Raw genomic sequence first — 57139 nt, forward strand, 5'->3', positions numbered from 1 at the left:
TGCATCCTTAATTTCTTCTAAATCAACTGTATCAATAATAAATTCCATTTCTCTTATCTCCTCTTATAAAGTTTGTTCAGTTCTTTCAATAATATCATCTTGTGTTGCTTTTGATAAAACGTTAAAGAATGCTGAGTATCCAGCAACACGGACAATTAAATCACGATGTTTTTCTGGATGTGCCTGAGCATCTAATAATGTTTCTCTATCAACGACATTATATTGAACATGATATCCGTGTAATCTATTAAAGAATGTTTTTATCATCATCTCTAATTTCATTTTATTTTCTTCAGTTGAAAGCATTGTTGGTGTCACCTTCTGATTGAGTAATACCCCTCCAGTAATTTCATGAGTTGGTAGTTTTGAAACAGACTTAAAGACAGCGGTTGGTCCACACTTGTCCATTGCATGAGCAGGTGAACAACCTTCAGCAAGTGGAGTATGGGCCTTACGACCATCTGGTGTTGCCATTGTGCCTAACCCTTGTCCAACATTTGCTGAAATCGAAGATGTCCCAGCATAGCGAATACCACCAATAGGTCCTCTTTGATATCTTGTATTTGGATATTTTTTCATTTCTTCTATATATGAGTTATAAGCATCAACAACCAATTGATCAACATAATCATCATCGTTTCCATATTTAGGAACATCATTGATTAACATCTTTTGAATTTTTTCATTTTCAACACCTTCAAAGTCATTTTGCAGAGCATTCCATAACTGTTCAGGTGTAATTTTCTTTTCTTCATAGACCAATTTCTTGATAGCTGCCAAACTATCTGCCATATTAGCAATTCCAATCTGTAAACCAGAAATAAAATCATAGATTGCGCCACCTTCTTTAATTGTCTTTCCTCGACCAATGCAGTCCTGTGTTAAAGCTGAACATAAGATATCTGGAATTTCTCTTTCTCCAGCAATATCGACAGCATTTTCAACAATAACAGAAACTCTTGTCAATTCTCTAATCGCTTTATCCCAAGCTGCCTGTAATTCTTCAAAAGATTTCATATCTTTAAAATGTCCACTGCCTTCAACAAATCTCTTTCCTGTTGTTAAGTCCACTCCATCATTCATCACACAAAGTAAAATTCTAGGAAAATTCAAATATGACATACCTGTACAGCGATATCCCCATTTTCCAGGTACAGCTGTTTCAACACATCCAATAGCTGAATAATTATATGCATCTTCTTCTTTAACCCCTAAATTCATAAATGAAGGAATAATAATTTCATCATTATTAAATGCTGGCATTCCTGTTCCTAGTTTCATGACTTCAACTGCTTCATCTAAGAATTCTTTTGGCATTCCATTATAGTATCTAACTGTTAAATTTGGTTGAGGGAGTCTAGTCTGGGCAACTGATTTCAAAACGAGATAGGATAACTTATTAACTGCACATTTCTTATCAGATGTTTGACCACCAATTGTTACATTTTGATACATTGGGCTTCCAGCACTACTAAAAGTATGTGCCTGAGAACGAACCTTATTAATAGTTAATGTCTTAATCCATAAATTTGTTAATAATTCTACTGCCATATCTTCAGTGATTATTCCTTGATCTAAATCATGTTGTAAATAAGGATAAACATATTGATCAAATCGTCCATAAGATAATGAATGACCATTAGACTCAATCTGTAAAATCAATTGAATAAACCATGTAGATTGAATCGCTTCATAGAATGTTTCAGCTGGTTCATAAGGGACCTTATTACAGATTCTAGAAATTTCTAACAATTCATCTTTCCTAGATCTTTCTGCCTTTTTGGCCAATTCTTTTGCCAATACACTAAACCTATGAGCATATGTTTTCACAGCTTCAATGACAGTCAGTACAGCCTTGTAAAAAACATATTTATCAATACTTTCAGGTTTGCATAAATCTAATTCAGATTTTAGTTTTTTAACTCTTTCTTCATAACCTTTTAAACCGATTTGTAAAACGGTTTGGTAATCAACAGCCAAATGAGCATCACCAGAATTTAATTTCCCTTCCATGCCTAATAAACCAGTTGACATAATATCCTTAACTTCATCAGGAAGTAAAGCATCACCTCTAGCTCTTAAATTATTATTTTCCCAAAATGGAGCAATAGAACGTAATGCTTCTTTAGTTTCCTCAGTAATATAGAAAACATCACCATCACGTTTTTCAAATTTATCTAATTCATTAATAACAAATTCTAATGTATATTCTGGGAAGATTGGTGCATCTTTATTTGAAGATGCCTGATTTCCAACAATCAATGTTTCATCCTCAATATAGATAGACATCTTTTCTAAGATATTCTTTAACATCAATGCACGTTTCATTACAGCTGGCTGATTTTGATGTTCCTTATAAGTTTCAGTAACCAATAAGGCTCTTTCAGCACAAATATAAGGCTTCTTCTCTAAAACTTTCTCTCTAAAATCATTCATTCTTGGTGTCAAGTCACCAAAATGCTCAACATTTTTCATAGTTTTCCTCCACTTTATTTCATTTGAAACTTAACATCATTTCATTTTCAAATATATAATAACAATAGTTTTATACAATGTCAATTCATATTTCATTTCTAATTATATTAACTTTCATTTGAAATATTATATTTACTATTTTATAAACATATGATAATATAAAGACAATGGAGGAGAAGAGATATGGTAAAAGGTAATATTTTTAATATTCAAAAATTTAGTATTCACGATGGTCCTGGTATTCGAACAACTGTCTTTCTAAAGGGTTGTCCTTTACAATGCCTATGGTGCTCTAACCCTGAATCACAATTAGAAAAAGTACAGATCTTATATGATGAACAAAAATGCGTACATTGTCTGAACTGTGTGAATTCTTGTCCTCAAAAAGCGATTGAAAATAAAAACAATCATATTCATATTCATTTTAATAAATGTGTTGGTTGCTTACAATGTGTTCACAACTGCTATCAGCAAGCATTATCACATGAAGGCGAGTACAAAGATGTTGATGAAGTTGTCAGAGTCTGTTTGCAAGATCAAGATTTCTATGAAGAATCAGATGGTGGTGTCACAATTTCTGGCGGTGAAGGAATGAGTCAGCCAGTGTTTGTCAAAGCCTTGATAACTGAATTAAAAAAACATAATATTCATGTTGCAATTGAAACAACTGGTTATATCCAATCTGACATATTTCAAGAACTTGCTCCCTTATTTGATTTACTTCTCTTTGATGTTAAACATTATGATAGTGAAAAACATTTTCAGGGCACTGCTGTGCATAACAAGCTGATTCTTTCTAATCTCAAATGGGCTATTGAAAATCAAATCAATGTTTTACCTCGTATCCCAGTTATCCCAGATTTTAATGATAGCTTAACTGATGCTGAAGGCATAGCCAATTTATTTTTAAATATGGGTATTCAAAAAGTTCAGTTATTACCTTTTCATCAATTTGGTGAAAGAAAATATGAAATGTTAAATCGAGATTATTTATATAAAAATAAAAAAGCCTTTCATCCAGAAGACTTAAAAGATTACCAGAAAGTCTTTTTAGAGAAAGGAATTCATTGTTATTTTTAAGACCTAATGGTCTTTTTTTTGAGAAAAACATGAGATAAAATTGAGACGCATAACCTCTTGTTTCATGATACAATAGAAGTGTTATCAGTTCCTCCCTTTGAAAGGAGGTGAACTTTATGTTAATTGAAACTATAGTTTAATTCATTGTCTCTATCACAGCAGGGTTAGTCGTTTACTTTCTTTGCAAATGGCTTGATAATAGACATGACTGATGACAAGCCTAGAAGAAAAGCCAAGGGGTATTGGATTAGACCCTTGGCTTTTCGTTTTGAACTCTATGTTTCAAAACTATAGTTTCATCAATAGTATTTTAGCATAATACTGATGACAATACAAGTATCTACTGATTTCTTTTGATTATTCTGAGTCACCTATTTTTCAGTCATAAATTCCTTTACACTGAATATTTTTGTCTTTCATTTTATAAGTCTCTTCATTTGGGGAGGAAAAAAGAACACTTTCAAATATTATTTATTTCTCATACAAAAATTTTTCAGGTAACGTCACATGAAAAGCATCTGCCAAAGACCTCAATTCATCTGTTTGAATAGTTTGTAATTTCTTTGGTGACATTGATAACATTTTCACCAATATCTCAGCTGATTTTTCTACAGTATGTGCAAGACCAAATGTGGTATCAAAATCCGAACCTGAACAGAATATTCCATGATGTGCCCAGATTGCCACATCATAATCTTTCATTAACTTACTTGTTGCAACAGCAATCTCTCTACCACCCGGTACCATCCAAGGCACAACACCTACACCTGCTGGAAATACAACTGGACATTCTGTTGCCATTTCCCATAACTCTCTTGTAAAGATTTCATCTTTGAGCGGTAAAACAAATGTTAATGCAATGACATTCGTTGAATGACAATGATAAATGACACGATGCTGATTATCAGTAACCATCTTCTTAATAGCGTGGTTCATCAAATGTGTTGGTAATTCACTGGTTGGAACTGCCTCATGAATCAGTCCCCAAACAACACGATACTTTGTTCCTGTTTTATCAATTTCAACAATGCCTATATTCGCTTCAGGATCTAACTCTACATTTCTAAAATATTTTCCAGAACCTGTGGCTAAGAAATATTCGTTCGCAAGTTCAGGAACTTCTGTTCCTATATCTTCCCAGCTACGGTGATAAGAAAACACGGATTGAACATACTTCACTTCTTCATCTTTCATACGATATGTTAAATTGCCGCCATTACGTTCATGCCATCCTTGCGCAAACCCATCACTACACATTCTGATAAATCCTTTGATAAATTCTTGTTCTAATATATTCATTCGATTATCCTCGCTTTGTTAAAACTTCTGTTTCATATTTTTTCACTTCATCATACCAAATTTCTCTTACTGGAACCTGATTGATTTCACAATAATAATCCCAAATATCATTGAATGGATAGGTTTTCAATTCTTCATTGATAACCATGATTTGTGTAAAGTCACCTTGATCTTGAGCTTCTTTTAACATTTCATAAGGCTGAAGCAAAGCATATAACATCGCTTTTTGCATATTTCTCATACCAACTGTCCACGCTGCTACTCTATTGATACTTGCATCAAAGAAATCCAAACCAACCAAAACTCTATCCATTGCATTATTTCTGACAATTTCTTTCGCAATTTCTTTTGTTTCATCATCAAATAAAACAACATGATCACTATCCCAGCGAACGGGTCTTGTCACATGCAATGCAACTTTATCATGGAATAATAACATAGCCGATAATTTATCTGAAACAACTTCTGTAGGATGATAATGACCATTATCCATCAATGGTAAAATATCTCTTGTTTTGGCATAATTCATTGTAAATTCACTTGAACCAACTGTATATGATTCCATTCCAATTCCAAAGACTTTTGATTCTAAACACACAAGAACCTTATTTTTATCATAATTGATAGAAAGTATCTCATTTAAAGATTCCATAAATCTTTTTCTTGGTGTCAAACGATCACCAGGAATATCCTTAAGACCATCAGGAATCCAAATATTCATTAAGCAAGGTGTTCCTAATTCATCAGCAAAATATTCACTAATACGAATACATGCCTGACAGTGTTCAATCCAAAACTCTCTTATCTTTTGATCAGGCGAAGAAAGTGTTAATCCTTCAGCAAGAGGGTGAGAGAAAATCGTTGGATTGAAATCCAATCCTAAATTTCTTGCCTTTGCAAATTCAACCCATTTTGCAAAGTGACGAGGTTCAATTGCATTTCTATCAACCTTTTCCCCCTCTTCAAAGATGGCATAAGATGCATGAAGATTAATACGTTTTGTTCCTGGTACTAATTTTAAAACTTCATCAATATCATTCATTAACTCCTGATAATTTCTTGCTTTCCCTGGATAATTTCCTGTTGTTTGAATCCCACCAGACAAAGCTCCTGCTCCATCAAATCCCACAACGTCATCACCTTGCCAACAATGCATAGAGACAGGAAATGTTTGTAATTGTTTTAATGCTTCATCTACATCAATACCTAATTTTTTATAAATTGTTTTGGCTTCTTCAAATCTTTGATTCATATTATTCTCCTTTATATTCTTTCATCTCAAATGATTTTTTAATCAATGCTCTCCCCTCACATAAATCATTAACAACTTTTTGCTGTATCAATTGTGCCAGAATATTTCCCAGTGCTGTCGCTTCTACAGGTCCAGCAACAACCTTTTTTCCAGTCATTTCAGCAATCATTTCATTCAATAATTGATTTTGACATCCCCCGCCAATAATATTAATAACTGGATAAGTTTGTTTAGTTATCATCTCTAATTCCTCAATGGCTTTTTTATAACCATATGCCAATGAATGATAAACACAAGAAGCGATCTGCCCAACTGTTTGAGGAGGTGTTTCATGTCTTTCTTGAAAGTATTGCTTAATTTCAAAAATCATACTCTCAGGTTTTAAGAAACGTTCATCATTGACATCAAAAATCCCAGCAAATTGATCTTGTCTTGCCAATTCCACTAACTTTGCAAAGCTATATTTCTCATCAAGATTTCTTGAAACTTCCTGAATAATCCATAGTCCCATGATATTTTTTAAAAAGCGATAACGTTGCTGATACCCCCCCTCATTGGTAAAGTTGGCATTCATTGATTCTAAAGTCACAATGGGTTGCATTGTTTCAATTCCTAATAATGACCATGTTCCTGAACTCAAAATAATACTCTTGTCTTCAATTGCTGCCATATAAGCACTACCCGTATCATGAGTACAAGGTACAATGACTTCTATATCAGCTCCAATCACTTTTCTCATATCTTTTGATAGTGAACCTAATGATGTTCCAGGCATCACAATATCTTGAAAAATCTCAACATCAGTTTGACAAAAGTCTAATAACTCTTTTGATAACTTGCTGGTTTGAATATCTAAGAGTTGTGTTGTTGACATATTGGTATACTCATTGACCTTTTTTCCAGTTAATAAATAATTGAGATAATCAGGTATCATGAGAAAATCAAGAGTTCTGGTTTTTCTTAATTCATCATCACTTGCAAGCTGATAAATCGTATTAAACTTTTGATACTGAACTCCTGTTTTCATATATAACTCTTCTATTTTATCTGGTTTGATAAAGCTATCCACTCTGTTATCTCTATAAGCATAAACATCATCAATACGATGTCCTAACTCATCTAACAACACATAATCTACTGCCCATGTATCAATTCCTAGTGTTGTTGGTATCTTATTGTGTTTGACACATTCTTTAATCCCTGCGACAACTTCTCCAAATAAATAATCTATATTCCAATAGTAATGACCATTTTTCAATTCAACATGATTTTCAAATCGATAGATTTCTTCTAGATATATTTGATTGTTTTGCAAAGAACACAACATATGTCTACCACTTGATGCTCCAATATCTATTGCGAGATAATATCTCATCTTCCCACCTCTTTTCTACAATCTCATCATACAAAAAAACAACCCAGTTTCAAATGTCCTGAGTTGTTTAATATATTGTCCTATTTTGCATTTATCAACTTATAATACAGTGCTTTTGCTGATTTAAACATTTTTATTAATAGTGATACGAAATGGTGCAATAGGAATTTCATTAATACCATATAAATTAGTTATTGGGTAATTTTTATAGGCATATAACAGTTGCGTACAATCTTGATCTATACCGAATATTAAAGTACCATCTTTTAATTCTGGATAAATAGGTTTTCTTACAAGATGATTTTCAATTTCAAATTCCTGTATATTCTCTCCCTTATAATAGAGATTTTGATTATACTTTATATATAATTTTGAATCAATGTATTCTATTGAAATAATTGTAGGAGCATCACCCTGAATAGAATAATTATAATAGTGTAAAAGAACAGATTTTCCTAGTCTTTGACCTATCACTTCTTTATGAATAGGATGGATATTAAATTCTTCTCCACAATCTATTGAAACAATTAAATGTACATCTTTGACTTTTTCACTTACTAATGCTTGTTTTTCTCTTAATATTGGCCACTTATCATATTTCTCATCATTATAATTAGGTAACTGTACACAGAAGAATGGTAAATGATTATTCCTTAAATCACTTCTCCATTTATGAATAAGTAAAGTTAATAAAATATCATAATATTCTGCATATTTAACATCTTCTTCTCCTTGATACCACAATACTGATGCAAATGAATATGTTTTGATAACTGAAAACATTGTTTCATACAATCCACCTGGCCTTCCAAAATCTTTCTTACCCTTTGGACCTGGCCAAGGAGTGTGGCCTACTGCTTTTTTTATTTCACTCATACTGTGGTCTGGATGGTTATTTTTATATGATTGAACTTTTTGCATGTATAACTGTAGACTTTGTTTGAATTCATCTATTTTTCTATTTTCATCTTCATCACTTTGATCTTGAATATCCTGAAAATATTGATCTATATAAAGCTCTTTTAAATAGATGTTTTTTTCTAATTCTTTGTTTGGTATCCAGCAAGACGCAGAAGTACCACCTTTATTACATTCAACTATTCCAATTGGAATATCTGTATATTGTCTTATTGTTCTTACAAAATGATATGCGACTGCTGAAAGATTTCCTGATGTTGTTGGGTTTGCTTCCTTCCAATGAGGTTTTTCAAAACGAGGATATGATTGTCCTTTTTCTCTATACTCTACTCTTGGCACTTGAAAGAAATATATATTATTTAGCTCTTGAGAATGAATATACTCATCTCCTAAATAAGAATCTTTTAAACGATACTCCATGTTTGATTGTCCTGCTGCCAGAAAAACATCACCAACATAAATATGTTCCCAAATAATTTGGCATTCATGACTCTCAATTAATAATTGATATGGTCCCCCTTCTTTTAAATGATCCAAACATATTTCCCATGTATTATTCTTACTCTGAGATCTATACCTTGTTCCTTGAAAATATATAGATACATCCTCATTATCTAAACATTGTCCAGTTATATAATTATGTGTATTTCTTTGTAAAACCATGTTATCTGAATAAACTATATCTACTATCATTTTACCTATCACTCTTTTCTATATAACGAAGATATTATAAATCTAGCACTTCTCCATTAGATTCAATGACTTTTTTAAACCAATGAAAACTCTTTTTCTTGTAACGCTTCATATCCTTAAAATCTGTTTCACCACGATCAACATATATAAAACCATAACGTTTTTTCATTTCACCTTGTGAACTCAAAATATCTATAGGTCCCCAAGTTAAAAAACCAAAACAGTCTACTCCATCAATCTCAATTGCTTTTTTCATTTCTACTAAATGATTCTTAAAATAATCAATCCGATAGTCATCGTCAACACTCATATTGTCATTAAGTTTTTCATCAACACCAATTCCACATTCTAAAATAATAATTGGTTTTTTATAACGACGATATATATCGTTTAATGCTATTCTAAAACCTATTTCATCAATTGTCCAAGACCATTCACTTTGCTTAAGATATGGATTTTTCTCCATATTATTTGACATCATAGATGTTAATAATTTCATTAATTCTTCTGGATTAGTGTCTTCTGATGTGCTTTCATTAACTAGACGAGAACAATAATAACTAAAACCAATGAATTCTGCTGGATTATCTTTAATTAATGTAAGTTCCTCTTCTGTCATTTTAGGCATGATATCATATCTTTCCCATGTCTTAAGTGTTTCATTTGAGTAATGTCCTTCAACAATAACATCTAAAGTAGATAATATAAACATTTCCTGAATACGTTTTGCCTTATGAATTGTAACTGGGTTACAATCATTTGGGTAAAATGGTGAATAACAAACCATTCCTCCAACTTGTGCATTAGGATTAACTCTTTTTACATAATATCTAAGAAATGCTCCTGCCACATGAGCATTATGTACTGATTGTGTTGATCTTTGATCACGTCCTTTCATATCATTACTAGCTAAATCAGTTGTTGGAAACATAAATGAAGAAAACATAATTGCATTTTGTTCATTAATAGGGAACCAATATTTAACTTTTTTTCCTAATCTATCAACCACAGCAGTTGTTAATCTTTTAAATGACTCAATAAATTCTTTAGACCACCAACCACCATATTTTTCAACCAATTCAAGAGGGACATCAAAATGATGCATACAAATAATTGGTTCTATTCCTTTTAATAACATTTCATCAACAATATTTTCATAGAAATCTAAACCTTGTTGATTTACCTCTTCTCCTCCCGTTGGTAAAATTCTTGACCACGAAATAGAAAAGCGATAAGTATTAAATCCCATTTCAGCAAATAAATTAATATCTTCTTTGTAACGATGATAAAAATCAATCGCCATTTTCCAGTCTGAGAAACCAGGCTTAATTTTTCTGACATCATAATTTGAAGGTCCCTTTCCATCTATATTCCATGCACCTTCTGTTTGCATACTTGAAACAGATCCACCCCATAGAAAATTATCCTTTAACATTTGATTTCCTCCTTATTTTGATATCCAAATTTAATTCCTAAAACAAAAGTCACAATACATGAAATTGCAATCGCAATAATCATATTAATAAGATTCATTGAATCAGAACCAATAAATCCTGGTAATCCCAAAAATCCTACTGTACCAGCCACTGCAAAACAATAAACTTTCATTAATCCTGCATAAATGCCACCACAAAAGCATCCAATCATTGAACAGTATAAAAGTTTTTTATTTTTTAATGAGAAACCAAATAATGCTGGTTCTGAAATACCTGCAACAAACGAAGTAATTGTACATGTTAATGCTTCAGATTTCACATCCTTATCTTTTGTTTTTGCAGCAACTACCAAAGTCACAACACCTTGATTGATTGTATATAACATACTAGCGATGACAGTGATTGGTTCATAACCAACGGTTGCTAACATTGTAAATAAAATAGGTAATAATGCTGTATGCATTCCTGTCATACATAGGAAAACATAAACACCACACACAACACCTACTGCTAAAAATCCAGTCGTATCATAAAGCCATGTAATTCCTGTACTTAAATATGACCCTAAAACTGATCCCATTGGTGCAAGAACACACAATGTTAATGGCAACATAATTAAAAGTGTAAACAATGGAACAACCAATGATTTTAACATTTGAGGAGTAAACTTTGTTATATATTTTTCTACATAAGATAAAACAAATGTTGCGAGAATCATTGGAAATATAGTACTTGCATATGATGCTGCATGAATTGGAATGTTATAGATAGATAATGCAGTTCCTTTACTTATTGCTTCGATGAATTGTGGATGTATTAACGTTGCTCCAAGTAGCATCCCATACCCCATATTTGCACCAAACTTTTTAGCGCCAGTCGCCCCTAAAAATACTGGTAAGAAATAAAAGGCTGCATCTCCTGTAAAGGATAAAACCATATATGTTGAACTCTCTACACTGATTAATTTGAATTGTAATAATATAAGCAGTACTGCCTTTATTAATCCTCCACCTATTATTAAAGGAAGAAGAGGTGTTACACATCCTGATATACTATCAAATATTAAACTAATACTTAGCTTTTTCTTTGGCACATCAGCATCTTCCTTAATAATCTCTTTAACCTCAAATCCAGCTTTCTGACAGATGACCTTGTATACATCACCAACATGTTGACCAATGATAATTTGAAATTGATCTCCTTGCCATTGACTACCAACAACTCCTTTTATATTTTTTAATTTTTCGTTATCAATTAAACCTTTATCTTTGACATTAAAACGTAAACGTGTAAGACAATGAATAAAGAAAGTCATATTTTCTTTTCCACCCATAACCTCAATAATTTCATCAGCTAAAGCTTCATAATTTTTCTTAGCCATACTTCTCTCTCCTTTATATTTTGTAAATCTATATAAACACAATACATGCGCGCTAATGCATTGTGAATGAACAAAATAAAAACCCAAACAAAAAAGTAATCATTTCTTACTTTTGTGGTTAGGTCAAGCCCCATTGGTAACAATCCTCACGAGCACAAAGTCTATTTATATGTAACATTAAATATAATATTTCTTCATCATTAAACGTATAGTTAAATTTCTTGAAAATATAATCATCAATTTGTTTTGCACACTCATACACGCTTGGAAAAGAAGAGGTTAATGTTTGAAACATCTCTTGATTATCAGACATTATATATTGTCCTTCACTTCCTCTTTTTAATAAGTACTGAATATGTGATACAAACCTTGAATAGTTAAAACTTTTTCTTTCTACAGTAATTGAAAAGAAACTTTCAATAATGTGAGTTATACTTTCAATAGCATCATTATTTCCTTCATTTTTTTGATAACTACTCACTATTGCTTTTGCATTAATCAGATGTAAAGCAATTCCAATAATCTCTTCTTTAGGTAATTGAATGCTCATCACTTTTTTAATTTCTTTTAACGCATACTCTCCAACTGCAAATTCATGAGGATATAAGTGTTGAATATCATAATAAACAGGTACATCTATAACCATCTTTTCTTCACATCTTTTTATAGCAAAGTTAATATGATCTGCTAAAGTAAAGATAATATTTGAATTTGTTAACTTTTCAATATTTTGTTGAGCATAATTCACTATTTTAACAGATAGCTCAAAGACTTTATCTGGAATAAGATTTATCATTTGAACAAAATCTGGATTGACATCATAGAATGTTCTTTCGACTTTAGATATATCTATCTCATATGGCGGTTTAATAAAACCTATACCTTTTCCAAAAGCAACAACTTCTTGATTGTTACTATCTAAACAAATAGATGTATTATTGTTAATGTTTTTAATGACTTTCATAATGATAACTCACCTCAACTTTCTTATTTCAATATTGTTAATAGTTCATCCTTATATGTAATCTTTTTCTTATCTTGAACAATAGAAACATTAAAAGACAAGCAATTTGTTACAATCATTGGTGTTGTCAAATCTATATTTTTTGATTCCATAAACACTCTATCTACTTTAAGTATAGGATCACCTACTTTAACCTTCTGATTCTCCTTAACAAGAACCTCAAACCCCTTACCATTTAAATTAACTGTATCTAAACCTACATGAATAATAATCTCTGCACCTATTGTAGATGTAATTCCAATCGCATGTTTGGTGACTGCAATCATACTTATAATTCCATCACATGGTGAACAAAGCAAATCATCTTCTAAAATAATTCCTACTCCATCACCCAATAATTTATCAGCAAACATTGCATCATTGACTTCACTTATTGGAATGACTTTACCAATAGCTGGAGAGTAGATTGTTTCTTCATTTTTATTTTTTCTTTTTATATTAAACATATTTTCACCTCTTAATTAATTAAAAAACTCTCTGAGCACCTAAAACACAAATCGTGTTTAAGGAAAAGCCTCAGAGAGTAACAAACCTTATTGACAATATTATTGTATATCTATCACTAGTATATGTCAATATAAATTTAAAACTATATCATTGATTAATCTAAATCTTCACCGTTACTTGCAATCACTTTCTTATACCAATCAAATGATTTTTTCTTATAACGTTTATTTGTTCCGTTTCCTTGATCATCTCTATCTACGTAAATAAATCCATAACGTTTACTCATTTCACCAGTTGATGCTGATACAAGATCAATACATCCCCATGTTGTATAACCCCAAAGTTCAACACCATCAATTTCAATCGCATCACTCATAGCTTGAATATGCTGTCTTAAATAATCAATACGATAATCATCTTCAACAGTATTGTCAATAAGTTCATCTTTGGCACCTAAGCCATTTTCTACAATAAATAAAGGCTTTTGATAACGGTCATAAATACTATTTAAAGTAATTCTTAAACCTAATGGATCAATTTGCCAACCCCATTCACTGGCTTTTAAATATGGGTTCTTTAAAGTCGCAAAAACATTGCCTTCTGTTTGTTTATTCATATCAGGATCAGCACTTGTACAACGAGAAGAATAATAACTAAATGAGATAAAATCAACAGTATTATCTTTTAACAACTCTTGATCACCATCTTCCATTATAGGCATTGTCCCTTCTCTTTCCATTTGTTTCAGTGCATAACGGGGATAATATCCTCTTGCTTGAACATCAATAAAGAAATATCCTTCCCTATCAATTTGAATTGACTTCCATACATCATCAGGATTGCATGTATATGGATATGTATTACCAGCTGCTAACATACACCCCACTTTATTATCAGGATCAATTTCATGAGCAATCTTGGTTGCTAAAGCACTAGCGACTAATTCGTGATGAATCGCTTGGTACTTATCTTTTAATGCTGTTTCTTTATCTTCAATAAGTAACCCTGCACCCATAAATGGTAAATGTAAAATCATATTAATTTCATTAAATGTTAACCAATATTTGACTAATCCTTTATATCTTGTAAAGATTGTACGACATAATCTTTCATAGAACTCAATCAATTTTCTATTTTTCCAGCCACCATATTCTTTAATCAAATGGATTGGACAATCAAAATGAGTAATTGTCACTAATGGTTCAATCCCATATTTATGACATTCTTTAAACACATCTTCATAGAATTTCAAACCTTCTTCATTAGGTTCTAATTCATCTCCATTTGGAAAGATGCGAGACCAAGCTAATGACATTCTATAAGTCTTAAATCCCATTTCTCCAAATAATTGAATATCTTCTTTATAATGCGTATAAAAATCTATACCTTCTTTTGCTGGATAAAATTCTCCTTCATGAAAATCTAAACTATGATCTAGTCCTAACATCACTGGAAATCTGTTTTTGCCATGTGGTGTAATATCCACATTCGCTAGGCCTCTTCCACCTTTATCAAAACCACCTTCACATTGGTTAGCGGCAGTTGCACCACCCCATAAAAAATCTTTTGGAAATCCCATTAATCTTCCTCCTTCTTATATAGTTCAATACTTCCAATAATACCTAAAGGTTCTAATGCTAAATGTCTAGAGAATGTATCTCTTTGATTTCTTGATAAATTATTTGTTGCAATCAATTCAATATGATTCATCCCTAAATTCAAACAAGTTGACAAATCATATTCATATGGTGGTGTGATTAATGTTTCTACACTTTCACCATTAACAATCAATTCAACAATTTCATAAGCTTCTCTTAATACCAAAATCATATCTTTATCCTGACAATCAATATCAAATGCATATTTAATATTGCCTGAGAATCTTGGATAATCATATCCAAGATAATGATCTAAAGACATATCTATTGGTTGACTATAATCTTTTTGATTATATTCTCTGAATGAAACTTTCACTTTATCAATATTCTTTAATTGAGTAGAACTCTTTGTATATATTTTATCATAACATTGCCCATTCACCAATACAAGAGATTGATATGGATGCAAAGTTAATGTAAATTCAAAACCACCATCCACTTTATTTCCGTTTAAACTGTATGATTTGTTTTGATAAGCATCATATATCATATAATTAGCATCATGCAGAGTCACTGTTGAATGAATAGAATCTGTTATGTTTTCATTATAAAACATATAAATAATTCCATCAGCTTGTTGATAAGAATAGACAACTAAGTCTTTTTCAAAAGAAGATGTTTTCACAACTGAATAATCTTTTAATTCTTCTGATAAACAAGAGAGAGAAATCATTTCTCCTGAACTCATATTTTCTGGGTAGTCATTAATAAAAATGACTTTTATACTTTGTGATAATTCCTTTAATTTTTCTATTAATAATTGAGGTAATCTTTGTGCATAAGGGATAACCAATACATCATAATGATATCCATTAATACAGTACTGATGATTTGAAATTGTTGTATCATTTAAATAATCTTCACTTATAATATCACATGAAATTTGACGTTGTTGTAACTCTTTTAAGACTTTTTCGATAGGCATATAATCGCCAGACCATTCAGCAAAGGCATGGTAAAGAACGCCAACACTTGCTTTATGATATCCTCCACTGAAGAGATGACATAACCTATCAGCATATAAAGACCATTTATGGAAGTATGGATATTGTGGATTGTTTCCATGTGCATAGAAATGGGGAGGACAGTCCCAGTCTGGGAAGTCTGCTGGATCAAATGCATGAGGAACAATAACATTCACTCCATGACTCAGCATATGATCAGTTATCCATTTCATCATCTTTAATCCTTCTACCCAGCCATAAGCACCAAAAGCTTCACACATCAGTTTTCCTTGTTTACTTGGATCTAATTTTGCGAGTGAAGCACCAAGTTTAACCAAAGCGTAGTGATAAAATTCACCATTGCTACCCCCTGTGCTAAAAGCATCATGTTGATAATCCATACCAGGGATGACTTGACCACCAATAATATCAATACCAGCCATACTCTGACCAGCCATTGCTCTAAAGAAGTGTCCAGCTCCATATCCTAACCTTGCATGAGCACCATTATCTTCAATTGTATGACCAACATAATCAACGTGATGCTGAGAACACCAATCTCCAATATATTGAGAGAAATTTTCACTATATAATTGGCTGACTATATTCATATAATTAAATCTTATTTGACTTGCTTTTGTACTCTTTGATGTGAATAAAAAGATTAAATCTGTATCTTGATAACCTTTGATATTTTGTAGTTTTTGATAAACTTCATCATTCCAAGGTAATGACATCTTTTCTCTACCAATAGAAGCAGTTGTCCCTTTGATATTTCCAAACCTTGGTTCATCAGAGAAGAATCCAATAATTGTTTTACCAAATTGATCTTTATAATGAGTATAATGTTTTTCATAAACTTCATTGATTAAGATTTGTGTTGCTTCTTTATTCATTGGGTCTAAATAATCTTGAGTGGCTTCTTCTCCACATATTGTTGTATAGAACACAAATAAACTATAATGTTTATTTTCTAAATTGAGATGTAAGATATGATCTTTAAATCCCTCACTCACATCAATTGCTGTGTCTTCTTTTAATCCCTCTTGTAATAACATATCTTTTTCTACAAGAATAGCTTTAAAAAACTGATCATGCTGATGTCTTTTATCTTTCATAGCTTCTCGCATATCACAAAATAGACTTAAGTTCATCTCTGCATAAGGATTGGGTCCAACAAGATCAAAGCGATAATAATCAAGATATGTTTTCTTTAAATGATTTGGTACTTTTCCATTGGCATATCCTGTTGGAAACTTCGCATCATCTAATATCCATATTTTCATATCATTTTTCTTAGCTTCTTGAATAAGAAAGTCCATTGTATTCCACCAACCCTCTTCTAAGAATTCAGGATGTGGCCTTGATTCAATACATATATTATAAATACCCTGTTCTCGCATTTGATCTATATATTCTTTTAATTTCTCATTTGATTGTCCTTTTTGCCAAAAGAACGGATAAAGATAATGTTCATTTTTATTTTCTAAATTCTCTATTACTCTTTTCATAAGATCACCTCTACTTAGAAAAGGAAATGTATTATACATTTCCTTCAGTTTGTTCTTCTTGACATGCTTGTTTATCTAGTATTTTAAAGAATGGAAAATACACAAGTGTTGATACAATTGTTGCACAAATTTGGAATGTAGCCATTTGCCATCCTCCACAAATAAATCCACTGAGAATTAATGGCGTTCCTGACGGTGCTCCAATACCAGATACGACTGGCAATATTCCTGCAGTTGTTAAGAAATATGCAATTAAGATAAAGACAACTGGTAAGAACACAAATGGTACAAATAATAATGTATTTAACATACATGGCATACCAAAGACAACAGGTTCATTAATATTGACTATTGAAGGAATCGTTGCCACTTTCCCAAAAGTTTTATATCTCTTACTTTTTGCAAAGAGAAGTATACAAATAACTAAACCAATTGTTGCTCCTGCACCACCTGGTGAAGAAACAGCATTAATCCATTGATATGTAATAATATTAGGGGCAACTTGTCCTGCAGAAGTTGCGGCTAAGTTGGCTGCATCTGCTGCCATCCAAATGGGCATAATTGCACTGACAACTGCAATTCCATGAATTCCTAAGAACCAACATAAACCAGATAAAGTATAAATCAAACAACCAGTCCATACACTATTTCCAATCCCATTTAATGGTTGACCAATTAATGTATAAACAACATTATGAACATCTCCATAAGATGTTTGTGCTGCAAGAAATGAAAGTGTCGAAAAGACTGCTCCCACAACAAGACCTGGAATAATTCCTGTAAATGATTTAGAAACAAATTCAGGTACGCCTTCAGGCATCTTAATAATTAGGCCTTTATCAGATAACTTGATAAAAATAAGTGATGTTATAATGGCTACAAACATAGAGACAAAGATTCCCTTTGCTCCTAACCAGCTTAATGGTAAGTTCGTCACTGCTGCATAACCTTCACCAGTTGTCACCATTGGTGTCACAATAAAGAAACCTAATAGTGATAACAATCCAGCAACAAGTGGATCATGTTTTGTCTGTGCTGTATAAGCATAAGCAATTGTGAACGCAGTATACAAAGCCAACATATTTGTTGTGACGTTTACCAATGTATTAAAAACATTGTTTAATCCACAACTTGTAATAAATGACTGATAAGCATCGATTGGTAAGTTTAATAGGATTGAGCCTGCAGCCCCTACCATAAGAGCAGCCATCGTTGACATAATACCTTTTGATATGGCTTGAATCACTTTGTTGTTATTTAAGTAATTCGCCATAGGTGAAAGAATTTTTTCTAATTTTTCCATAATTTCAATCTCCCTTAATAATTTTTGTTTGTCGACACATTTATCTTATCAAAGAAAACACTTACAAAATATATCGCTTTTTGTCTATAAGATTATCCTATTTTGCAAAAGAAGAATATTTTTCTCTATAAACATGTGGTGTCATTTGAAACTCATTTTTAAATATCTTATAAAAATAAGTCATATTCTCATACCCTACTTCTAGCATAATATCAGTCACAGGTAGATGCGTTGACTTTAATAAATGAACTGCGTTTTTTAATCGTTCATTTTGAACCAATTGCTTAAATGTTTGACCTGTTTGTTTCTTTATGATTTTACAAACTTTATAATCTGGTAAATGTAACTGGCCTGATAATACAGCCAAAGACCCTTCTTGATAAGAGCATGCTATATACTTTAAAATTGTACTACTGATTAATTTCTCATAACTATTAGCCTGATAGGTTTCAATATATTCTGGATGTTTCATCAATTCCGTTAACAATAAACCGACTAACAACTTTTGCTCTAAGGAATTATTGATTTGTGGTTCATAAATTGTTATCTGTTGCTCATTAATGATATGCGTCATACTGCCACCATACACATACATTAGCTCAATATAATTATGTTTATGCATAGGATATTCAATAAATCGTGTATGTTTCCTCACACCCAACTGCTGATGTTCCTCTAATAATTTATAACAATCTATAATATGGCTATCAGCTGAAAGATAAATACTTCGATCTACTGTATTTCTGCCATTTAAATTATCAATCTCTTCATCTGTGAAATAAACAAGTTTTTCTAAAATATCTTGTTTCAACATCATTTATCCTCCTCATATCATATCCATACTTTTATTTTATCATCTATAAAATTCAATAAATATATCATATTTTTTCATAAACACTAACCAAACTTTAGATAATATGATATTATGTCAATAGAGGTGATAACTATGACTTATAATCAATTAGACAATCTATTAAGACAATATACAGATTCTGAAAAACGTCATCTTTCTGGTTTGTTTTCTGACTATATGAATACCCCATATACAATCAATAAAAAACAATCTCAAGTTTATCAATTCACTTTTTCTAATTTATTATTGAACGACTCTATTATGATAACCAAAAATCAAAGGTTTACACCTGTTCCTAATCATATCCATGATTATATAGAGATTAATTATATGTATTCAGGAGAATGCAAAGAATGGATTGACGAAAAAAGTCATATTATTCATCAAGGACAAATGACTCTGATTGATACAAAAACACCACATTCTATTGAAAATACTGGAGAGAATGATATTCTCATTAATTTTATGATTAAGAAAGAATATCTCAGTCATTCATTTTTATCACGATTAAATCATCAAAATCTTATCACATCTTTTTTTATAAATGCACTTCATGAAGAAGAAACAACATTAAATTATATGATTTTTAATACTGAAAACAATGAACGTTTACAACTGTTTATACATGAACTTTTAAGAGAATACTATTTCCCTTCTCTTAATGCAAAAGAAATGATTAATAGTTTATTTCTTCTCATTATCTTAGAAATGATGAATTCACTTCATACAAATGTTAATTATGAATCTATTAATCAATCAAATTCAATTATTATCAATGCTTTACAATATATCGAAAATCATTATTTAGAATGTACCCTTGAATCAACTGCTAAACATGTTGGAATGAGTGCATGTTACTTAACAACACTCTTAAAGAAACATCTACATGCTTCATACAAAGAATTAATTATTCAATTAAAAATGGAGCATGCAGTACAGAAACTTCTAAATACAGATGAATCTATTGATAATATTGCTTGCCAATCTGGATATCAGAATTTAACATTCTTTTATAAAAAATTCAAAGAAATTTATCACTGTTCTCCTAAAGAATACAGACAAAGAAATCGCTTGTCATTATAAAAAAACAACCAATATAATTGCCTCCATAAAGTGAAATGAAAACTCTAAAACATAGAGACAGTTTTGTAATGGTTGTTTTTTATAATTGTGAGTCTAGTAAATCATGAAAATTTTGAATAGGAATCGGTCGAGAATATACAAATCCTTGAATCAGGTCACATTCCGTATGCTCAAGAAAATTGACTTGTTCATGTGTTTCAATTCCTTCAGCAACAGTAGATATATTTAATGCCTTAGCCATATCAATAATATTTTTCACTATAATTTTTTCTTTTTCATAACTCATATCTTTTGTTGCAAAAAATGACTTATCTAATTTAATTGTATCTACTTCTAAATTTTTTAACATGCTCAAACTTGAATATCCACTTCCAAAATCATCCATACTACACATAAATCCAGCTTGATGAATTGATTTTATAATGTTAATAAACATCTCAATATTTTCAAAGACAATAGACTCTGTAAGTTCTAATTCTAAATATTTGAAAGGAATATTATATTTATTGCGAATTTTTATATACTCGTTTAAAAAATGAGGATGCGAAAAATGCATTCTAGACATATTAATAGAAACTGGAACGACAGCCTGATGCGCATCTAATCTTTTTCTAATCATTTGACAGACAGTTTGAAATACAAAAAGATCAACATGTGTAATAAATCCATTATTTTCAAAAACAGGAATAAATTCAGCAGGTGGTAGAAATCCTCTCGTTGGGTGATTCCATCTCACAAGTGCCTCTGCTCCTGATAATTGATGCTTTTTAACAGAGTATTTAGGTTGAAAATAGACTTCAAATTCACCATTTTGTAATGCAAGATAGGCACGATTTTCGATATCTTTTTCATTAAGCATCTGAATACGAATTGTATTATCATAATAATGATAGACACACAAATCATTGTCTTGAGGTGAAACTAATTTTCTAGCTGCATGAGCACGGTCTTTTATTTGGGTAATTGGAATATCAGTTTCATCAATTAAATAAATACCTGTTGTAAAAGAAAAACGGAATTTGTAGTCACTGTTTGATTCATAATCATTAATATCTTCAAAACATCGATTTAGACGATATTCAAGTTTTTGTTGATTATCATATAACATCAAGATAGCAAAATTATCAGAAAACATACGTGCCACATATTCATTATCTAACAGATGATTGCGAATTTCACTATATACATATTTTAAAGTTTGATTTCCTAAATCAAATCCACCAATTTCATTAATAACCTTAAATTTTTGCACATTCAACCATATCATGACATATTCATATGGCTGTGCTTTTTCTATAGTTTCTCTAGCGACAATATCAAATTTTCTCTGATTAAATCCCTTTGTAACATCATCTAAATAAGCCAATTCATTTAAATATTGATTATATTTTTCTAAGAGTTCTTTTTGAACAACAATTTCAGTAATATCAGAATAAATTAACAAATAAATTGGGTCATCCTCTATCCAATCAACACATTGGGCACTGATATTAAAATAACTTCTTTCTCCCTCTGGATTTTTATAAGAAATTGTTAACTTGGTATTTTCTCCATTTCGTAAACATGGATACATCTTTTTAATTTCTTCTAGACCATTCTCTGGAGTCATATCTGTTAAGTGAAAATAATTAACATTGATTCCATGAAAATAATCTAAATAATTTTTATTACTATCTAAGTATTGAAAACCATCTTTGGTAATTCTATATTTAGAAATAAGTCCTGGAAAATGATTTTCAGTCACATCTTTTTCAATTCTTGTTTGCATCAAACTCGTAATATCCATCATAACAGAATATGAGATTTGATAGCCATTAACATACTCATTAGTAAAAGTACCGACTAATCGAATCCATAATTTACGTCCATCTTTGTGTCTCATTCTACAAATAGTCATATAACGTTTTTCACCATTTTGAATTGCTTTAAGAACATGTTGATTCAAATGATTCCATTCATCTAAATCCTGCTTAAAAAATAAATCAGGACGATTATGAAAACAGTCTTCATATTCTTTTTGTTCATATCCAAACATTTCATAATAACGCTGATTGGCAGCAACCAAAGTAAAGTGTTCATCCAATAAATGCTTACTTACACTCGCATCTATTGATTCCATTAAATATTTGTATTCCAAGTCTTTAGACAACTCGGCAATTCCATCTTCCATTATGGCACCTCTTCTCCTTTTTATATTATATCACTCCTATATCTTGAAAAAAATAATTAAATATTAATTTTATAGCAAAAATATAAAATAATAAGTATTACTTTATTTTTTAAATAGGTGTAGTTTCTAAGTAGGTTATAACGAAAATAATTTCTAAGATAATAAAATTGATAAATTCAAAAATATTCCTACATAGAAAAATAAAAATATATAAAATCTAACTTTGTTGTGATTTCGCTCTGTACATTTGAGGTGTCATGGCATACTTTTTCTTAAATATTCTATAAAAGTAGGAAATATTCTCATATCCAACTTCTTGAATAATATCTTGCATTGTGAGTGAAGTTGTTATTAATAAATTCTCAGCAACTTTTAATTTTTCGTTTTGTAATAATTCTGTAAATGTTTGACCTGTTTGTTTTTTTATGATTTTACATATTGTATAATTTGGCTGATGAATGAGTTGAGAGAGTTCGTGCAGACTCCCATATTGATAATTTGTTATGATATATTTCAAAATTGTACTGCTTAATATCTTTTCATAACTATCACCTGTATAACTTTCTATATTCTCAGGATGATTCATCAGTTCTGTTAATAGGATTCCAACCAACAGTTTAAGTTCAATATCATTATATAATTGAGATTCATACAAACTTATAATAATAGATTCAATATAAGATGTCACTTTTTGATTGTTTTGAACTTTAAAAACAAGAAATTCACCATCATTATCATATGAATAAAGAGCATCAAATATAAATTTTGAAACAACATTCTCATCTTCTATCATTGTAGATAAAAAACGTAAATATTCTGGTCTGATAATAAAGTTAAAAATAATATCATTTTCATCACAATAGTTTATTGAATGTTCAATGTTTTGATTCAATAAGAGAAGTTGTCCTTTTTCAATTGTTATATCCTGTTCATTGATATGATGCGTCATTCTCCCACTGTAAACATACATTAGTTCTATATAATTATGGCGATGACTTGGGTACTGGCAAAATCTTGTGTGTTTTCTTACTGAAAACATTTGATTTTCTTTTAAAAGATAATGATAATCAATGACATGAGATAATTCACTCGCAAAGATACTTTTATCTATTGTCTCTTTTCCTTGGAGTAAATTCATTTCTTCTTCTGTAAAACTAACCAATTGTTCTAAAATATGTATAGGTATCATCATGTCCCTCCAGTTTCTTATATCCATAATCACAAGCTATAATCTTTCCATAATATAAAATATATTTCATATCTAAATTTCTTTTCTTAGATTGAAAGGATAGCTGAGCTATCCTTTTGTATATATAATGATTTGATTGTCTTGATAAACTTTTTGATAAGGTTGTTTAAGTAGGATTTGATATTGTATATCGCTAGGAACTTTAATCTTCCAAATAATATCACCTTGATTTCTTTGCCATGATGAAGTTATTATTCCCTGATTTGTCTCTATTGTGCATTCAAAACGATTTATCTGTTTTGAAAAATATGGTGATAATTTAATTTTATTAAATCCAACAGCATCCTCACAAATTTGAATACCTGCTAACCCCTGGTAATACCATTGCTGATAACTTGCAAACATCGCATGATTTAAAGATAATTGTTGTCCTACAAATAATTCAGATAAAGTTCTATTGCCACTCTTTAACATAGCCAAATATCCTATATCACTTTCCTGTAATAACCATCTTTCAATAATTTCATTATAGCCATATAAATTTAAAACTTCATATGTCAAAGCCATACCAAAAATACCTGAATTGAAAATACCTTGATCTTGTTCTATCTTTTCAACAAACTTTTGGCACAATAACTGTGGTGATGTTAATTGTAATGCAACTGCAAATGCGAAACCTGTCTGTGTTCCTTCTCCAAAAGTCCCATCTTTATTTTGGAACTGATGAATCATATGTAATTTCAGTTCATCATATGTTTTCTGATACTGAGAAATATCCTCATTGATAATTTGAGCTATCAAGATGTTATATTTCAAGAAGAATAATATTGTACAATAGCCTAAAAATAATTTATCTGGTGTAGGCTTTCTAAATTGACCAGCAATTAACATGCTTCCATGATCTCCTAAACAACAATGAACCAACTTATCTAAATCATAGTTAAGAAGGTATTGCATTTGTTTATAAAGATATGGATACTCTTCTTCTAATACCTTTTTATCTCCATAATACTGATAATGCTTATATGTCAAATATGGATAAACGAATTGCCATAAGAGTGGTCCTTCACCTTCTCCTGTCCCATTGGATTGAATTCCCATATAAGGAGCTGTTTCTGGAATTCCCCCATTTTGGGTTTGTTCATAACGAAAATCTCTGATAATTTTCTTATAGAATTCTGCCAAATCAAATGTATAGAGATTTGAAGTCGCTAAAGCAACCATGTCTCCGCCATACCCTAATCTTTCTCGTGCACAATCTTCAAAAATACTATGAACATTATTGAGTTTGGTACGTATAGCTGTATCATAGAGTTCATTCAAAATAGCATTATCTGTTACTATTCTTCCTATTTGCTTTAAATTTGTATGAACATAAATTGCTGATAAATTTTTTATATCTCTTTTTTTAAGTCCTTGCAACAATACATATCGAAAAGAATGATAGGTGAAAGTATTTGTATAACTATTTCTTCCATCACATGCAATGATTTCATCTTTTTGAATGCCCATATCTGGTGCTCCTGGTCCACCAGGAATAGTTATCTCCTGAATCTGTTCACCAACACTTCCAGCTAAACAAGTATGATAATTCATTTGATTATTTTCAAATTTTTCGCTGTATTGAAGAATAACATGTGTATTATCTTGAGCATGAAATTCTATATCAATAAATCCTGAAATCATTTCACCAAAATCAACAACAAGTCCTTCCTCTGTTGATATATATTGTTTAGGTTCAACAGTTTGTTTTTTTCTAACTGGAGGTATTGTATTCAATTGCATTACTCTTTTTGTTTGATCAATGCAGACTGGTTTAATATAAGAATCAAGCTCATGTAAATCAACTCTTTCACCTAAATATAAATTATTAAATAAGAAGTGCCCCTCTTTCATCTGCCATGACTCATCACTTGATAAAATCACATTTTCATCTTGAATGAAATCACAAATAACTCTTGGTTCTCCTATCTCTTTTAAACGTTCTCTTAAATTATATTTACCAAATAACTTTAATGGTGAAGGATTATACATTCCATTCCCTAATTCTATACAAATTTCATTTTGACCTATTCGTAAAAATTGAGTCACATCATACACATCATAATAAACACATTTTTGAAACTGCGTCCAAACAAGATTCAATTCATCTTCTGTTATTCTTTGTCCATTGATATAGATAATTGAATATCCAAGTGTTGCAATATATAAATATGTTTGTTTTCTATCCCTTATACTGAACTGTTTCAATACAACTGTATTTCTTTGATCCTGATAATATAAAGAATCATCTTGACCATAGTCTCGATCAGGACCTTTGATCCAGCATCCTTTAAATTGATAATCTTCTTTCATAAATTTCACTCTTTCATAAAAACATCAAAGAAGTTTATTCAACTTCTTTGTGTGTTTCTCCAGTTTGATTTTTTAATTCTATTTCGGCTTCTTCTTTAACCAATTGATTATCAGCAACCTTCACAAATGGTAACCAGATCAACACAACAGCAATCAAACAAACAATTTGTAAAATTGAACCGGCAATACTTCCCGTTGTTAAATATCCACTAATTATGAGTGGTGTTGTCCATGGTACCTGAGCTAGTCCTGTACATACGGGCACTAAGTTTAATGCAAAAGCTATGTATGAAATCACGATAGATGCAACATTACTCAAAATAAATGGAATGAAATAAATGACATTCATCATTAATGGAATACCAAAGAGTGTTGGTTCACCAACGTTGAAAATATATGGCACACCAGCAATTTTCTTCATTTCTTTATAACGCTTACTCTTAGCAATCAAAACAATTGCAATGATAGATCCGATAATTCCAATACTAGCAAAACTATCCCAGAAACTTTGACAGATAATATTTGTAGGAACACCGCCAGCCATAGATACTGTTTTATTGGCATCTTGTAAAACTTGGAAGATTGGTGTCATCACACCATTGACAATAGAATCCCCATGAATCCCAAAGAACCATAAGACTTGTGAGAACATTTTGACAATAATAACACCTGGTAAAGAACCTCCAACTGCTTGCAAAGGCATACCTAAAACACTATTGAAAACAGCTAAAGCACTCCCACCACTCAAAGCATCAATAACTAATCTTAAAATCCAGAAAATTGTAATAACAACAAATGATGGAATAATAGATTCAAATGGTGCTGAAACTGCAGGTGGAACTGCTGCTGGCATCTTAATCTTAATACCTTTACTATCAATAAACTGATAAATCTTAGCAGTCACAATGGAAATAAGAATAGATAAAAAGATTGTTTGTGCTCCTAAATAAGTCACATCAATAAACTTGACACTTTCTTGACTACCAAATGGAACCAATAACATAAAAGCAACAACAGCTGTTAATGTCACTTGCATTCCATTAATCTTTAATTTATCAGCCAAAGATCTAGAAATAGATAACAAAACCAATAAACCACCAATACCTAGACTTGCATCATTGACTAATGCCAACTTACCTTGCCATACAGCTGTTTCTAATCCTGTTATATTGGTAATAAAATCTGTAAATGCTGGTATTGGGAAAAAAGCGATAATTAAGAAGATAGATGCAATAAATGCAAATGGCATATATGCCAACATTCCATCTTTAATTGCGTTAATATAAATGTTACCACTTAGTTTAACTGATACTTTACCAAGTCCGTTGGAGAGAGTATCAAAAAACGAGTTTTTCTTTTCCATAAAAAGTGTTTCCCCTTTCCTTATTTTCTTTTTTTACACTTTTAACTGTAACTGAATAGGCCTTTTCATAAATTACAATTCTATTATAAAGTTTGATATGTTCTTTCACAATGTCATATTCTGATTTTATAACTATCAAAATTCGACTTATTATAGTACAATAAAGAAAAGGGGTAAATATTATGAACTATCAAGTTTTAGAAGAAACACTCAAATCTAGCAAAGCATATAGTTATACATCTGATGAGGAACTCATCAATCATTTTAAAGACAAATTCACAATTGTTCCATTTCATCATGATATTATGTTTATTTTTCATCATGAGCGTGAATTTCAAAATCGTAATCATATTATTTCATTACATCAAAGGTCAAGTGGACGTGTTCCTATGCATATCTTCCACTATATTGTAATGACATATGTTTACTCAGGCACATTTGTCATTACTGTTGAAGATGAAACAGTTACACTTCATCAAGGTGATATTATTATTTTAGATAAACATGTTCCTCATAGTGTTGCTCCAACAACTGAAAATGACCTTGGAGTCAATATTATCCTTCATGAAAATTACTTTTCTCATCGTTTTATTAATAAATTGCCTAATGATCAACTGATAACTCAGTTTATGATTGAACTCATGAATCATCAACACACTCATAATCATTATTTGCTATTCTATACACATCAAGATCAACTCATTCATAATTGTATTCAAAATATTCTATGTGAATATTTTGATTCACAATTATCCTCTGATGATATTATTGATAATTACATCATGATTCTCATCACTCACCTTGCTAGAATTGGTCAATATAATACAAACCTTTCTGTCAACACTTTTAAAAATAAAGATTTATTAGATAAGATTATTTTATATATTCATCAGCATTATCAAGAAGGAAACCTCAAAAAAATGTGTCAGCATTTTGGCTATGATCCATCATATACTAGTAAACTGATTAAAAAATTTGCTGGTAAAACATTTAAACAAATGGTTAATGAAGAACGCATGAAAAAAGCTATGATCCTTCTTCAGAATAAGGAATTACCTGTTTACGAAATTGCTCAAGAAGTAGGCATTCATAACTTAACCTCATTTTATAAAAGATTTCATGAATACAGTGGTTATACTCCTCAAGAATACCGTAATCAATTATCATAATATAAAGTTTCCTGGTATAGCGTTTTCAAAACTTACCTTTTTTTCTTCACAAGACCTCTTGTTCTTGATATAATATTACTCGAGGTGATGAATCGTGGAAAAACGTGAACCAAAGGACTTAAGTATTTACGACAAACGTTTTGAAGAAGATCCTAGCTCTTTTAATGATTTTCAAGCTATGGATTATGTTAAGGAATTAAAAAATCAAGGACGCAATGATGAAGCTATTGAGGCAGGAAAAACTTTTTTACAAGTTGGTGAAGGATTAACTGGTTATATTAATCACTATGGTTATGCACTTTATAATAAATTCATTAATGTTGACGAAAATCAAATCAAAGAAAAAGAAGATTTATTCTTCTCTATCGTTGATGAAATTGCTTCTTTATGCAAGCAAGAAAAATATTCTCCATTAGAAGCAACAATTAACAAAGCAATGAAATATGTTATGAACAAACAACCAGTTGACTATAAAAAATTATCTGATCTTTTAGATAAACTTGATGTGAAAACATTAAGTATTGAACCTTTTATTAATAAAGCTGGAAAAGAATATGAATCTAAAAGAGAAAAATGGTATCGTATTAAGGTAAGATGCTTATATGAATTAGGTAATTATAGAGACTGTGTTGAAATTGCAAACATGGCTTATACACAACCAATCAAATGGCATTATAACAACTTAAATTGGGTTAAATATTATAGAGCATCTTCTTTAGTTCAATTAGAAAGATATGAAGAAGCTGAAAATGAATTTATTTCTTTAGGCAATAAAATCCCTAATGTTGATTCATTTGAAGTTTTATATCAACTCTACATGAATACTGGCAAAGAAAAAGAAGCTTATACAAATTTGATTTATAAATTCTTTACAGCTGGATATAGTCTAAAACAACTTTCTTTATATGAAAAAGTTTTCAATATTGTTAAAGATGGTAAAAATCCAGAAGTTGCTGCCTTAGCAAATGCTTTAATTTATAAAATGAAAGCCGAGCTTGGACAAGATGTCACAGATTGTACAATCGCTGATGAATATAAAGAATTAGATAGCAGTACTATTTATGATCGTTTCTATAATCAGTTGATGGAGCATTTAGATGCATATATTACTCGTTATGAAGGCAAAGTTGTTTATTACAACAAGGATAAAGAATTTGGAAGTATTTATCAAGAAGATGAAGATAACTTATTCTTTAGACAAGCTGACTATATTTATGATGAAATTGTTGAAAAAAGAGATGTTGTTGAATATAGCATTATGAAAACATATGATGTCAAAAAACAAGTGCCAACAACAAAAGCTATTTTATTAAAAACATTATATGAAGATATTAATTATTAAGCCATGAAAACATGGCTTTTTTCATTGTTCGATTTTTTTACAAAAGTGATTGTGTTATAATTCTTATAAGGTAGGTGATGTCATGAATTCAATTTTATTAATTGGAGCTATTGTTATTATAATATGTATGTTATGTAGTCAACTTTCAAATAAATTTGGTATTCCAGTCTTATTTTTCTTTATTTTATTGGGGATGATTTTTGGGAGTGATGGTTTGTTTAAAATTCCCTTTGAAGATTTCCACTTTGCTGAAAATTTATGCAGTGTTGCATTAATATTTATTATCTTTTATGGTGGTTTTACAACCAATTGGAAACAAGCGAAGAAAGTTGCTTCTGTTTCTATTATCTTATCCTCTTTGGGGGTTATATTAACTGCTATAACAACAGGATTATTCTGTTATTATGTATTACATTTTGAATGGTTAGAAAGTTTATTAATTGGTTCTGTTTTATCTTCAACAGATGCAGCAAGTGTATTTTCTATTTTACGTAGTAAACAGTTAAATCTCAAATATAAGAGTGCATCTTTACTAGAATTAGAAAGCGGGAGTAATGACCCTTGGGCTTATACTTTAACAGTTATTATTTTATCTTTAATGTCGCAAAATATAAGTATTCAAGATATTTTCTCAATTGCTTTTTCCCAAATAGTATTTGGATTGATTTTTGGTGCTGTTATTGCTTATATCTCAGTCAAGATATTTGATTCTTTTCAGTCTGAATTATCTGGAATGGCCACTCTTATTATGGTTGCTATTGCTATTCTCTCTTATGCTCTGCCATCTTATTTTAATGGTAATGGCTATATAAGTGCTTATATCGTTGGAATTGTATTAGGAAATATTGAAATTGAAGATAAGAAGGGACTTGTGCATTTTTTTGATGGTATTGTAGAACTCTTTCAAATGTTTCTTTTTTTCCTTTTAGGTCTCCTAGCTTTCCCTTCTCAAATTCCTTCACTGCTAGGTGATGCTCTTTGGATTGCCTTATTTATTACTTTTTTAGCAAGACCTGCTGCTGTTTGGCTAATTATGAAAATCTTTCATAGACCGTTTCAGCAGATTCTGCTTGTTAGCTTTGCTGGCTTAAGAGGAGCAACATCTATTGTTTTTGCAATTATGGTAACTGTCTCTTCAGCCTATACTAAAAATGATATTTTTCATATTGTATTTTGTATTGTTCTTTTGTCTATTGCAATTCAAGGAACACTTCTGCCCTATCTTGCAAAATATCTTTCTATGATTGATGAAAAAGATAATGTATTAAAAACTTTTACAGACTATAGCGAAGAAACAAATATTCAATTTATTAATTTGAAAATGACTGAAAATCATCCCTGGATCGATATGTCTATTAAAGATATTGTTTTACCACCACAAACCCGTATTGTTATGATTAAACGTCATAATATAAAAATGATTCCAAAAGGTGACAGATGCATAGAAAAAGATGATGAATTGATTTTAAGTGCATTTGAATCACAAACTGATGATCATATGACATTGACAGAAATGCTCATTGATGAAAGCAATGATTGGCTAAATTGTTATTTAAAAGATTTAGAACTACACCATGCTTTGATTATTTTAATCAAACGACAAGACCAAACATTGATTCCTACTGGCGATGTACAATTATTAGATCAAGATATTATTGTTATGGCCCATAGTAAAAAGTAACACCCACACCTCTTTGTGCATAATGTATAAAGAGGTGAAAATATGTTATCATTACTCGAAGAGATGCCTGTACTCATCTTTATTGGAGCTATTATCTTCAACTGGCTATCTACCTTTTTAGGCGCCAGCCTTGTCTATGTTACAAATAAAGAAAATAAACATCTTGTCTCTATCGCTCTAGGTAGTAGTGCTGGAATTATGATTGCAGCTTCTTTTTTTTCATTGATTCTTCCTGCCATGGATTTGCTAGAAGGCTTAAGTAAATGGTATTTATTAATTATTCCTGCCGGATTCTTCTGTGGGGTTCTTTTCTTGACACTATGTGATAAATTACTTCCTCATGAACATATGATGTCACATGAACGTGAAGGTGTCAAAGCTAAATTATCTCAAAATCAGTTATTAATGTTAGCAATGACATTGCATAATATTCCTGAAGGTTTAGCTGTTGGTGTGGCTTTTGCATGTGCACAGCATGATATTATACCAGCATTAATTCTATCAATTGGAATAGGAATACAAAACTTTCCAGAAGGAACTGCCATATCCTTACCTATGCACCAATATGGAAAAAGTAAATTTGTTGCTATGATGTATGGTCAATTTTCTGGAATTATTGAAATTCCTTCAGCAATACTTGGCTACATCTTTGCAACAACAATTAATAATATCTTACCCTTTGCACTTAGTTTTGCAGCAGGTGCCATGTTGTTTGTCTGTGTTGAAGATATGATACCAGAGGCGTCATGCAAGAATCAGATAGATATTGGAGCTATTTCCTGTATGTGTGGTTTTTTAGTGATGATGGTTTTGGATATTATGTTGTCATAAAAGAAGAGTTTGCACTCTTCTTTTATGATTTTTAGAAACATTTTTTTATAAATCTGTATTTTCCTAATTATAGAATTTATTTTTTAAATATTGAATCATATTTGTATTGACAAAGCCTGTATAGTCATTTATCATAGGACATATACATTTATAAAAACAAAAACATTGATGTGACAGAGTAAAAGTCTTTGCGACAATAGAGATATGGTGGTTGGTGCAAACCATACGATGAAAGATTTTGAATTCACCACGGAGTTATTACTTTGATAAGGAGTAGTCGGAATCATAACGTTACTATGAATGGTTTTTAACTAACTAAGGTTATTTCTGCGAAGGAATAATAAACTGAGGTGGTACCGCGATAACTCGCCCTCTATTGGTGAGTTTTTTTGTTTTTATAAAAGAAAATGGGGAGGAAATAACATGAAAAAATTAGCTGTATGTATGCTTGCTTTGGGATTATTATTAACTGGATGTGGTTCTAATGATGAACAAAATAGTCAAACAAAATCATTATCTGATGTAAAAATAGGAGCTCTTCAATTAGCACAACATCCTGCATTAGACAAAGCGTATGAAGGATTCAAAGAGACTTTAATTGAAGCTGGAATTAAAGAAAGTCAGATTGATTTTCAAAATGCTAGTGGTGATCCATCAAACTGTCAAACAATTGCAGAAAAGTTTGTCAATGATGGTGATGATTTAATTTATGCAATTGCTACTGATGCTCTTCAAGCCGCTGCCAATAAAACAAATACTATTCCTGTTATTGGGGCTGCTGTGACAAATTTTGAAGAGGCTGGAGTTGTAAAATCTAACGATAAACCACAAACAAATGTCACTGGTGCTAGTGATATGAATCCTGTTAAAGAACAAATGGATTTATTAAAGAAACTTGTCCCAAATGCAAAAAAGATTGCTATCTTCTATTGTAGTGATGAAGCCAATTCAATTTATCAAGGTCAAATTGCTGAAAAGGCGGCTAAAGAAATTGGATTAGAAACTGCTATTGTCACTGTTCCAAATGATTCTAGTGCTATCCAACAAGTGACTGAATCCATGATTGGTAAATACGATGCTATTTATATTCCTACAGATAACTTATTGGCTACCAATATGGCTACTGTCGCACAAATAACAAATGCAAATAAAATTCCATGTATTGTTGGTGAAGAAAATATGTGCTTAAATGGCGGACTTGCAACATTAAGTTTGGATTATTATACAGTTGGACAAAATGCTGCTAAACAGGCTCTTGCCATTTTAAAAGGTGAAGCTAAACCTGAAGACACTGCTGTTTCATTCATTGATGCAAAAGACTGTAAATATTTTATTAATGAAAAGGTTGCTAAGCAATTAGGTATTGAGATACCATCTGATTTAGATGCAACTCTTATTGGAAAATAGGTGTATATAATGAGTATATTATTATCGTTACAAGGTGCTATTGGTCAAGGAATTCTTTGGGGTATTATGGCACTGGGAATTTATTTGACATTTCGTGTCTTAGATATTGCTGATTTATCAGTTGATGGCAGCTTTGCAACTGGTGGGGCTGTTTGTGCAATTTCTATCATTAATGGTATTCATCCACTGATTGCAATTATATTAGCAACTTTATCTGGCTTTGCTGCTGGATTTATCACAGGATTTTTGCATACCAAATGTAAAATGCCTGCTATTCTTGCTGGAATTTTAACTCAACTTGCCTTGTATTCAATTAATTTAAGAATTATGGGTAAAAGTAATATCCCATTAATGCAGTCATCTACTTTATTTAAAGATTTTGCTCAATTGATAAATATGACTCCAAATTGGATTACCATCATTATTGGTCTTATTTGTAGTGGATTGGTGGTTTTAGGAATCTACTGGTTCTTAGGGACTGAATTTGGTTCTTGTTTAAGAGCAACTGGTAATAATGAAAATATGGTGAGAGCAAGTGGGGTTAATACAGATACGACAAAATTGTTTGGACTAATGTTAAGTAATGGATTGGTTGCGATGAGTGGCGCACTTGTCACTCAACAGCAAAGCGTTGCTGATGTCAAAATGGGGACTGGTGCTATTGTCATTGGTCTTGCATCTATTGTCATAGGTGAAGTTGTATTTGGAAAAAAAGCAGGATTTAAGTTACGTTTAGTTTCTATTGTCGTAGGTTCAATTATATATCGTATTATTGTCGCAATTGTATTGCAAATGGGATTGAATACTGATGACCTAAAACTATTAACTGCTTTAATTGTTGCTATTGCTTTAACAGTCCCAGTTATACTTGATAGAAGAAAACGTGTATCAATGTACAAAAAACTAACTGGAAAGGAGCTCAACAACAATGCTTAAATTAGAAAAAGTCACAAAATCATTCAATGTTGGGACTCCAAATGAAAAATGTGTCCTCAAAAAAATAGATTTAATTCTTGAAGAAGGCGACTTTGTTACTGTTATTGGTGGAAATGGAGCAGGTAAAAGCACTATGCTCAATATGATTGCAGGTGTTTATCCTATTGATTGTGGTATTATCACATTAGATGGTAAAGATATTTCACTCGATGCAGAGTTTGAGCGTGCGAAATCAATTGGTCGTGTATTTCAGGATCCTATGATGGGAACTGCTGCAGATATGCAAATTATTGAAAACTTAGCAATGGCTGCTCGTCGAGGACAGAGGCGAACTTTAAGATGGGGTGTTACAAAAAGCAAGAAAGAAAAATACTTTGAGGCAGTAAAATCTCTTGGATTGGGACTTGAAGAACGTCTCACAAGTAAAGTTGGCTTATTATCAGGTGGACAAAGACAAGCATTGACACTTCTTATGGCGACTCTTAACCAACCTAAACTTCTCTTGTTAGATGAACATACTGCTGCCTTAGATCCAGCCACAAGTGCAAAAGTATTAGCGATTACAAATAAAATTGTGACAGAGCAAAACTTAACAACTTTAATGGTCACACATAATATGAAAGATGCAATTGATATTGGGAATCGATTAATTATGATGTATGATGGTCATATTATTTATGATGTAAAAGGTGAAGAAAAGAAAAACTTAGAAGTTGCTGATTTATTAAAGAAGTTTGAAGAAGCAATTGGTGAAGAGTTTGTTAATGACAGAATGCTATTAGGTTAGAAAAGTTACACGGAAGATTTATATGTCTTCTTTGTAACTTTTTTATCTCATTTAAAAATGGACTATTTTTTAATATAAAATAGTCCATTATTTTCCATAACACAATAAAATATATCTTTATAGTTTTTGATACCAACAGCATGAAGTGAATCTAATAACCATGTTTCATCTTTACCCATTGTTTCTAAAATTTCATAATTAATTTCACCATCACTGATTAAAACATCAGGCATCATAACTTGACTTTGTTGTTTTGTAATAACTGATAAGTTCCCATCTGTTTCTAAAACAGCAAATTCCACTTCAGATAAAGACCCTACCCCTTCTTGTCTTAAATGATGACAAAGATCATCAATAGAATAGTTCAATGCTTTCATCTTATATTGATTTAATTGTCCCTGATAAACAATATAAGTTGGATGCCCTTCTAATATTTTTTTGACAGGTTTATACCTTAATGCAAAATAAGAACATAACTTATCAATAATAACAATAACTGCTGAAGCCAAAGCTCCTTCTAAAAATCCAATATTATCATCACCAATAGATATTGTCATTAACTCACTAATTAATAGGAAAACAATTAAGTCAGATACACTTAATTTACTCATTTCTTTCTTTCCTAAAAATCTTAATAATAATATCAAATAAAAATAAGTTCCAAAACACTCAATAAATATTTCTACATATTTCATAAAATAGCCTTCCCTTCATATAATATACAAGGAGGAAACCATGAAAAAAACAATACGTATCTATATCAATACTTTATTATTATTTCTTATTCCCTTTACACTTATCTCTCTTATTCTAGCCATTTTATCTTATTTCATGCAAATAAATGCAACTGTTCTTGAAATCATTATCCAAGTTCTTTCTTATGCATTCTTAATACTCTCTGCCCTATACTTTACATCACAAATCAATCAAAAGAGAATTTCTCATTGTTTATGCTTAAGTTTGCTTTATTTTTTAGTAAGTTTATTAATTCATTTAGGGAACTTAAATTATATTCATTTGTTAATGAAATCAATTTTATTTATGGTGATTGGACTTTATAAGGAATTAAGAGATCGTCGTTTGAATGCATAAAAAAAAACAAGTTGTTAACCAACTTGTTCATAAAACATAAAAACGATTACACTGAGTAATAACAAAGTGGGTATGATGGCTGCCATGTAGGAAAGTGAATTTGTAAGAATAGTTCCTAAACAGGCTCCAATGATAAAAAAGAAAATAACAATAAAGTACTGAAGACTCTTCAACAGAGTCTTTTTATTATGTGTTTGAAAATACTGATAAAGATGTTCTGTAGCACTTCTTAAATTTCCTGTACACATTGTTGAAGCATAAGGGTTTCCATTAAACTTCCTAAAGCTCTCCACTTGTAACGAACAAATAAATGATATCATAATATTGCAAAACATATTAAAATCTTTTGGTAGAAATGCAACTATTAATATCACAATGGCTTCTATCATTAAAACTATCTGACGCCAATGAATTTTAGGATGTTCAAAAAAGTGATGCTTAATCATTTCAGCGATAACTATCCCAATAAAAAATGCCAAGATTGGCAAAGCGTAATATAAAGCTTGTATAATGTGTCCTTCCATCATTTTAATTCCAAATAAAACCATATTTCCAGTCTGTGCATTCGCAAAAACTTGTCCTCTGCATAAATAAGTATAGGCATCTAAAAAACCACCAACAATTGCTAATAATAAGCCAACACGAATAGTATCTGACATTTGTTTTTTCATTTTATAACCCCCAAAAAGAAAAGATGATGTTGCCATCACCTTCATTAAGAAATATATTCAATCTTTAAAATTTTAACTTCATAAGGTTCAGCAACCCCAACAGAAACAATTTCATTGACTCCATGTTCCAGGATAGCTTTAGCAAGTGGTGATTCATTTGAAATTTTCCCATTAAGAGGATCTGTTTCAAATGTACCAACAATTGTAAATGATTCTGGTTCTGCACCTTCTTCAGATAAATCTAAGATTGTTACGGTTGCTCCAGGTTTTGCAACAGCACTATCCATTTGTGATTCATCAATAATTTGTACATGTAGTAACATTTGATCAATTTCTTTAATTCTTGATTCAATATGTGCTTGCTTATCTCTTGCAGAATCATAATCAGCATTTTCAGACAAGTCACCTTGTGAACGTGCTAATTGTAATTCTTCAATCACCTTAGGTCTTTCAATATTAATTAATTGTTCTCTTTCTTTTTTTAACTTTTCAACCCCACTTTGGGTTAATAATACTGCATCATGATCCATAATTATCCACCTCGCGAACTATACTATATCATAAAAATATCAAAAATACTAGCATTAATCAACGATACTTTTGATTTTTGTTATCAATAAATCGACAGCAACAATATTACCTCCACCCTCTGGAACAATAATATGTGCATACTTTTTAGATGGTTCTATAAACTGCTCATGCATAGGTCTTACTGTTTCTAAATACTGTTTACAAACAGAATCAAGACTTCTTCCACGCTCTTCTATATCTCTTCTTAAACGTCTAATAAAACGAATATCACTATCAGTATCTACATATACCAAGATATCACACATATCACGAACAGCCTGTTCAGCTAGAACAAAAATACCCTCAAGAATGATAACATCTCTTCCTTCAATTGTTTCTGTTATATGACTTCTTGTATGTAATGTATAATCATATGTTGGCTTAAGAATCGTTTCTTTATTCTTCAGTTTCTTTAAATGTTCTACTAATAAATCAGTATCAAAAGCAAATGGATGATCATAGTTGGTTTTTGTTCTTTCTTCAAAAGCCATATGTGATTGATCTTTGTAATAATCATCCTGCTTCATAATTTTAACTTTATGATGTCCTTGAAAACAATCATATAGTTGATGAGCAATTGATGTTTTTCCAGAAGCACTTCCTCCTGCAATACCTATGATAACAGCCTGTTCTCTCATTTTGAAACCTTCCTTCCCATATCATTCACTTCTAATGGTAAATCAACATCAATATATAATATTTCCATAGGATGATTTGCCACTTCAATCATCTCTTTATCTTTATTATAAAGCTTTTTAACTGTAAAGAAAAGATTTGGATGATTTGGTGAGAAAATTTCTATATTATCTCCAACTTTAAAATAATTCCTCTGTTCTATCTTAGCTTGCTTATTTTTCTTATCATAATCCAGAATACGCATAACAAATTCTTGAGTTGGGTGTTCATCACGCAAATTAAAAAGTTGTTCTTCATTGCTTGGGTGATCATAAAAGAAGCCATGACATAAAGCTCGATTCGCAGCTTTCATTAATTCCTGATGATAACTTTCATCTTGAATAAAATCATCTGGATTTTCACAATAAGCATCAATAAGTTTACGATATGTTGAAACAACTGTTGCTATATAATGTAGAGATTTCATACGACCTTCTATTTTAAATGAATTGACACCTAATTCAATTAACTCCCCAATATGATCAATTAATGACATATCTTTACTGGACATACTAAATGGCATATCGCCTTCTTGATTCATCAAAACTCCATTTTGATATAAATCATAATACCAACGACATGACTGTGAACAACCACCACGATTTGCATCACGTCGACTGAGATAATTCGATAACATACATCTTCCTGAATAATGAATACACATGGCTCCATGAATAAAGTACTCAACATCAACAGGAGCATACTCCATAATCGTTCTTAAATCATCATATGTGACTTCACGTCCTAGTACAACACGATCCATTCCCATACTTTTATAAAATTCAATCGCTTTTAAATTCAACGTTGATAACTGCGTTGAAACATGAACCTCTAAGTTTAAATGCATATCTTTAGCTATTTTCATAATATATGGATCAGCAACAATAATAGCAGTTACACCAATATCATCCAATGCCTGTAAGTAATTCTGAATGCCTTCTAAATTATCCTGATGTAATATGATATTGCATGTGACATGAATGTGTGCCCCATATTGAGAAGCAAATTCAACTGCTTCTTTTATATCTTCCAATGTAAAATTAGAAGCTTGAGAACGCAAAGAAAATTCTTTACCACCAACAAAAACAGCATCTGCTCCATAGATAATAGCAATCTTTAGTTTCTCTAAATTCCCAGCAGGAGCAAGCAACTCTGGCTTCTTTATAATTTTTCTCTTTCCATTAATGATTTGACTCACGTTTCTCATTATCTATCTTCCTCATATCTTCTAATTTATAAACTGTTTGATCAAATAAAAATCCTCTATCTAATGGTGTCTTTAATTGATATAAAAGTTTCATATATTCTTTTATATTTTTATCATATGTTCCATTTTGGAAACTCTTTAAAGCATCACTATATAATGAAGCCATTTCCACTGCTTCTTCCTCACCCATCATCAGTGTTTCAATATACAAATAATCAAAATTATGAATTTGATTGAATAAATCAAGAGTATATAATCTCGTCTCAGAAAAAATATGTGTTCCCCTGGAATCTTCAAAAATTTTAAAAACATAATCCGAATTTTTAGCCAGCAAGGTAAAATCATTATGGTTATTGATATCTAGATTCAAACCAGATGCTTCCTTATAATTAGATAACAATGCCCTTTTACTTGCTGCTATATATTCAACACCATGTCCCTGTAACATCACAGGCATATGAACTTCCTGAGCAATAAGACATTGTTCATCTAAAGGAATAACACGAGATAAAAATGCACTTGTTACACCTTGTTCCTGTAACACATTGAGTGTCATCGCATTTGTATTTAATGTTTCAGGTGCATACATCATATCAAATGTATAGCCTCTTTCTTTCACAATCTGTAAAATACCAAAATCCTGAAATACAATCCCCTGAATAGGTAACTGACTAAGTTGCTCTATATAACCTTCAACTTCAGACATCATATATTGATCATATAAAGCATTCATTGAAACATAGAATATTTGTTCAGGATAATTTCCTATTATTTTTGTCATATCATCTAGTGAAAAAACATAGGGGCAATGAAATGAGTATTGACCACCTAATATAAAAGTGTCAATCCCCATACTTATATAATCATATAATCTTTCTTGATTATTTAATGATAAAACTATCTTCATGTTTAATCCTTTCTTCTAATCACACAGATACCATCGCCTATTGGGTAATAGTCAACATCATAATCATTATGATTAAAAATCCAATCTTTAAATCTTTTTATTTTCTTGACCAATTGTTTTGTATTTCTATTCTTAATGTGGTCAATATCAAAAATCATACCATGAAAATCTAAATTATCAACAATTATGATTCCATTTTTTTTCACAAAAGAAACATATTTTTCAAAAAACTTCTGATACTGTGCTTTGGCAGCATCAATAAAGAGACAATCATAAGGCCCATAATGTAATTTCGTTGTATCAAAAGTTAAGGCATCATCATGATATATTGAAATCTGAGAATCTAAATGATATTTATGAATATTATGAACTGCCTCTTGATATCTTTCTTCATTTAATTCTATTGTATCAATTTTTAAATCATCAACATGAGTCACCATCATCATAGATGAATAACCTATTGCTGAACCAATCTCTAAACAAGAAGTTGCTTTGATTTCATTTAACTGAGAAATTAAAAAGAGTATTCCCTCTTTTTGCATAATGGGAATATTTCTTTTTAAAGCATCTTGCTCTATTTGATCAAAATCTTTTAATCTAACCATAATCCTGCGTCCTTTGCTTTTTTCACTTGCTGTGTATGTTCTTCATATGTTTTAGTATAAACAACAACAGTCTTTGATTTATCTTGAGCATCTTTAATTGCAAAGAAATAAAAATAGTCATGTTTTTTATACTGAAGACATGCTTCCATAGTTGTTGCAGGAACACTACTAATAGGTCCAACAGGTAAACCTGTATATTTGTATGTGTTATATTGAGAATTTATTTCTAGATGTGAATAAGAAACATCTACACCTGTTCTTTGCCAAGCATAGTTAACAGTAATATCACTTTGTAAAAGCATTCCCTTTTTCAAACGATTCATAAAGACACCAGCAATCATAGGACGATCTGTTTCACCTTGCCCAGATTCTCTTTCAACAATAGAAGCAAATGTTAAGAATTGATGAGGTGTCCAATTCATTTCTTTCATTTTATCTTTATATGGTGTTAATTTCTTATCCATCATATCTAATGCTAATTTTGTAATACCTTCTAAAGTAGGATTTTCATCTGTTACATAATATGTATCAGGATACAGATAGCCTTCTAAGGGATACAGAATATTCCTATTAAGAATACTATTATCTATAAACCAATAATCCTTAATCAATGATTTTAAATATTCCTGATTTGACCACGCTTTAATAATATCATCATCTGACATATCTAATATTTCAGAAAATGCTTTTGCAACTTCTGGAATGGTATTTCCTTCTTTAATTGTTAATTTTGATTTTAAGATATATTTAAAGTCTGGATTTTGAATAATATCAAAAATCTCTGATAATGACATATTTTTATGGAATATATATGTATTTGCTTGAAGTTTATCAAAATGATTAAACTTTAAAAACAATTTTCCACATAATTTATTATTTACTAATCCAGCCTTATCAAGCGTATCTAACATTTGTGATGCACTTGAACCAGATTCAATTTTAACAATGACTTCTTCATCTTTAGTAGAGACTGCAGAAATACCATGATTATAAAAGAGGATAGAACCAATTAATGCTATTCCTACAACAACTCCTATAATAATTAAAATGATTTTTTTATTTTTCATAAATCGTCCTCCATCTCTATTATTATAAGTGATTTTACAAGAATTATCAATAAAACATACTCTTTTACATTTCTCACTATGATGATATATATTGTTTAAGCATGAACACTCATTGTAAAACAAATGTCTTAATAACATTATATGAAAGTCTGTTGATATGATATCTTTAGCAATTGTTTAATGAATTCAATGATAAAAAAGTTAAAAGTCATCTATAACTCAATTAAGAATCGTTTTTTTGCATAATCAATAGGCAATATAATATAAAAGAGTTCAAACTGAACTCTTTTATAATCCTCTACCTTCTATTAAACAAACAGGTTCACCAACCATGTAACTAAAATGTGTCTCATAAAGAACACCCTTTGATTCATTTCGTTTTAATTCAAATGATTCTAATGTCCCACCTAATTGTGAAGCAACAACAAGCCAACGATCATTAACTAAAATCATTGCACGAGGTTTTTCATCAGTATCTAAGTATTCAATATATGTTAATTTCCCTGTTGCAGAATCAACTTCAAATGCCGCTACTGAATCATGTCCACGGTTTGACACAAATAAATAGTCACCTTTTTCACTAATAACAATATCACCAGCCAAGCTTTCTTTCGTATATTCATCTTTTGGATAAGTATCAATTTCTTGTATAAAAGTAAATTGGCAATCTTGATAACTATAAACACAAACTGTATTTGATAATTCATTTAAGACATATGCATATTTACCATCAGGAGTAAAAATCATTTTCTTAGGACCACTTCCTGGAGCCAATTGAAATGAATTTTCTTCATCTCTTTCTAATCTTCCTTTTTCACCAACTTTATATAATACAACTTCATCAGTTCCTAAATCACAAACAAACATTCTTTTCTGATCAGGTGTTTGCTCAATAAAATGCGGATGAGCTTCACTTTGACGTTTAGAATCAAGTCCATGTCCTTCATGTTTTATAGTTTGTGTTACTTTTACAATCTTTTGTTTCAAAATTGCAATTGTTACAACTTCACCATTATAATAATCTACAGCATAAGCAAAATCACGATTTTCATTGACAAAACAGCTCATATACGTTTTTCCCTGACAAGTTGCTTTACCAGCTAAACCAAACTGTAAATCCATTGTTGCATATTGCCATAATCCACCATCAGTCTTTTTTCCTGTATGATTCTTATAACATACATAAATAAAGCGCTCACGCTTAAATAATGCTGTTGGATTTGCTAATGACTTATAAAACTTTTTCTTGAGAATTTCTCCATTATCAATATCCAAGTGAAAAACATACATCCCTCTTGTCATGTTATTCCCATAACTTCCTACGAAGATAGGCTTCACATTACGTTTCTTAAAAAACAGTCCCATTTGTTAATCCTCCTTAATACTTTCCTTATTATGTCATATAATTATGAATTCATTATAAACAAAGAAAAGGTAACCAAAGTTACCCTTCTTTTTTATGACAACAACATTCATGATCTTCATCATGATGTCCTTCACCATGGCAACATTCATGATCTTCATCATGATGCCCTTCTCCATGACAGCATTCATGATCTTCTTGACCATGGCAACAACTATGTTCTTCATTCTCTTCACTTTCGTCTTCAGAAATAAAACTATTAAAGACTTCTTCAATCATATCCCATTCTTCTGGTGTATCTACTGGATACAAATGTCCTTCATCATCATAAACCGATGAATAAACTTGAGGTTCTTCTGCAGTCGCATCATAATATAAAACATATTTTTTGCCAGTATCATCACTTTCAAAAGTAAATAATACATCAAATTCTAATTCTTTTCCATTATCATCAATAACTTTAATTTTGTTTGCGTCCATGACTATCTCCTTTGACTATCTAAATACCCTTGTAGAATTTGAACAGCAGCGAGTTTATCAATAACTTCTTTGCGCTTCTTTCTAGAAACATCAGCAAAGATCAGTTGATTCTCCATCATTACAGTTGTTAATCTTTCATCTACAAGTATAACTTCGACATCCATCATTTTCTCTAATCGTTCCTTAAAATCAATAGAGATTTGTGCTCTCTCGCCCAAATCTCCATTCATATGCTTAGGAAGACCGAGTACAATTGTATGGATATTATTTTCCTGGACTATCGTTTTGATATGATAAGCAGCACTTTTATAGTGATTATCTTTAAAACGATATGTCTCAACTCCTTGGGCAATAATTCCTAATGGATCACTTATTGCTATACCACACGTTCTTGATCCCAAATCTAATCCTAATATTTTCTCCACTATTTTGACTCCAAATAGAATTTTACAAGTTCCTCAATAATTTCATCACGATCAATCTGTTGAATAATTGAACGTGCTCCTTTGTGGCTTGAAATATATGCAGGGTCATTAGAGATTAAGTAACCTGCAATCTGATGAACTGCATTATATCCTCTTTCATCCAGTGCTTGAGAAACAGTCATTAAATTAGAATGAATGACTTCTCTTTTAATTTCTTCTGAATTAAATAGACGTGTTTGAGTAAAATCTTTTGCCATAGCACATACCTCCTGTCTATATAATTCATATTACACCATATTGCTAAAAATTGCTAGTAAAAGTGCTTAGAATACGCTTTTTATTTGCTTGATTGCATCATTTATATGTTCTTGTGAAGGACACCCACCTTGTGCAAAGTCTGGTTTTCCACCACCTCTACCGCCTGTCACTTCATTTATCATTTTAACAAGATCACCAGCTTTATAACCATTTTTGACCATTGAAGCTGTTAAACCAACAAAATAAGATGTTTTTCCTTCATATTCACTCACCAGAACAACAACACCATTTGTTAATTGATCCCTTAATTCAAATGTCATTTGTTTAGCAATAGAAGCATCTTTACTTTCACTAACATATAAGAATTGTACACCATTTATCTCTTCTATATTCTTAGATTTTTCTTTTGCTTCAATACTATTTAATTTGTCTAAATATTGATCTCTTTCCTTTTTGACTTCATGCGTCTCATCTATGAATTGCGTCACTTTTTCTACAATTTCATTTCTATTCTTTAATTTGAATAATTCACTTATTGTTTGAATTGTTTCTTCAGATTTCTTCATTGATTGATATGCTTTCTGTGCAGTCACAGCTTCAATACGACGAATCCCTGATCCAACACTTTCCTCACTTTCAATCTTAAACAAAGCAATCTGAGCACTATTGGAAACATGGCACCCACCACAAAGTTCTTTAGAGTAATCTCCAACACTGACAACACGAACTTGATCTCCATACTTTTCATCAAACAATGCCATTGCACCAGAATGCATAGCTTCATCTTTGCTCATGAATTCAATTTGTACATTTAACCCATTAAAAATTTGTTCATTAACTTGATCTTCAACTTTGCGTATTTCTTCATCAGTCATCTTTTGTGGATGTGTAAAGTCAAAACGTAATCTTTCAGCATCAACATAAGACCCTGATTGCGAAACATGTTCACCTAATACTGTCTTTAAAGCCTTTTGTAATAAGTGAGTTGCAGTATGATTATTTTGAATCAATGCACGTTTATGTGCATCAACTTTTAAAATCAATTCATCTCCAACCTTGACACTTCCATTTTTAATTTTAATCACATGTAAATGTTGTAGACGGGGTGCTCTTGAAACATATGTCACATCTAACAATGTTGTCTCATTAGACATCGTTCCAGTATCAGCACACTGTCCTCCCATCTCTGCATAGAAAGTTGTTTGGTCTAAAATAATTTCTCCCTGTGTAGTAATTTCATCACATTTAACACCATCAATAAAAGTAGCAATGACTTTAGCTGTTATTGGTGAATGATCATATACAAATTGACTTGGTGTATCAAAAGCCATTAAATCTGGTTTTTGTGATGACATTGATTCATTATCACCTCGTGCATTTCTTGCACGGACTTGCTGAGCTTTCATTTCAGCTTTAAAACCAGCTTCATCAACTGTAAATCCTGTTTCTTCTGCAATTTCAACTGTTAATTCTAATGGGAATCCATATGTATCATATAATTTGAATGCATCTTTACCGTCTAATTGCTGATCAATTGTTTTTTTCAACATCTGATTTAATAATTTCTCACCATTAGATAATGTTTTATGAAAAGCCTCTTCTTCCTTTTTTACAAGTCCACTCACATAGTCTGCTTTAGCTGGTAAATAATCATAGAATTCTTTCATAATATCAGCCACAACATAAACCAATTTATACATAAAAGAATGATCAATTCCAATCTTCTTCCCATAACGAACTGCACGTCTTAAAATACGTCTTAAAACATACCCTCTACCTGCATTATCAAACAATGCCCCATCACTTAATGCAAAAGTAACAGTACGAATATGGTCTGCAATGACACGATAAGCCATTTTATTGTCTTCATATCTGACATTTGTCATTTCTTCAGTTGCATGAATAATTGGCAGGAAGAAATCCGTATCAAAATTTGTTTCTCCACCTTGAATAATACTAACCAGTCTTTCAAGACCCATTCCAGTATCAATGTTTTTTTGTGGTAATTCTTTATATTCCTTTCGGTCAATAGTAGGATTACAATCAAATTGTGAAAAAACAACGTTCCAAATTTCAATATAACGATCATTTTCTAACTCTTCAAAAAATAATTTTTCACCTAAACCATCAGGGTCATATTCAACACCACGATCATAGAAAATTTCAGAATCAGGACCACCTGGACCTTCTCCAATTTCCCAAAAGTTTCCATCAGTTTTTAAAATATGACTTGGATCTACATGACAAACTTCAGTCCAAATACGATAAGCATCGTCATCATCAGTATAAACTGTCACATATAATTTTTCTTTATCAAATCCTATCCATTCCGGACTTGTTAGAAACTCCCATGCAAAAGGAATCGCATCTTCTTTAAAATAATCTCCTATTGAAAAATTTCCTAACATTTCAAAGAAAGTATGATGTCTTGCTGTTTTTCCAACATTTTCAATATCATTTGTACGAATTGATTTTTGAGCATTGACTATTCTATGGCATGCGGGTTGTTCACTTCCATCAAAATATTTTTTTAATGCTGCAACTCCTGCGTTAATCCATAATAATGTTGGATCATTATGAGGAATCAATGATGCCCCAGGTTCAATCATGTGTCCTTTAGATTTAAAATAATCCAAGAACATTTGTCTTACTTGATTTCCAGTTAATTGTTTCATAATATCCTTCTCCTTTACAAAATAAAAAGTCCTTCCTATAAAAGGAACGACTTAAATCGCGGTACCATCCTTATTCATAATCAAAAGATTATGCTCTCTAAGTCGATAACGCCGACTATGCGTTGATGTTTACATCACTCTTCAAAGTAGCTTTCTTTATATTCTGATAGAAATTTGCACCAACCATTTCCTCTCTAAAAACAGAATTATAAATACTCTTCTTTTTTAACGATTTGACTTTTGTATTATACCCAATTTTATTGTAAAAATCAATATAAAAACAATTCTTGTTATATATATCCTTTTTCCCTCTTCTTTGTTAATGGAATTAATCTTTCAATAAATTTTAGAATAGGCTTATCAATGAATAAAAAGGCCGCTGTTGTTATGACATTAAATAATGTATGCATATTCGCAATTTTACGCATTGGTTCATGGGGAGTCCAGCCTTCAACTATTGATACAATTGGAGTAAATTGACAAATAACAAGAAAAGCTGAAGTTCCCAATACATTAAAAAGAAGATGAAACAAAGCTAATCTTTTAGCATTACGACAACCAGATAATGATGCAATGAAAGCAGTCATACATGTTCCAATATCAAATCCAAATAAAAAATATACTGCCTGAGAAAAAGGGATAAGATGTTGCATTGCAAGGGTTTGTAAGATACCAATAGAAGCTGATGAACTTTGAATAATTGCTGTAAATAATGCCCCAACTAAAACCGCAAATAAAGGATGCGAAAGAGTGATCATGGAATTTAAGAACAATTCAGATGACTGTAAAGGTATCATTGATTGTGACATCATTTCTAATCCCATAAACAACATCCCTATTCCAGTCAAAACTTCGCCACATAAACGAGCTGCACGCCATGAGAAAAAGACAATCAGAATAACCCCTACAATAGCAAATACAGGTGCAAAAACACCTATATCAAAAGCAATCAATTGTCCTGTCATTGTGGTCCCAATATTTGCTCCCATTATAACCCAAATAGCTCTATTTAGTTTCATCACTTTGGCATTCACAAAGCCTATTAACATGACTGTCATTGCAGATGAACTTTGAATAATACAAGTTATCAATGTCCCTACCAAAATAGCTTTTAATTTGTGATTAGTGAGTTTTTCTAAAATATATTCTAATTTAATCCCTGCCCCATCTAACAAGCCATCAGACATCATTTTCATACCATAAAGAAATAAGGCAAGACCTCCTAGTAATCCTAAAATATCTTTTGTTTCCATAAATGACTCCTTTTTCTTTTATTATAAAGAATATCATTTAAAGAATTTGTAAGATAAAGAATAATCATAATATGAATATTTTTTATGATTATTCTTTTGAAACAATTTGTTTAACTTTCGTAAAAACATTTAGATTTTTTAGTAACTCTAGCAAAAGTAAACTATATGATAATAGCAATGGTGAAAAGATCATCCCTACAATACCAAATAAATCACCAAAGAAGGTCAATGCTATAAACAAAGCAATAGGATGTAGTCGTATACACTTAGAAAAAAGATAAGGCTGTAAATATGAAGATTCTAAATATTGTAGAACAATGACTGCAATAAAAGCAACATATCCCATTTGAGGATCAGCTATATATTCATAAATAACAACAGGTATCCCTCCTATATAAGGTCCAATATAAGGCACAAGATTGGTAATTGATAAAAAGAGGGCAATCCATAAAAAGAGATCTTCATCAATAAAAAAGAAAGGAATAAGACACATTAAAAAGAAAAAGAGAAAATCTAAAATTAAAGATTTCATAAACTGATAAGTTAAAAGTTTTAAGCGTTTTAAGGTTTGCATACATGGTCCTTGTTTATCAAATGGTAAATAAACAATTAATTTCTCGATAAGATGCATATTATCATAAGAAAGATAAAATGATATTCCCATGGCTAAAAGGATATTGGTAACCCAGTAAATGACAGATTGTGTCCAACCATTAAGAATTCCCATTAAATAATCTATGACTTGATATTGTTGTAAAAAATCAAAGATTGTAGAGAAAATTGGATTCAATCTTAAATGACCATTACAATATTGATTATAAAATTTTAAACATTGTTCCAAAATATAAGGAGCAACAAAATAGCATCCTATCACAAATAACAATGATAAGGATAGATAAATATGGACAACAACAATTTTTCTGCTTAATCTATCATTTGTAAAATAATCTATCAAAGGATCTAATAAAAAATGAAAGAACAAAGCAATAATAAGTGGAAAAAATAAATTAAAAACATAACAAAAGAATGCACCTATTTGAAATAATGTAATGACATAATATAACAAAATAGCACAAATACTAAAGATAATGATATTTTTAGCTAGCGTAACTTTATTCATATGAAAACCCCTTTATATCAAAAAGGACTAAAAATTAGTCCTTAGTACTCCTTAAAGTTGTTCTTTGATAGCCTTTTTTGCTTTATGAACTGTATGTTCAATTTCATCAGCACAAGGCATATCACTCATCATAATCATTGCTGCGGCAACAATTCCTGCTGAGAAAAAGGCAACTGCTAATTTAGACATTATGTCTCACTCCTTTAAAAGTACATTCTTAGTATGACCATTTTACATAAAATCATACGGTGAAATTGATTGAGTTTGTGACATTTTTTCAGATAGCGTTGTTCGTCTTTTTTCATCATGATTATTAGCAATTCCATAAGCAAATGCCTGATGATTTCCAATTACAAATAAAGATTGCTTTGCCCGTGTTAAACCTGTATAAATTAAATTTTTCTTTAACATAATATAATAGTCTTTTAAAACTGGCATAATAACAATTTTGAATTCATTTCCTTGAGATTTATGAATACTCATACAATAAGCATGTGTAATTGTATAAAAATCATTAGCAGTATATTCTACATATACTCCATCAAAATTAACAATCAGTGTATCTGCCAAAAATTCAAAATTATCTTTATAACATATTTCTTCTAAAATACCAATATCGCCATTAAAAACATTATCGTCAATACGATTTTTTAATTGTAAAATCTTATCGCCCTCACGATAAATACGTTTACCAACACGCAATTCATTTTTATACTCATCATGAGGATTTAAAAGTTCTTGTAAACAGTCATTTAAGGCATCAATTCCTGCTACACCATTATACATTGGTGCTAGAACTTGAATATCATTAGCATCATATCCTTCTTTCATTGCTTTTGAAACAAGAACCTTTACATAGTTCACAATGTCATAAGAAGCACATGTTTGAAAATGGATATCTTTATAATCAAAAAAAAGATGTTCTTGATAATGATCATTACGAATACTATGTGCTAATTGAGTAATTCCACTTTCCTGTGACTGACGATAAATACGATCTAATTTAACTGTTGGTATCATTTGGCTTTCTAGTAAATCCTTCAATACATGTCCTGGTGCAACTGAAGGTAACTGCTGGTCATCACCAATCAATAAAATTTTTGTCACCTTACAAGAAGCAGAGAGGAGATTTGAAAACAATAAAGAATCTACCATTGAAAATTCATCAATAACCAACAAATCTATATCTAAAGGATTTTGAGCATTAACTGCAAATGTATTCGTATGTAAATCCCATTTTAAAAGTCGATGAATTGTACAAGCTTCAAGACCTGTGACTTCACTTAATCTTTTTGATGCACGACCAGTTGGTGCAACCATAGCAATTCGTTGGTCTGGATTTAATTTTGTATATAATTTTATTATAGCCTCAACAATGGTCGTTTTTCCAGTTCCAGGTCCACCAGTTAAAATCATTGCTGATTGTTCTAAAAATAAACGAATAGCCTCTTTTTGTAAATCATCATATTCAATAGCCAATGTATTTTGTAAGTCATCTAATAATTGATTGACTTCCTCATCATCATATTTATAAAGTGGTGCTTTAAGCCAACGCTGAAATGTCTTGGCAATGATATTTTCACTTTCATATAAATCAAACGGATAATATTTTTCTACTTCTTGTATAATCTTTTCTTCATCAATCAGTTCATCTAAATAGTCATCACATTGCTCATATGAGATGTTTGGTATAAAGCGATGGAAATTCTTATAAATGCGATCATGTTCTTGAAAAGTACTGCCATCTTGAAAACAAGCTTCTTTTAATGCATAAAGAACAGCTGCTTTCATGCGATTGTCATCTAAAGGATCAACGCCTATTTTCAAAGCCAGTTCATCTGCTGTTTTAAAACCAATTCCATCAATATCATCTATAAGCTGATAAGGATTGTTTTGCAAAACATCTAATGTATGTTCCTGATAAACAGCTTGGATGAGTGCTAAATTTTTAGTACTAATACCATGTCCCATAAAAAATGATAAAACCTCTTGATCAAAATCCTGAGAGGATAAAACATCAATAATTGTTTCACGCTTTTTTTCATTCATTCCACGAACACTATCTAAAACATGTTTATCTTCTTTAATTTTATTGAGTGCATCTTTTCCCAATGTATCAACAATAGCAGTTGCTTGTTTTTCACCAATTCCCTTGAATAATGGGCTAGATAAATAGCGAATGATTTCACTCTCATCATCCGCTAAAATAATCTCATATGATTGAATTTGAAATTGTTTACCATATTTAGGATGAATTGTGTATTCCCCTTGAAAATGATATTTATCTTGTGGGTTTACATAACTCATATATCCTGTTGCCAATATTGGTTTATCTTCTTGTTCACTATCAATCACACAAACAATAAACTTTGTATCTTCACTATAGAATCGCACCTGTTTAATAATTCCAGTGTATTCTAACATTATAAATATGTAATCTCCTTTTGATCTTTATAAACTTTTTCAATTGTTCCCCCACCCAAGCACACATCAGCATTGTAAAAGACTGCTGCCTGTCCTGGTGTAACAGCTTTAATAGGCTGTTTAAATGTGACATAAATTGTTGTTTCATCTACAAAATGAACAGAAACATCATTATCTTTTTGGCGATATCTAAATTTTGCAGTACATGAAAAATCATCTTCTGGTCTTAAACTTGATATCCAATTAACGTCTGTTATCAAAGCGCCTTCACTCATTAGCCAATCATTTTGATCTCCTTGACAAACATATAATATATTCTCATCATATTCTTTTCCAACAACAAACCATGCATCTCCAGGTCCACCAATATTAAGACCTTTTCTTTGTCCTATAGTATAATACATAATTCCTTGATGTTCACCAACAATTTGTTTTGTTTGAATATCTACCATATGACCATTTTTAGCAGGAATATAATTTTTTAGAAACTCTCTAAAGTCACGTTCTCCAATAAAACAAATTCCTGTACTATCTTTTTTATGTGCAACTGGTAGATTTAGATCTTCTGCAAGTTTTCTAACTTCAGGCTTTGTTAATTCACCAATTGGAAATAGTGAAGACTGGAGTTGTGACTGATTCAATTGACATAGAAAATATGTCTGATCTTTATTATTATCAACGCCTCTTAACATAAGAGAATCTTGTCCTAAATGATGTTCAACACGTGCATAATGTCCTGTTGCTATATAATTGGCATCAATCGATTTTGCATAATCCAAAAAGGCTTTGAACTTAATATGTTTATTACATAAAATATCTGGATTCGGTGTCCTTCCTTTGGCATATTCTTCTAAAAAATATGTAAAAACATGATCCCAATATTCTTTAATAAAATCAACACGGCGAAGTTCCAATCCTAAATGTTCAGCAACTTTCTTAGCATCATTATAATCTTCTTCCTGAGGGCATATCTCATTATTATTGGTAGGATTTCCTAAAATATCATTATTAAGCGAAGAATCCCAGTTACGCATAAAAACGCAAATCACTTCATAGCCCTGTTCTTTTAATAAATAGGCAGCAACCGCACTATCAACTCCACCACTGAGACCTAATACGACTTTTTCTTTCATAAACACCCTCCTTCACTGCTTCTTTATTCTAACACTTTATGTTCCTTTTATAAAGAAAAAAATGATAAAGGATTGACCTTTATCATTTAACATTATTTTAATCTAGACATTGGTAACATTGCAGCACCAATTGCTCCACAATCTTCCAATTCTGTTTCTAATAGCGGTATGTATCCTCTCATACCAACATGGATTTTGGCATTGAATTGTTCAACCAATCGATCATAGAAATAACGTTTAGATTTCATCACGCCACCTCCAATAATAAAGCAATGAGGGTCAACTGTATGAGCAATATTAGCAAGCATTGTTGCAAGTTCACTTACACATTCATCTACAATTCCTTGCGCTTTCACATCACCTTCATCTGCTAATCTAAAGACATCACCAGCATGAGCAACCTTATCTTCACCTAGAATTTCTTTACCCTTACGTGTAATTGCAGTACCGCTCGCTTCACCTTCAACCGCTCCAGGATTTAGTCCACCAAATTTATAACCATTGTTTTTTACAATGATATTTCCAATTTCACCGGCATGTCCTCTTCCACCTGAAACAACTTGCCCATTCACAATAAAGGCTCCTCCAATTCCAGTTGAAATTGTAACATAATAACATGTTGCTTTCCCTTTTCCAGCTCCAAGTAATGCTTCTGCCAATCCAGCAACATTTGCATCATTATCAATAAACACTGGCAAGTTAAAACGACTTGATAATTTCTCACAAATTGGATAATTTTCAAAACCAGGCAAGTTTGTTGCCATAATCATGACTCCATGAACAGTATCTACAGGTCCTGGTACTCCAATTCCAATCCCTTCAATATTTGCAATTCCCCCACAAATACTACAATCTAAGCTTTCAATTTGACGAATGATTTTTGAACAAACAAAATCAGGTCCTTTTTCTCTTTCTGTTGCATCCTTTACTTCACTATATGTTTTCCCATTTTCATCAACCAAAAGAGTACGAACATTAGTTCCCCCTAAGTCAATTCCTATATAGTATTTCATTCTCCGTTCTCCTTCCATACATATATGATTATTATACAATAAAAATAGATATTTTCATAGTTACAATTTACAAAACATACTTCTTTTTATATCTTGTAAATTTTGGGGAAGTGGACACATCATCACTTGATTTTGTAAATATTTTAAACAACCAATTGGCTTCACAAATTTAATTGTATAAGCATGTAAAAATTGATGTTGAAGATGATATTTTTTCTTCATTTCTCTATTTAATTCAAAATCACCATATTTACTATCACCTATGATAGGATGTCCAACACTAGCCAAATGAACTCTAATCTGATGCGTTCTTCCTGTGACTAATTTCACTTTCAATAATGAAAATCCCTGATAAAATTCAATATTTTCTACAAGTGTATGCATCATTAATGCGCCAGGTGTATTTTGAGTTACGACTTTGACAAGTGACTGGTCACCATCTTTTTTCATATAACCAACAAGATCTATTGAAGACATATAGCCCTTGCATATTGTTAAATACGTTTTTTCTATACAATGGCGTTTCTTCATCATCTCATTTAAATCCTGTAGTGCTCGCAGAGTCTTTCCAAAAATAACAATTCCACTTGTATTACGATCTAATCTATGAACTGGTCCTGGTGTAAACCCCAATGAAGTTTGAGGATCATATTCACCTTTTTGATGGAGATAAGTTAACACCTGATTAGATAAAGTATTCATATCTTCATTGATATCTTCATGAACAAGTAAGCCTGCCGGTTTTCCTACAACTAATATCTTATCATCTTCATAAATCACCTGAAATTCTATTTTTAAATCAAATATTGTTTGTGCTCTTGTATATTCCTGAAACTTATCTTCATACAAAAATAGTTCTACAATATCATGATTTTGTAAGATATAGTTTTCTTTGACTTTGACTCCATTCACTTTTACATCCTTTTTCCTTAACATTTTATAAACGAGTTGCGATGGAGCTTGACATAAAAGTTTTTTCAAATACTTATCTATTCTTTGATTTGCATGATTTTCATCTATAATTAACTTTTTCATTCTAATCACCATAAACATTATACATAAAATATGTGAAAAAATATACAAAAAGTGTTTGAAAGCCTTTACAACAATGAAATATTTGTTATAATATACATGTTAAGTGATATTCACTTAATCATACCCCCCTATTATCACCCTAACGTGTAAATAATAGAGAGAATAAGAAAGTGTGCTCCCCCGCATACTTTCTTTTCTTTTTATGATATAATAGAAACAAGGAGTTGAGAAAATGGAAAAAGAAATTAATCGAGAGATGATTTTTGATGGAAACATCATGCAAGTCACAAAAGAAGAAGTTGAACTTGAAGATGGTAAACACGCATTTCGAGAAGTTGTTTATCATCATGGTGGAGTTTGTATTCTTGCAATTGAAAATAACCAAATTCTTTTGGTTAAGCAATTTCGCTACCCTAACCGCATTGAAACCTTAGAAATTCCAGCTGGAAAACTGGAAAAAGATGAAGACACAAAAGCATGTGCTTTTCGTGAACTTGAAGAAGAAACAAATTGTCGTGCACTTGACATGCAATTTATCCTTAAAGTTCTACCATCTCCTGGCTATACCAGTGAATGGCTCTATCTTTATAAAGCAATCGATTTTCATGAAGTTAATGATTCTCTTGCATGTGATGATGATGAATTTATTGATATCATCAAAATGGACCTTGATGAAGCATATCAAAAAGTTTTAGATGGCACAATTGTTGATGCCAAAACAGTTATAGCAATTATGTATGCATATAATCAAAAATAATTTTTATTTTATACATTTGTAATATTTATTCACAAAAAAACAATCCCTTTTGGGATTGTTAATATTCTATATGGCGGTCTGGACGGGACTCGAACCCGCGACCTCCGCCGTGACAGGGCGGCATTCTAACCAACTGAACTACCAGACCAATATAAGCAACAAATATGGCGGAGACAGAGGGATTTGAACCCTCGCGCCAGTTTCCCGACCTACACCCTTAGCAGGGGCGCCTCTTCAGCCTCTTGAGTATGTCTCCATCAGTTGCTTAAATATAATATCATATCTTGATTTTAATTTCAATATAAAATTACATATTTTTAAATGAGAAAACCGGGAACATTAGTTTCCGGTTATTTATCATTGGTCTCCCCTCACGGGTTCGAACCGTGGACCCTCTGATTAAGAGTCAGATGCTCTGCCAGCTGAGCTAAGGAGAGATTGTCAACG

At 31.1% G+C, this 57139-nt stretch carries 48 protein-coding genes, 3 tRNA genes and 2 other annotated features; of the genes, 11 read left to right on the forward strand and 40 right to left on the reverse strand.

Going from position 1 to position 57139, the window contains the following annotated elements; translation table 11 throughout:
• Positions 1 to 63: 63 nt before the first annotated feature.
• On the reverse strand, positions 64 to 2475 hold the full coding sequence (locus AC5M21_RS09645) for a glycyl radical protein (protein WP_117598690.1): 2412 nt from the start codon (positions 2473 to 2475) through the stop codon (positions 64 to 66).
• A 183-nt stretch (positions 2476 to 2658) separates the two neighbouring features.
• Between AC5M21_RS09645 and AC5M21_RS09650 the strand changes: the two genes are divergently transcribed.
• Entirely contained in the window at positions 2659 to 3555 is an 897-nt protein-coding gene (locus AC5M21_RS09650; RefSeq protein WP_117598691.1) for a glycyl-radical enzyme activating protein, read from the forward strand.
• Between the two features lie 471 nt (positions 3556 to 4026).
• Here AC5M21_RS09650 and rhaD read toward each other — a convergent pair whose 3' ends face one another.
• The 12 genes from rhaD to AC5M21_RS09710 form a co-directional block, all read right to left on the reverse strand.
• Entirely contained in the window at positions 4027 to 4854 is an 828-nt protein-coding gene (gene rhaD / locus AC5M21_RS09655) for a rhamnulose-1-phosphate aldolase (protein ID WP_054325235.1), read from the reverse strand.
• 4 nt (positions 4855 to 4858) lie between these two features.
• Entirely contained in the window at positions 4859 to 6106 is a 1248-nt protein-coding gene (locus AC5M21_RS09660) for an L-rhamnose isomerase (protein ID WP_117598692.1), read from the reverse strand.
• Between the two features lies 1 nt (position 6107).
• Positions 6108 to 7481, reverse strand: a complete 1374-nt coding sequence (locus AC5M21_RS09665; RefSeq protein WP_117598693.1) for a rhamnulokinase — start codon at positions 7479 to 7481, stop codon at positions 6108 to 6110.
• 123 nt (positions 7482 to 7604) lie between these two features.
• Positions 7605 to 9092 carry a sialate O-acetylesterase gene (locus AC5M21_RS09670; protein WP_117598694.1) on the reverse strand — a complete coding sequence of 496 codons (1488 nt, stop codon included), beginning with the start codon at positions 9090 to 9092 and terminating at the stop codon, positions 7605 to 7607.
• A gap of 34 nt (positions 9093 to 9126) precedes the next feature.
• The gene (locus AC5M21_RS09675; RefSeq protein WP_054688416.1) at positions 9127 to 10527 is read right to left on the reverse strand and encodes a glycoside hydrolase family 1 protein; all 1401 of its coding nucleotides are present in this window, start codon (positions 10525 to 10527) and stop codon (positions 9127 to 9129) included.
• Positions 10521 to 11909, reverse strand: a complete 1389-nt coding sequence (locus AC5M21_RS09680) for a PTS transporter subunit EIIC (RefSeq protein WP_117598695.1) — start codon at positions 11907 to 11909, stop codon at positions 10521 to 10523. Before AC5M21_RS09680 ends, AC5M21_RS09675 begins: the two co-directional genes overlap by 7 nt.
• 118 nt (positions 11910 to 12027) lie before the next feature.
• A complete protein-coding gene (locus tag AC5M21_RS09685; protein WP_302280699.1) occupies positions 12028 to 12873 on the reverse strand; it encodes a PRD domain-containing protein in 846 nt (281 codons plus the stop codon).
• Between the two features lie 23 nt (positions 12874 to 12896).
• The gene (locus AC5M21_RS09690) at positions 12897 to 13379 is read right to left on the reverse strand and encodes a PTS sugar transporter subunit IIA (protein ID WP_054325236.1); all 483 of its coding nucleotides are present in this window, start codon (positions 13377 to 13379) and stop codon (positions 12897 to 12899) included.
• A 155-nt stretch (positions 13380 to 13534) separates the two neighbouring features.
• Positions 13535 to 14959 carry a 6-phospho-beta-glucosidase gene (locus AC5M21_RS09695; protein WP_117598696.1) on the reverse strand — a complete coding sequence of 475 codons (1425 nt, stop codon included), beginning with the start codon at positions 14957 to 14959 and terminating at the stop codon, positions 13535 to 13537.
• The gene (locus tag AC5M21_RS09700) at positions 14959 to 17493 is read right to left on the reverse strand and encodes a hypothetical protein (protein WP_302280700.1); all 2535 of its coding nucleotides are present in this window, start codon (positions 17491 to 17493) and stop codon (positions 14959 to 14961) included. Before AC5M21_RS09700 ends, AC5M21_RS09695 begins: the two co-directional genes overlap by 1 nt.
• 31 nt (positions 17494 to 17524) lie before the next feature.
• Entirely contained in the window at positions 17525 to 18796 is a 1272-nt protein-coding gene (locus tag AC5M21_RS09705) for a PTS sugar transporter subunit IIC (protein ID WP_054325237.1), read from the reverse strand.
• A gap of 97 nt (positions 18797 to 18893) precedes the next feature.
• Entirely contained in the window at positions 18894 to 19610 is a 717-nt protein-coding gene (locus AC5M21_RS09710) for an AraC family transcriptional regulator (RefSeq protein WP_493531486.1), read from the reverse strand.
• Between the two features lie 132 nt (positions 19611 to 19742).
• Between AC5M21_RS09710 and AC5M21_RS09715 the strand changes: the two genes are divergently transcribed.
• Entirely contained in the window at positions 19743 to 20732 is a 990-nt protein-coding gene (locus AC5M21_RS09715) for an AraC family transcriptional regulator (RefSeq protein ID WP_117598699.1), read from the forward strand.
• A gap of 79 nt (positions 20733 to 20811) precedes the next feature.
• On the opposite strand, the gene AC5M21_RS09720 is transcribed toward AC5M21_RS09715, so the two are convergent.
• From AC5M21_RS09720 to AC5M21_RS09735, 4 genes are all read right to left on the reverse strand, one after another.
• Positions 20812 to 22902: a bifunctional diguanylate cyclase/phosphodiesterase gene (locus AC5M21_RS09720; RefSeq protein WP_117598700.1), complete on the reverse strand. Its 2091-nt coding sequence runs from the start codon at positions 22900 to 22902 to the stop codon at positions 20812 to 20814.
• A 217-nt stretch (positions 22903 to 23119) separates the two neighbouring features.
• Positions 23120 to 24091: an AraC family transcriptional regulator gene (locus AC5M21_RS09725; RefSeq protein ID WP_117598701.1), complete on the reverse strand. Its 972-nt coding sequence runs from the start codon at positions 24089 to 24091 to the stop codon at positions 23120 to 23122.
• A gap of 108 nt (positions 24092 to 24199) precedes the next feature.
• Positions 24200 to 26446 carry a family 78 glycoside hydrolase catalytic domain gene (locus tag AC5M21_RS09730; protein WP_117598702.1) on the reverse strand — a complete coding sequence of 749 codons (2247 nt, stop codon included), beginning with the start codon at positions 26444 to 26446 and terminating at the stop codon, positions 24200 to 24202.
• A gap of 34 nt (positions 26447 to 26480) precedes the next feature.
• Positions 26481 to 27809 (reverse strand): PTS sugar transporter subunit IIC, encoded by a 1329-nt coding sequence (locus tag AC5M21_RS09735; protein WP_117598703.1) that lies wholly within the window; start codon positions 27807 to 27809, stop codon positions 26481 to 26483.
• A 182-nt stretch (positions 27810 to 27991) separates the two neighbouring features.
• On the opposite strand from AC5M21_RS09735, the gene AC5M21_RS09740 reads away from it, so the two are divergent.
• From AC5M21_RS09740 to AC5M21_RS09770, 7 genes are all read left to right on the forward strand, one after another.
• Positions 27992 to 28978: an AraC family transcriptional regulator gene (locus tag AC5M21_RS09740; RefSeq protein ID WP_054688433.1), complete on the forward strand. Its 987-nt coding sequence runs from the start codon at positions 27992 to 27994 to the stop codon at positions 28976 to 28978.
• A 94-nt stretch (positions 28979 to 29072) separates the two neighbouring features.
• On the forward strand, positions 29073 to 30320 hold the full coding sequence (locus AC5M21_RS09745) for a hypothetical protein (RefSeq protein WP_054325241.1): 1248 nt from the start codon (positions 29073 to 29075) through the stop codon (positions 30318 to 30320).
• Positions 30321 to 30402: 82 nt separating this feature from the next.
• Complete coding sequence (locus AC5M21_RS09750; RefSeq protein WP_117598704.1) at positions 30403 to 32001, forward strand: potassium/proton antiporter; 1599 nt, start codon at positions 30403 to 30405, stop codon at positions 31999 to 32001.
• Between the two features lie 42 nt (positions 32002 to 32043).
• Positions 32044 to 32832, forward strand: a complete 789-nt coding sequence (locus AC5M21_RS09755) for a ZIP family metal transporter (protein ID WP_117598705.1) — start codon at positions 32044 to 32046, stop codon at positions 32830 to 32832.
• 156 nt (positions 32833 to 32988) lie between these two features.
• Positions 32989 to 33209 (forward strand) — a binding site (T-box leader).
• Between the two features lie 46 nt (positions 33210 to 33255).
• A complete protein-coding gene (locus AC5M21_RS09760; RefSeq protein WP_054325242.1) occupies positions 33256 to 34239 on the forward strand; it encodes an ABC transporter substrate-binding protein in 984 nt (327 codons plus the stop codon).
• 9 nt (positions 34240 to 34248) lie between these two features.
• Positions 34249 to 35175, forward strand: coding sequence for an ABC transporter permease (locus AC5M21_RS09765; RefSeq protein WP_117598706.1), 927 nt, complete (start codon positions 34249 to 34251; stop codon positions 35173 to 35175).
• The gene (locus tag AC5M21_RS09770) at positions 35168 to 35962 is read left to right on the forward strand and encodes an ABC transporter ATP-binding protein (protein WP_302280543.1); all 795 of its coding nucleotides are present in this window, start codon (positions 35168 to 35170) and stop codon (positions 35960 to 35962) included. Before AC5M21_RS09765 ends, AC5M21_RS09770 begins: the two co-directional genes overlap by 8 nt.
• A gap of 62 nt (positions 35963 to 36024) precedes the next feature.
• On the opposite strand, the gene AC5M21_RS09775 is transcribed toward AC5M21_RS09770, so the two are convergent.
• A complete protein-coding gene (locus AC5M21_RS09775) occupies positions 36025 to 36657 on the reverse strand; it encodes a DUF421 domain-containing protein (RefSeq protein ID WP_008787898.1) in 633 nt (210 codons plus the stop codon).
• A gap of 40 nt (positions 36658 to 36697) precedes the next feature.
• Here AC5M21_RS09775 and AC5M21_RS09780 point away from each other — a divergent pair, with 40 nt between their 5' ends.
• Positions 36698 to 37054, forward strand: a complete 357-nt coding sequence (locus tag AC5M21_RS09780) for a DUF3792 family protein (protein ID WP_054688438.1) — start codon at positions 36698 to 36700, stop codon at positions 37052 to 37054.
• A 14-nt stretch (positions 37055 to 37068) separates the two neighbouring features.
• On the opposite strand, the gene AC5M21_RS09785 is transcribed toward AC5M21_RS09780, so the two are convergent.
• The 19 genes from AC5M21_RS09785 to AC5M21_RS09875 all read right to left on the reverse strand — a co-directional run bounded on the left by AC5M21_RS09785 (position 37069) and on the right by AC5M21_RS09875 (position 55935).
• Positions 37069 to 37725, reverse strand: a complete 657-nt coding sequence (locus tag AC5M21_RS09785) for a YoaK family protein (RefSeq protein WP_117598707.1) — start codon at positions 37723 to 37725, stop codon at positions 37069 to 37071.
• Positions 37726 to 37769: 44 nt separating this feature from the next.
• A complete protein-coding gene (gene greA, locus AC5M21_RS09790) occupies positions 37770 to 38255 on the reverse strand; it encodes a transcription elongation factor GreA (protein ID WP_008787895.1) in 486 nt (161 codons plus the stop codon).
• Between the two features lie 54 nt (positions 38256 to 38309).
• Complete coding sequence (udk, locus tag AC5M21_RS09795) at positions 38310 to 38933, reverse strand: uridine kinase (protein WP_278666094.1); 624 nt, start codon at positions 38931 to 38933, stop codon at positions 38310 to 38312.
• Positions 38930 to 40177, reverse strand: a complete 1248-nt coding sequence (locus tag AC5M21_RS09800) for a peptidase U32 family protein (RefSeq protein WP_117598708.1) — start codon at positions 40175 to 40177, stop codon at positions 38930 to 38932. The genes udk and AC5M21_RS09800 overlap by 4 nt, the downstream gene beginning before the upstream one ends.
• On the reverse strand, positions 40152 to 41084 hold the full coding sequence (locus AC5M21_RS09805) for a peptidase U32 family protein (RefSeq protein ID WP_117598709.1): 933 nt from the start codon (positions 41082 to 41084) through the stop codon (positions 40152 to 40154). Before AC5M21_RS09805 ends, AC5M21_RS09800 begins: the two co-directional genes overlap by 26 nt.
• A 2-nt stretch (positions 41085 to 41086) precedes the next feature.
• A complete protein-coding gene (locus AC5M21_RS09810) occupies positions 41087 to 41689 on the reverse strand; it encodes an O-methyltransferase (RefSeq protein WP_054688441.1) in 603 nt (200 codons plus the stop codon).
• A complete protein-coding gene (gene mltG, locus AC5M21_RS09815; protein ID WP_054688444.1) occupies positions 41677 to 42756 on the reverse strand; it encodes an endolytic transglycosylase MltG in 1080 nt (359 codons plus the stop codon). The genes AC5M21_RS09810 and mltG overlap by 13 nt, the downstream gene beginning before the upstream one ends.
• Positions 42757 to 43044: 288 nt before the next feature.
• Positions 43045 to 44121 (reverse strand): lactonase family protein, encoded by a 1077-nt coding sequence (locus tag AC5M21_RS09820; RefSeq protein WP_054688446.1) that lies wholly within the window; start codon positions 44119 to 44121, stop codon positions 43045 to 43047.
• 79 nt (positions 44122 to 44200) lie between these two features.
• Entirely contained in the window at positions 44201 to 44599 is a 399-nt protein-coding gene (locus AC5M21_RS09825) for a DUF1292 domain-containing protein (protein ID WP_117598710.1), read from the reverse strand.
• 2 nt (positions 44600 to 44601) lie between these two features.
• The gene (gene ruvX / locus AC5M21_RS09830) at positions 44602 to 45024 is read right to left on the reverse strand and encodes a Holliday junction resolvase RuvX (protein ID WP_008787886.1); all 423 of its coding nucleotides are present in this window, start codon (positions 45022 to 45024) and stop codon (positions 44602 to 44604) included.
• Positions 45024 to 45281: an IreB family regulatory phosphoprotein gene (locus AC5M21_RS09835; protein ID WP_008787885.1), complete on the reverse strand. Its 258-nt coding sequence runs from the start codon at positions 45279 to 45281 to the stop codon at positions 45024 to 45026. Before AC5M21_RS09835 ends, ruvX begins: the two co-directional genes overlap by 1 nt.
• 66 nt (positions 45282 to 45347) lie before the next feature.
• Positions 45348 to 47957: an alanine--tRNA ligase gene (alaS, locus tag AC5M21_RS09840; protein WP_008787884.1), complete on the reverse strand. Its 2610-nt coding sequence runs from the start codon at positions 47955 to 47957 to the stop codon at positions 45348 to 45350.
• 39 nt (positions 47958 to 47996) lie between these two features.
• Positions 47997 to 48195, reverse strand: a binding site (T-box leader).
• A 52-nt stretch (positions 48196 to 48247) separates the two neighbouring features.
• The gene (locus AC5M21_RS09845) at positions 48248 to 49210 is read right to left on the reverse strand and encodes a Na/Pi cotransporter family protein (protein ID WP_008787883.1); all 963 of its coding nucleotides are present in this window, start codon (positions 49208 to 49210) and stop codon (positions 48248 to 48250) included.
• Positions 49211 to 49298: 88 nt separating this feature from the next.
• The gene (locus AC5M21_RS09850; RefSeq protein ID WP_008787882.1) at positions 49299 to 50330 is read right to left on the reverse strand and encodes an AI-2E family transporter; all 1032 of its coding nucleotides are present in this window, start codon (positions 50328 to 50330) and stop codon (positions 49299 to 49301) included.
• 51 nt (positions 50331 to 50381) lie between these two features.
• Positions 50382 to 50519: a hypothetical protein gene (locus AC5M21_RS09855; protein WP_017143851.1), complete on the reverse strand. Its 138-nt coding sequence runs from the start codon at positions 50517 to 50519 to the stop codon at positions 50382 to 50384.
• A 42-nt stretch (positions 50520 to 50561) separates the two neighbouring features.
• Complete coding sequence (gene recD2, locus AC5M21_RS09860) at positions 50562 to 52754, reverse strand: SF1B family DNA helicase RecD2 (protein ID WP_117598711.1); 2193 nt, start codon at positions 52752 to 52754, stop codon at positions 50562 to 50564.
• Positions 52754 to 53887: a tRNA 2-thiouridine(34) synthase MnmA gene (gene mnmA, locus AC5M21_RS09865; protein WP_054325248.1), complete on the reverse strand. Its 1134-nt coding sequence runs from the start codon at positions 53885 to 53887 to the stop codon at positions 52754 to 52756. The genes recD2 and mnmA overlap by 1 nt, the downstream gene beginning before the upstream one ends.
• Positions 53888 to 53979: 92 nt before the next feature.
• On the reverse strand, positions 53980 to 54900 hold the full coding sequence (locus AC5M21_RS09870) for an ROK family protein (protein WP_117598713.1): 921 nt from the start codon (positions 54898 to 54900) through the stop codon (positions 53980 to 53982).
• Between the two features lie 60 nt (positions 54901 to 54960).
• A complete protein-coding gene (locus AC5M21_RS09875) occupies positions 54961 to 55935 on the reverse strand; it encodes an RluA family pseudouridine synthase (protein ID WP_117598714.1) in 975 nt (324 codons plus the stop codon).
• A gap of 232 nt (positions 55936 to 56167) precedes the next feature.
• On the opposite strand from AC5M21_RS09875, the gene AC5M21_RS09880 reads away from it, so the two are divergent.
• On the forward strand, positions 56168 to 56692 hold the full coding sequence (locus tag AC5M21_RS09880) for an NUDIX hydrolase (protein WP_054325249.1): 525 nt from the start codon (positions 56168 to 56170) through the stop codon (positions 56690 to 56692).
• A 71-nt stretch (positions 56693 to 56763) separates the two neighbouring features.
• Here the strand turns inward: AC5M21_RS09880 and AC5M21_RS09885 are convergent.
• From AC5M21_RS09885 to AC5M21_RS09895, 3 genes are all read right to left on the reverse strand, one after another.
• A tRNA-Asp gene (locus AC5M21_RS09885) sits at positions 56764 to 56840 on the reverse strand.
• A gap of 17 nt (positions 56841 to 56857) precedes the next feature.
• Positions 56858 to 56948 (reverse strand) — tRNA-Ser (locus tag AC5M21_RS09890).
• 105 nt (positions 56949 to 57053) lie between these two features.
• Positions 57054 to 57129: transfer RNA gene (locus tag AC5M21_RS09895), tRNA-Lys, on the reverse strand.
• Between the last annotated feature and the right edge of the window lie 10 nt (positions 57130 to 57139).

The sequence above is a fragment of the Coprobacillus sp. genome (genome assembly GCF_984815275.1).

Bases quoted from the DNA above. Each gene is read 5' to 3' on its own strand.
- AC5M21_RS09645 (WP_117598690.1), bottom strand. From the start codon at position 2,475: ATGAAAAATGTTGAGCATTTTGGTGACTTGACACCAAGAATGAATGAT.
- AC5M21_RS09650 (WP_117598691.1), top strand. From the start codon at position 2,659: ATGGTAAAAGGTAATATTTTTAATATTCAAAAATTTAGTATTCACGAT.
- rhaD (WP_054325235.1), bottom strand. From the start codon at position 4,854: ATGAATATATTAGAACAAGAATTTATCAAAGGATTTATCAGAATGTGT.
- AC5M21_RS09660 (WP_117598692.1), bottom strand. From the start codon at position 6,106: ATGAATCAAAGATTTGAAGAAGCCAAAACAATTTATAAAAAATTAGGT.
- AC5M21_RS09665 (WP_117598693.1), bottom strand. From the start codon at position 7,481: ATGAGATATTATCTCGCAATAGATATTGGAGCATCAAGTGGTAGACAT.
- AC5M21_RS09670 (WP_117598694.1), bottom strand. From the start codon at position 9,092: ATGATAGTAGATATAGTTTATTCAGATAACATGGTTTTACAAAGAAAT.
- AC5M21_RS09675 (WP_054688416.1), bottom strand. From the start codon at position 10,527: ATGTTAAAGGATAATTTTCTATGGGGTGGATCTGTTTCAAGTATGCAA.
- AC5M21_RS09680 (WP_117598695.1), bottom strand. From the start codon at position 11,909: ATGGCTAAGAAAAATTATGAAGCTTTAGCTGATGAAATTATTGAGGTT.
- AC5M21_RS09685 (WP_302280699.1), bottom strand. From the start codon at position 12,873: ATGAAAGTCATTAAAAACATTAACAATAATACATCTATTTGTTTAGAT.
- AC5M21_RS09690 (WP_054325236.1), bottom strand. From the start codon at position 13,379: ATGTTTAATATAAAAAGAAAAAATAAAAATGAAGAAACAATCTACTCT.
- AC5M21_RS09695 (WP_117598696.1), bottom strand. From the start codon at position 14,959: ATGGGATTTCCAAAAGATTTTTTATGGGGTGGTGCAACTGCCGCTAAC.
- AC5M21_RS09700 (WP_302280700.1), bottom strand. From the start codon at position 17,493: ATGAAAAGAGTAATAGAGAATTTAGAAAATAAAAATGAACATTATCTT.
- AC5M21_RS09705 (WP_054325237.1), bottom strand. From the start codon at position 18,796: ATGGAAAAATTAGAAAAAATTCTTTCACCTATGGCGAATTACTTAAAT.
- AC5M21_RS09710 (WP_493531486.1), bottom strand. From the start codon at position 19,610: ATGTTGAAACAAGATATTTTAGAAAAACTTGTTTATTTCACAGATGAA.
- AC5M21_RS09715 (WP_117598699.1), top strand. From the start codon at position 19,743: ATGACTTATAATCAATTAGACAATCTATTAAGACAATATACAGATTCT.
- AC5M21_RS09720 (WP_117598700.1), bottom strand. From the start codon at position 22,902: ATGGAAGATGGAATTGCCGAGTTGTCTAAAGACTTGGAATACAAATAT.
- AC5M21_RS09725 (WP_117598701.1), bottom strand. From the start codon at position 24,091: ATGATACCTATACATATTTTAGAACAATTGGTTAGTTTTACAGAAGAA.
- AC5M21_RS09730 (WP_117598702.1), bottom strand. From the start codon at position 26,446: ATGAAAGAAGATTATCAATTTAAAGGATGCTGGATCAAAGGTCCTGAT.
- AC5M21_RS09735 (WP_117598703.1), bottom strand. From the start codon at position 27,809: ATGGAAAAGAAAAACTCGTTTTTTGATACTCTCTCCAACGGACTTGGT.
- AC5M21_RS09740 (WP_054688433.1), top strand. From the start codon at position 27,992: ATGAACTATCAAGTTTTAGAAGAAACACTCAAATCTAGCAAAGCATAT.
- AC5M21_RS09750 (WP_117598704.1), top strand. From the start codon at position 30,403: ATGAATTCAATTTTATTAATTGGAGCTATTGTTATTATAATATGTATG.
- AC5M21_RS09755 (WP_117598705.1), top strand. From the start codon at position 32,044: ATGTTATCATTACTCGAAGAGATGCCTGTACTCATCTTTATTGGAGCT.
- AC5M21_RS09760 (WP_054325242.1), top strand. From the start codon at position 33,256: ATGAAAAAATTAGCTGTATGTATGCTTGCTTTGGGATTATTATTAACT.
- AC5M21_RS09765 (WP_117598706.1), top strand. From the start codon at position 34,249: ATGAGTATATTATTATCGTTACAAGGTGCTATTGGTCAAGGAATTCTT.
- AC5M21_RS09770 (WP_302280543.1), top strand. From the start codon at position 35,168: ATGCTTAAATTAGAAAAAGTCACAAAATCATTCAATGTTGGGACTCCA.
- AC5M21_RS09775 (WP_008787898.1), bottom strand. From the start codon at position 36,657: ATGAAATATGTAGAAATATTTATTGAGTGTTTTGGAACTTATTTTTAT.
- AC5M21_RS09780 (WP_054688438.1), top strand. From the start codon at position 36,698: ATGAAAAAAACAATACGTATCTATATCAATACTTTATTATTATTTCTT.
- AC5M21_RS09785 (WP_117598707.1), bottom strand. From the start codon at position 37,725: ATGAAAAAACAAATGTCAGATACTATTCGTGTTGGCTTATTATTAGCA.
- greA (WP_008787895.1), bottom strand. From the start codon at position 38,255: ATGGATCATGATGCAGTATTATTAACCCAAAGTGGGGTTGAAAAGTTA.
- udk (WP_278666094.1), bottom strand. From the start codon at position 38,933: ATGAGAGAACAGGCTGTTATCATAGGTATTGCAGGAGGAAGTGCTTCT.
- AC5M21_RS09800 (WP_117598708.1), bottom strand. From the start codon at position 40,177: ATGAGAAACGTGAGTCAAATCATTAATGGAAAGAGAAAAATTATAAAG.
- AC5M21_RS09805 (WP_117598709.1), bottom strand. From the start codon at position 41,084: ATGAAGATAGTTTTATCATTAAATAATCAAGAAAGATTATATGATTAT.
- AC5M21_RS09810 (WP_054688441.1), bottom strand. From the start codon at position 41,689: ATGGTTAGATTAAAAGATTTTGATCAAATAGAGCAAGATGCTTTAAAA.
- mltG (WP_054688444.1), bottom strand. From the start codon at position 42,756: ATGAAAAATAAAAAAATCATTTTAATTATTATAGGAGTTGTTGTAGGA.
- AC5M21_RS09820 (WP_054688446.1), bottom strand. From the start codon at position 44,121: ATGGGACTGTTTTTTAAGAAACGTAATGTGAAGCCTATCTTCGTAGGA.
- AC5M21_RS09825 (WP_117598710.1), bottom strand. From the start codon at position 44,599: ATGGACGCAAACAAAATTAAAGTTATTGATGATAATGGAAAAGAATTA.
- AC5M21_RS09835 (WP_008787885.1), bottom strand. From the start codon at position 45,281: ATGGCAAAAGATTTTACTCAAACACGTCTATTTAATTCAGAAGAAATT.
- alaS (WP_008787884.1), bottom strand. From the start codon at position 47,957: ATGAAACAATTAACTGGAAATCAAGTAAGACAAATGTTCTTGGATTAT.
- AC5M21_RS09845 (WP_008787883.1), bottom strand. From the start codon at position 49,210: ATGGAAACAAAAGATATTTTAGGATTACTAGGAGGTCTTGCCTTATTT.
- AC5M21_RS09850 (WP_008787882.1), bottom strand. From the start codon at position 50,330: ATGAATAAAGTTACGCTAGCTAAAAATATCATTATCTTTAGTATTTGT.
- AC5M21_RS09855 (WP_017143851.1), bottom strand. From the start codon at position 50,519: ATGTCTAAATTAGCAGTTGCCTTTTTCTCAGCAGGAATTGTTGCCGCA.
- recD2 (WP_117598711.1), bottom strand. From the start codon at position 52,754: ATGTTAGAATACACTGGAATTATTAAACAGGTGCGATTCTATAGTGAA.
- mnmA (WP_054325248.1), bottom strand. From the start codon at position 53,887: ATGAAAGAAAAAGTCGTATTAGGTCTCAGTGGTGGAGTTGATAGTGCG.
- AC5M21_RS09870 (WP_117598713.1), bottom strand. From the start codon at position 54,900: ATGAAATACTATATAGGAATTGACTTAGGGGGAACTAATGTTCGTACT.
- AC5M21_RS09875 (WP_117598714.1), bottom strand. From the start codon at position 55,935: ATGAAAAAGTTAATTATAGATGAAAATCATGCAAATCAAAGAATAGAT.
- AC5M21_RS09880 (WP_054325249.1), top strand. From the start codon at position 56,168: ATGGAAAAAGAAATTAATCGAGAGATGATTTTTGATGGAAACATCATG.